Source organism: Tatumella ptyseos ATCC 33301 (genome assembly GCF_000735525.1).
Taxonomy (GTDB): Bacteria; Pseudomonadota; Gammaproteobacteria; order Enterobacterales; family Enterobacteriaceae; genus Tatumella; species Tatumella ptyseos.
In genome coordinates, this window is sequence record NZ_JMPR01000020.1 from 115,344 (window position 1) to 173,014 (window position 57,671).

The following is a 57,671-nucleotide window of genomic DNA, read 5'->3' on the forward strand; positions in this document are numbered from 1 at the left end:
TTTTACAGATAAGCTACTCAAAATTCAACGTATTAGACACAGATAAGGAATAGCCCCATGTCAGAACGTTTACCTAATGACGTGGATCCGATTGAAACCCGCGACTGGTTACAGGCGCTCGAATCGGTCATCCGTGAAGAAGGTGTTGAACGCGCTCAGTACTTAATTGATCAGGTACTTGATGCGGCTCGCAAAGGTGGTGTCAGTGTGGCAGCCGGCGCTTCTGCGCAGGACTACATCAATACTATTTCCGTTGACGATGAACCGGAATATCCGGGGAACCAGGCACTGGAGCGACGTATTCGTTCAGCAATTCGCTGGAATGCGATTATGACGGTACTGAGAGCATCTAAAAAAGATCTGGAACTGGGTGGCCATATGGCGTCTTTCCAGTCTTCTGCGACCATTTACGAAGTTTGCTTTAACCACTTCTTCCGCGCCCGTACTGCGCAGGATGGCGGCGACCTGGTTTATTTCCAGGGGCACATTTCGCCTGGCATCTATGCCCGCGCCTTCCTGGAAGGTCGTTTAACGGAAGAACAGTTGAACAACTTCCGTCAGGAGGTTCATGGTAAGGGGCTTTCTTCTTATCCACACCCTAAACTGATGCCTGATTTCTGGCAGTTCCCGACGGTTTCTATGGGGCTGGGACCGTTGTCGGCAATCTACCAGGCAAAATTCCTGAAATATCTGGAACACCGTGGCCTGAAAAAGACCTCGGCGCAGACCGTTTATGCCTTCCTGGGCGACGGTGAAATGGATGAGCCGGAATCCAAAGGGGCGATCACTATCGCAACCCGTGAGAAACTGGATAACCTGGTGTTCATCATTAACTGTAACCTGCAACGTCTGGATGGACCGGTGACAGGTAACGGTAAAATTATTAATGAACTGGACGGTATCTTTACCGGTGCCGGCTGGGAAGTGATTAAAGTCATCTGGGGCGATCGCTGGGACGAACTGCTGCGTAAAGACACCAGTGGTAAGCTTATTCAGCTGATGAATGAAACCGTTGACGGTGATTATCAGACCTTTAAGTCAAAAGACGGGGCCTATGTGCGTGAGCACTTCTTCGGAAAATATCCGGAGACGGCGGCACTGGTCAAAGATATGTCAGACGATGAGATCTGGTCACTGAACCGTGGTGGTCATGATCCGAAGAAAGTCTATGCGGCCCTGAAAAAAGCGCAGGACACCAAAGGAAAACCGGTGCTGATCCTGGCGCATACCGTTAAAGGGTATGGCATGGGTGAAACGGCGGAAGGTAAAAACATCGCGCACCAGGTGAAGAAAATGAACATGGATGGCGTGCGCTATATCCGTGATCGTTTCAATGTGCCGGTCAGTGATGAGCAGCTGGAAACACTGCCGTACGTTACCTTTGACAAAGCGTCGGAAGAGTATCAGTACCTGCACGGTCAGCGTGAGAAACTGGGAGGGTATCTGCCAAGCCGTCAGGAGAAGTTCACTGACAAACTGGATATCCCTGCACTTGACGAATTTAAGTCTTTGCTCGATGAGCAAAGCAAAGAAATTTCTACCACCATTGCCTTCGTACGTGCGCTGAATGTCATGCTGAAAAATGCATCGATTAAAGATCGTCTGGTGCCGATCCTTGCCGATGAAGCGCGTACCTTTGGTATGGAAGGTCTGTTCCGTCAGATTGGTATCTACAGCCCGAACGGTCAGCAGTACACACCGCAGGACCGCGAGCAGGTGGCTTACTACAAAGAAGACGAGAAAGGTCAGATCCTGCAGGAAGGGATCAACGAACTGGGGGCCGGGGCGTCCTGGTTAGCCGCCGCGACATCGTACAGTACCAATAACCTGCCGATGATCCCGTTCTACATCTATTACTCCATGTTTGGGTTCCAGCGTATCGGTGATCTGTGCTGGGCCGCCGGGGATCAGCAAGCCCGTGGCTTCCTGGTGGGCGGAACGTCCGGACGTACTACACTGAACGGTGAAGGCCTGCAGCATGAAGACGGACATAGCCATATTCAGTCACTGACTATTCCTAACTGTATCTCTTATGACCCGGCCTACGCGTATGAAGTGGCGGTGATTATGCATGACGGTCTGGAGCGGATGTACGGTGAAGCTCAGGAAAATGTGTATTACTACATTACCACCCTGAACGAAAACTATCATATGCCAGCGATGCCGGAAGGTGCGGAAGAAGGTATCCGTAAGGGGATCTACAAACTGGATACCCTGCAAGGCAGCAAAGGCAAAGTACAGTTACTGGGCTCCGGCGCTATGCTGCGTCATGTCCGTGAAGCCGCAGAAATCCTGGCCAAAGAGTACGGTGTCGGCTCCGACGTTTACAGTGTGACATCCTTTACCGAACTGGCTCGTGATGGTCAGGACTGTGAGCGCTGGAACATGCTGCATCCTGCCGAAGAGCCTCGCGTGCCTTATATTGCTCAGGTGATGAGTGATGCTCCGGCCGTCGCATCGACCGATTACATGAAACTGTTTGCTGAGCAGGTACGCAACTATATTCCTGCCAGTGATTATCGTGTGCTGGGTACGGATGGCTTTGGTCGCTCTGACAGCCGTGAAAATCTGCGTCATCATTTTGAAGTCGATGCTTCGTATGTGGTGGTTGCTGCTCTGGGTGAACTGGCTAAACGCGGTGAGATTGATAAAAATGTGGTCGCTGAGGCGATCCGTAAATTTGATATCGATGCTGATAAAGTCAATCCGCGTCTGGCGTAAGAGGTAATTATTGATGGCAATTGAAATCAACGTTCCGGATATCGGCACTGATGAAGTTGAAGTGACGGAAATCCTGGTCAAAGTGGGTGATAAGGTTGACGCCGAGCAATCACTGATCACGGTTGAAGGGGACAAGGCATCGATGGAGGTGCCTTCACCTCAGTCCGGTGTTATTAAAGAAATTAAAGTCGCTACCGGCGATAAAGTGGCGACCGGATCACTGATTATGATCTTCGAGGCGGCTGAAGCCGAAGCGCCGGCCGCGAAAGCAGCAGAGACAGCGCAGCCACAAGCCGCGGCTGCTTCAGCCACCGGAACCCGTGAGGTCAATGTCCCGGATATCGGGGGTGATGAAGTGGAAGTCACCGAAATTCTGGTGAAAGCCGGCGATACGGTTGAGGCTGAACAGTCTCTGCTGACTGTCGAAGGCGATAAGGCCTCCATGGAAGTGCCTGCACCTTTTGCCGGTAAAGTGAAAGAGATTAAAGTGACCCTCGGCGATAAAGTCAGTACCGGATCGCTTATCATGGTCTTTGAAACGTCGGACGCCGACGCCGCACCGGTCGCAGAAAATACTGCACCAGCGGCCGCACCTGCAGCCACGGCCAGCGAAGAGAAAATCATTCAGGTGCCTGACATCGGTGGTGATGAAGTTGAAGTGACCGAAATCATGGTGAAGGTCGGTGATAAGGTTGAAAACGAACAATCACTGATCACCGTTGAAGGTGATAAAGCCTCAATGGAAGTTCCGGCACCGTATGCCGGTACGGTTAAATCCATCAGTATTTCCGTCGGCGATAAAGTCAGCACCGGCTCACCGATGATGGTGTTTGAAATTGCCGACAGTGCGCCGGTAGCTGCCCCGGCATCAGCGCCTCAGGCCGCCCCGGTCCCTGCAGCAGAAAAAGCGCCTGCTCCGGCGCAGAATACGGCTAAGCCTGCAGCCGCCCAAAGTGACTTTGCAGAAAATGATGCTTACGTCCACGCCACCCCGGTGATCCGTCGTCTGGCACGTGAATTCGGGGTTAACCTGGCGAAAGTGAAAGGGACCGGCCGTAAAAACCGTATCCTGCGTGAAGATGTGCAGGCGTACGTGAAAGATGCCGTGAAACGTGCAGAGAACCCTGCCTCCGGTGCGACAGCACTGCCGGGGATGCTGCCATGGCCGAAGGTAGACTTCAGCAAGTTTGGTGAGATTGAAGAAGTCGAGCTGGGACGTATTCAGAAACTGTCCGGGGCTAACCTGAGCCGTAACTGGATGATGATCCCGCATGTCACGCATTTCGATGAAGCGGATATTACTGAACTGGAAGCGTTCCGTAAGCAGCAGAATGTTGACGCTGAGAAACAGAAACTGGACGTAAAAATTACGCCGGTGGTGTTTATTATGAAAGCGGTGGCAAAAGCACTGGAAGCCTTCCCGCGTTTCAATAGTTCGATTTCTGAAGATGCACAACGTTTAACCCTGAAAAAATATATTAATATCGGGGTAGCGGTCGACACTCCTAACGGGTTGGTGGTTCCGGTATTCCGTGACGTGAACAAAAAAGGCATTATTGAGTTATCCCGTGAGCTGATGGATATCTCGAAAAAAGCCCGTAACGGAAAACTTACCTCCGGCGATATGCAGGGCGGATGCTTTACCATTTCCAGCCTTGGCGGACTGGGAACTACATCGTTTACACCGATTGTGAATGCACCGGAAGTGGCTATCCTCGGGGTTTCAAAATCGGCGATGAAACCGGTCTGGAACGGTAAGGACTTTACACCGCGCCTGATGTTGCCGTTGTCGTTATCGTTTGACCATCGGGTGATCGATGGTGCCGATGGTGCGCGGTTTATCACGTATATCAATCAGGTACTGTCAGACATTCGTCGTCTGATTATGTAACACGGATGAGGCCGGTGATAATCGCCGGCCTTATTACTGTGCCGAACGTATCAAGGTGTTTGCATCCGGTATATGCATCCTGCCGGAAGAGAGTTTACGGCGTTAATGACCGTCACCACAGGTGACTTTCGCTAACATAACGCTGTTTGCAGTTTATTAACAATTCTGTAAACTCTTGCGCTAAATACGTCCGGGTGGTTTGCGGACGTTATCAATGATAACAACTGACGTCGGACTGCCGGACAGTCAAATAAGAGGTCATGATGAGTACAGAGATTAAAACCCAGGTCGTGGTACTTGGTGCAGGTCCTGCAGGCTACTCCGCCGCTTTTCGTTGTGCTGACTTAGGACTGGAAACGGTTCTGGTTGAACGCTACAGCACCCTTGGCGGTGTTTGTCTGAACGTAGGTTGTATCCCTTCCAAGGCGTTACTGCACGTCGCAAAAGTTATCGAAGAAGCCAAAGCGCTTGAAGCTCACGGTATCGTATTTGGTCAGCCAAAAACGGATATCGATAAAGTCCGTACCTGGAAAGAGAAAGTCATCACCCAGCTGACCGGTGGACTTGCGGGAATGGCAAAAGGCCGCAAAGTTAACGTCGTGAACGGTTTCGGTAAATTTACCGGCGCGAATACGCTGCAGGTTGAAGGCGAAAACGGCACGACTACCATCAGTTTCGATAATGCGATTATTGCTGCCGGTTCCCGTCCGGTACAGCTACCGTTTATCCCGCATGAAGATCCCCGTGTTTGGGACTCTACCGATGCACTGGCATTGAAAGAAGTGCCTGAGCGCCTGCTGATTATGGGCGGTGGTATTATCGGCCTGGAAATGGGGACCGTGTATCATGCCCTGGGTTCACAGATTGATGTGGTGGAGATGTTTGACCAGGTGATCCCGGCCGCTGACAAAGATGTGGTTAAAGCCTTTACCCGTCGTATCAGCAAGCAGTTTACGCTGATGCTGGAAACCAAAGTGACCGCGGTTGAAGCCAAAGAAGACGGTATTTATGTCTCGATGGAAGGCAAAAATGCCCCTGCGGAACCACAGCGTTATGATGCGGTACTGGTCGCTATCGGTCGTCTGCCTAACGGTAAGAGCCTGGATGCCGGTAAGGCCGGGGTTGACGTTGATGACCGTGGTTTCATTCAGGTTGATAAACAGATGCGTACCAACGTACCGCATATCTTTGCTATCGGGGACATCGTGGGTCAGCCAATGCTGGCACACAAAGGGGTACATGAAGGGCACGTGGCTGCCGAAGTTATCTCCGGTAAGAAACACTATTTCGATCCTAAGGTGATCCCGTCTATCGCGTATACCGAGCCGGAAGTTGCCTGGGTTGGTCTGACCGAAAAAGAAGCCAAAGAGAAAGGCATCAGTTACGAAGTCTCCACCTTCCCGTGGGCGGCTTCAGGCAGGGCAATTGCTTCTGATTGCGCAGACGGTATGACCAAGCTGATTTTCGATAAAGAATCACACCGTATTATCGGTGGGGCGATTGTCGGTACGAATGGCGGTGAATTACTGGGCGAAATCGGGCTGGCGATTGAAATGGGATGTGATGCGGAAGATATTGCGCTGACCATTCATGCCCACCCGACCTTACATGAGTCCGTCGGCCTGGCCGCTGAGATTTATGAAGGCAGTATTACCGACTTACCTAACCCTAAAGCGAAGAAAAAGTAACAGGGAAAGGCAGTAAAACAACGGCTCCTCAGGGAGCCGTTGTTTATGGGGGCATTCCGTTCCGTGCTTAAAACCACTGACCAAAACGCCGGCAGTAAAACTGTTTTACGGACTGACTCAGCAGGCAGTACCCGGTCAGGATCAGTAATAACCAGGGGAAATAGCTCAGTGGTAAAGGCTGTAACCTGAAGGTGGTTGCCAGCGGTGAGTACGGCAGGGCGATCCCGATAACGACTACAGCTAATGTGCTTAACAGTACCGGCCAGCGGGCACAGCTCTGCAGGAACGGGATTTTGCGGGTCCGCAGCATATGAACCACCAGCGTCTGTGACAGCAGACCTTCCACAAACCAGCCGGACTGGAACAACGATTGTGTGGCCTCACTGTGAGCAGAAAAGACGTGCCACATGATGGCAAAGGTAGCCACATCGAATACCGATGAAATCGGGCCCATCACCAGCATAAAGCGCCCGATATTTCCGGCATCCCATTTCCGGGGCTGTGCCACAAACTCTTCATCCATGCTATCCCAGGGTAACAGCATCTGAGACACATCATAGATCAGGTTTTGCAGCAGCAACTGAATGGCCAGCATTGGCATAAACGGAATAAAGGCGCTGGCAATTAAGACCGAGAAGACATTGCCGAAGTTAGAACTGGCGGTGATATTCAGATACTTGATGATATTCCCGAAGGTCTGACGGCCGATACGGACGCCGTGTTCCAGAACCTGCAGGTCTTTTTCCAGCAAAATAATATCCGCTGCATTCTGTGCAATCTGAGTCGCATTATCCACTGAGATCCCGACATCGGCAGCATGCAGTGCCGCGGCATCGTTAATACCATCACCGAGAAAGCCGACGGTATGACCGGACTGTTGCAGCAGTGTCACTATCCGCGTTTTATCCGACGGGGTCAGCCGTGCAAAAATAGTATGGCTGGCCAGTTGCTGTTTCAGGGTCTCATCGTCCATGGCGGCGATATCCGGTCCCTGTAACGGGATACCGGCAGACAGACGCAGGTCACGGCAAATTTTAGCGGTCACCTCGGCATTATCGCCGGTCAGAACTTTGACCTGAACCCCGCGGGCTTTCAGTGAAGCCAGGGCGCTTTCCGCCCCCTGTTTTACCGGGTCAAGGAAACACAGGATCCCGCACAGTGTCAGATCACATTCATCGTCATGGCGCAAACGGCGCAGGGCATTCTCCGGGGACAAGGTTTTGCTGCCCATCAGAAGCACGCGATAACCCTGGCGGTTTTTCTCTGCCACATAATCCCGGTAATGTTGCAGATGTTCCGGGGTGAGAAGGACCTCTTCTTTACCGGATAGGACGCGTGTGCAGCGGGCTAGCATCTCTTCACTGGCCCCTTTGCAGATGAGCTGTTGTCTGCCATGGTCGTCGTAAACCGACACAGAAAGACAACGCCGGGTAAAGTCGAACGGTAATTCATCGGCTTTACGAATATGCAGCAACCGGCGTGCTATCCCCTGCTGAGTGGCATAGTCATTGATGGCACGATCCATCGGATTATTGATGCCCTGCTGCAGATAACTGTTCAGCCATGCCATTTCAGCAACGTGGATATCGTCGAAGCCATCCGCAGTGAGTGCACCGGCAAGGATAATATTGTCATCGGTCAGGGTGCCGGTTTTATCGGTGCAAAGAATATCCATGGCCCCCAGGTTCTGAATGGCATTGATACGTTTCACCACGACTTTTCTGGACGCCAGCGCCATGGCACCCTTGGCCAGATTCGTACTGACGATCATCGGCAGCATTTCGGGGGTCAGGCCAACGGCCACCGCCAGGGAAAAGAACAACGCCTCAGTCCATTCACCTTTGGTCAGCCCGTTAATCAGAAAGACAACCGGCACCATCAATAGCATAAAGCGGATCAGCAACCAACTGACACTGTTGACCCCTTTATCAAAGGCAGTTTTAGGAGCCGCACCGGAAATCTTCCCGGCCAGTGATCCGTACCAGGTGTCTTCACCTGTGGCGACGACGACGGCGGTGGCAGAACCACTGAGGACGCTGGTGCTCATCAGAGCTATGGCTGGCTGGTGGAGCAGTGCCTGTTCGCTGATCTCAGCCTGTGACTCTTCCGCATGAACCCGGGCGTGTTTTTCAACCGGGAGCGTTTCACCGGTCAGGACGGACTGATTCAGTTGCAGTGAACTGCTTTCCAGCAAACGCAGATCGGCCGGAACAATGTCTCCGGCGCTGAGCATGATGATGTCGCCGGGCACGATTTCGTGGCGGGGCACAGACAGGACGACAGACTGATGCTGTTCATCCTGCCGACGGACATTCACCGTCACTTCCACCAGAGAGTTCAGTGCATCTGCGGCTTTGTTGGTACGGAATTCCTGCACAAAACGGAGCAGGGTGCTGAACAGGATCATACAGCTCATAATAATCACGCTGGTCAGATCCGGTTTATCACCGGCACGAAGAGGGATCCAGTAATCGGTCACAAAGCTGACAATCGCCAGTGCCAGCAGCACATAAATAAAAGGATTATTGAAAGCCTGCAGCCACTGGATAAGGGCCGGAGGGGCTTTTTTTACGGCAATTTCGTTCGGACCAAAACGGTGCTGACGGTCAGCAACCTGTTCAGCGGTTAATCCCTGGCTGCCGGCATCGAGTGACGCCAGTGTTGCTTCTGTGCTGGTAGTAATATGATGGCTGATCAGCCATTCCGGTGTCTGCGGCTGCTGTTTTTCCTGCAGCAGCGGGCGGGTATTTATAATCTGTGTCATCTCAATAGTATCCGCTTTGTGACTGCCGGCGCGGGGATCCCGGGCGCAGGACAGTAAAAAAAGTAAGATACGCTGCAGAGTTGAGGGTCAGGCAGGCGTCCCCCTGCAACGCATATAACGTTGCCTGGTCGGGTCATCGTCCATCTGTGGCTCCTTCATTAAGGATTCGTGGAAAGTTTTCTGTGCAAACCGGCACAGTGACGGCAGGTACGATTAAAGGGATAAACCCGGAGGAAAGAGTGCGTGGGTGAACATTTTTGATACCTCGTCTGCGATAAAATAAAGACAGGCGTGGCTATTCGCTCGCTGCTGTCTGCCAGGGGGCAGACAAGCAATTTATCTGCCCTTGTACGTTCGGTAACTGTTCAAGGGATAATCCTGTATAAAAAAGGCAGATAAAATATAAGGTTTTTAGCAGGTAAGGTAAACCCGCAACTTAAACCACAGTTCAACCAGCGTTTTTTATATTGCCTGAAAAGTCCCCGCAGGCCGGTGGCTGTCGCCGGAAATGGAGTGATATTTTTTCTTTATGTTTCAGCATGAAGAGTGCTAGTTTAATTAATGTATTATATTTCAGCTGATTAGCGTTATGTACCGGCATGTTCCCTGAACGGCAAGGATGTTGATTTTTTGTAAACAGATTAACAACAGATCAGGATGCTGATAAGCTGCCAAAGCGGACCCGCGCTTTTAATCTCTGCGATAATACCTTTTACATGCAGAGCCATAGCGCAGGAAGCCAATACAATGTGAGTGAGGAGAACGTCGTGCTAGATGAATACCGTAAGCACGTTGCCGAACGTGCTGCTATGGGCATTGTCCCCAAGCCTTTAGATGCGTCCCAGACCGCAGCACTGGTTGAACTGCTGAAAACTCCACCGAAAGGTGAAGAAGAATTTCTGTTAGATCTGCTGATAAATCGTGTCCCCCCTGGTGTTGATGAAGCTGCCTATGTAAAAGCCGGGTTCCTTGCGGCTATCGTTAAAGGTGAAGCCACTTCCCCGCTAATCACGCCTGAAAAAGCGGTAGATCTGCTGGGTACTATGCAGGGAGGATATAACATCCATCCGTTAATCGATGCGCTGGATGATGAAAAGCTGGCGGCCGGTGCGGCAAAAGCCCTGTCCCATACCCTGCTGATGTTTGATAATTTTTATGATGTTGAAGAAAAAGCCAAAGCAGGTAATCCCTTTGCACAGCAGGTACTGAAGTCCTGGGCGGATGCCGAATGGTTCCTGTCCCGTCCTGAGCTGGCGGAGAAGATCACGCTGACCGTCTTTAAAGTGACCGGTGAAACCAATACCGATGATCTTTCTCCGGCTCCGGATGCCTGGTCTCGTCCTGATATTCCGTTGCATGCGCTGGCGATGCTGAAAATTGCCCGTGACGGCATTACCCCGGACGATGCCGGAAATATTGGCCCGATTAAACAAATCGAAGCCTTACAGAGTAAAGGCTTTCCGCTGGTCTATACCGGGGATGTGGTCGGTACCGGTTCTTCCCGTAAATCAGCCACCAACTCTGTCCTGTGGTTTATGGGGGATGATATCCCTTATGTACCGAATAAGAAGGGCGGCGGTGTGGTTCTGGGCGGAAAAATCGCGCCGATCTTCTTCAATACCATGGAAGATGCCGGTGCCTTACCGATAGAAGTGGATGTCAGCGGCCTCAATATGGGGGATGTCATTGATATTTATCCTTATAAAGGTGAAGTTCGCCGTCATGAGGATAACGAACTGCTGGAAACCTTTGCGCTGAAAACCGATGTTCTGCTGGATGAGGTTCGCGCGGGTGGACGTATCCCGCTGATCATTGGTCGTGGTCTGACGGCCCGCGCCCGTGAGGCACTTTCCCTGCCGCACAGTGACGTCTTCCGTAAAGCGAAGGACGTGGTGAAAAGTGAGCGTGGTTTCTCGCTGGCCCAGAAAATGGTCGGCCGGGCCTGTGGTGTCGCCGGTATTCGTCCAGGCGAATACTGTGAGCCAAAAATGACGTCTGTCGGTTCTCAGGATACGACCGGGCCAATGACCCGTGATGAACTGAAGGATCTTGCCTGCCTCGGCTTCTCTGCTGATTTAGTCATGCAGTCGTTTTGCCATACGGCAGCGTATCCCAAACCGGTCGACGTACAGATGCAGCACACGTTACCGGACTTCATAATGAACCGTGGCGGGGTCTCTCTGCGTCCGGGCGATGGTATTATCCATAGCTGGCTGAACCGCATGCTGTTACCGGACACGGTCGGCACCGGCGGAGACTCTCATACCCGTTTCCCTATCGGTATTTCGTTCCCGGCCGGCTCCGGACTCGTCGCGTTTGCTGCTGCCACCGGTGTGATGCCCCTGGATATGCCGGAGTCTGTACTGGTGCGTTTCAGTGGTAAGATGCAGCCCGGGATCACCCTGCGTGACCTGGTTCATGCTATCCCGTTGTATGCTATCAAACAGGGACTGCTGACGGTCGAGAAGAAAGGGAAAAAGAATATCTTCTCCGGTCGTATTCTGGAGATCGAAGGTTTACCGGATCTGAAAGCGGAACAGGCTTTTGAACTTTCTGATGCTTCAGCGGAACGTTCCGCGGCAGGTTGTACGATCAAGCTGGATAAAGCGCCGATCATTGAATATCTCAATTCCAATATTGTGCTACTGAAATGGATGATTGCGGAAGGTTATGGCGATCGCCGTACTCTCGAACGCCGTATCCAGGGCATGGAACAATGGCTGGCGGATCCGCAACTACTTGAAGCGGATGCGGATGCAGAATATGCGGCGGTGATCGATATCGATCTGAATGAGATCACGCAGCCTATCCTGTGTGCGCCGAATGATCCGGATGACGCCCGCTGGTTATCCGATGTGCAGGGTGAGAAAATTGATGAGGTCTTTATCGGGTCCTGTATGACCAATATCGGTCACTTCCGTGCTGCCGGTAAATTGCTGGATAGCCATAAAGGACCGCTGCCGACCCGGTTATGGGTTGCGCCGCCGACCAAAATGGATGCCGCCCAGTTGACGGAAGAAGGTTACTACAGTGTCTTTGGTAAGAGTGGTGCCAGGGTTGAAATTCCGGGATGTTCACTCTGCATGGGGAACCAGGCCCGTGTCGCTGACGGGGCGACGGTGGTATCGACCTCAACCCGTAACTTCCCTAACCGTTTAGGGAATGGTGCGAACGTCTACCTGGCATCTGCTGAGCTCGCCGCTGTGGCCTCTCTGTCAGGCAAACTGCCTACGCCGGACGAATATCAGCATTTCATGGCAGAGGTGGATAAAACAGCCAGCGATACCTACCGCTACCTGAATTTTGACCACCTGCCCGAATATACTGACAAAGCTAAAGACGTTATTTTTCAGACCAGCGTCTGATTACTGTTAATATAGTCTCAGGCGAAAAAGCACAGCGCAGGCTGTGCTTTTTTTATCCCTGTTCTGCGGTCGTGCTGGCGCGGGATACGGGCCGTGTCTGTGTCATAGCCTGCTAACGGCAGCGACAGATGTTAACAGTTGTGAGCTGATGATCATGTCATCAGTATCGTCAGGAGTCAGTTATGGAATACCAGTTTGTTCATGATGTTACCGGCAATGTGATCGTACGCATGTCGATGGACCATGAGGCGGTCGGTCACTGGTTTAATGATGAAGTCAGGGGAGACCTGGCGTTGCTCGACGAGGTACGTGAAGGTGCCCGTTCGGTCAAAGGGACGACCCGGCAATGGAGCCGCACGGGTAAAGAGTACACGTTGTGGATTGATGATGAAGAAGTGATGATCAGTGCCAATATGCTGTCTTTTGATACGGATGAACCTGAAGAAGGAATGAGCTATTACGATCAGGAGTCACTGGCATTTTGTGGCGTTGAAGACTTCTTTCTGCTGGTGGATGCCTATCAGAAGTTTATTGAGCGCCGTTAACGGGGAGCAGGAAAAGACCGGCAACAGCGTGCCGGTCCGATAGCGTTTATTTCTGATTTACCGCAGGAATATTGCGGCCATAATAAATTTCACGCATCTCTTTCCATAACAGATCAGTGATCCGCTGGTGTTCACCGGCCGTCAAATCTTCCGGACGGGTATTGAACAGATAGTGCTTCAGGTCAAATTCTTTCAGCAGCATTTTGGTGTGAAAGATATTTTCCTGGTAGACATTGACATCCATCATGTCGTACATCGATTTCATATTCTCTGACATAAAATTCTGAATCGAATTAATTTCATGATCGATGAAATGTTTTACCCCGTTAATATCGCGGGTGAACCCACGGACACGGTAGTCGATGGTCACGATATCGGATTCCAGCTGATGAATAAGGTAGTTCAGGGCGTTCAGCGGGGAGATCACACCACAGGTCGAAACTTCGATATCTGCCCGGAAAGTACAGAGACCGCCTTCCGGGTGGCTTTCCGGATAGGTATGTACGCAGATATGGCTTTTATCGAGATGAGCAACAATCGCATCCGGTAGCGGGCCGGGGTGCTCTGAGGTATCGATATCTTCAGGATTAACCGGTTCTTCACTCACCAGAATAGTGACGCTGGCCCCCTGGGGCTCGTAGTCCTGGCGGGCAATGTTCAGGACATTAGCCCCTATGATAGAACAGGTTTCAGTCAGAATTTCAGTCAGTCGGTTAGCATTATATTGCTCGTCGATATATGCGATGTAGCCGTCACGTTCTTCTTTTGTGTTCGCGTAGCAAATATCATAGATACAAAAACTCAGGCTTTTCGTCAGATTATTGAAGCCATGTAGTTTTAGCTTTTGCAATTTAGTCCACCTCCTTTAGGGAAAGTTGCGGATCACTCTGCTGCCAGAGCATCCAGTAAATACTGCGGTAAGGCAAAACTGCCCTGATGAATAGCCGGTGTATAATAGCGGCAGGTAATGCCGGATTCATTAATACGCTGAGTGAGCGTCTCGTGAGTGAGTGTACGCAGAGACTCGTCATTACTCGCCCAGGCAAAAGTCATAATTCCGCCGTAATAGGTCGGAACCGCGGCCTGGTAAAAACTGACATCTGAGAAATAAGGGCGCAGGCGACGATGGCTGTTAATCGCTTCTTCCTGCTGCAGAAAACAGACCCCGTTCTGTGCGACGAAGATCCCGCCTTCATTCAGACAACGCTGGCAGCCTTCGTAGAAGTCAGAGGTGAAGAGGCTTTCACCGGGACCGATCGGGTCCGTACAGTCAGAAATGATCACATCAAATTTCTGATCTGTCTGATTCACGAAGTTAACACCGTCGTCGATCACCAGCGTAAAGCGGGGGTCATCATAAGCACCCGCGCTATGGTTCGGCAGGTACTCACGGCAGAACGTTACGACCCCGGCGTCAATTTCGACCATAGTGATCCGTTCCACGCCAGGATGACGTGCGACTTCGCGCAGCATTCCGCCATCACCGCCGCCGATAATCAGCACACTGCGGGCTTCACCGTGGGCGAAAAGCGGTACGTGGGTCAGCATTTCATGGTAGATAAATTCATCACGTTCGGTGGTTTGTACCACACCATCCAAAGCCATGACTCTGCCGAAGGCACTGTTTTCGAAAATCACTAAATCCTGATGTTCGGTTTTATCCCGATAAAGTTCTTTATCGACAGTAAAATACTGCCCGAAACCGTCATGCAATGTTTCATGCCATTTATCGTGCTGTGACACGTGATTACTCTCCTGTATTACCGGATGATAAAAATAAGCTGATGATGATAACGAAGTCACGGAAGTGATGCACGGCATCTGCCTTTCTGATCACTGCTTAACATAAGAGAGCAGGCTCAGCGATTTATCAGCCAGAGACTGGCATTTCTGAGCCTGCGGCACGGCGATACCGCTCAGATCTTCATAGCTTGCTTCGCCGAGTTGTTGCATATTCATCTGGTCATAGTTACTTAAATCCCAGTGATTCTGTCGGGCGAAGAAGATCAGGGCATTTCGGATCTGATTATCGGGAATTTTCTGGTAACCACAGTCATTTTTCAGGTAGATGAAGACTGCCGTTAAGTCGGCCATATCTTCGGCCTGAGATTCATCGAGAGCAAAGCTGGTGCCGGTGACGCCCATTAATGCGGTCAACAACAGCAGCCTGAAGATTTTAGTCATTGGGGTTCTCTGGTCGATATCATGTTATCCACGTTAGCATAGTTGCTGTCAGGATGACGATTATTTTGACCGCTTTGCAAGCAGGGTGAGTATTGACCTTCCCGCAGGGAGAGGGTTTATGCTTAACAAATGCTTTTTCGTCTAAGGATATTCCGTTATGCAGCGTCGAGATTTTCTGAAGCTGACTACTGCGTGTGCAGCGGCAGGCTTACTCCCGATCTGGAGCCGTTCACTGATGGCTGCGACAAGACCGTTATTACCCGTACCGTCACAACTGATGCCGGATATCCGTCAGCGTATCCGGCTGACGGTAATGACCGGAGTGACCCGGTGGCAAGGCCAGGAGGTGCCCACCTGGGGCTACAATGGCAGTTTACTGGGCCCGGCCATCCGTCTTCGCCGTCAGCAGCAGGTCACTATCGACATTAATAACACGTTACCGATGGCAACGACGCTCCACTGGCATGGACTGAAAGTCGGGGGGGATGTGGATGGCGGGCCGCAGGAAGTGATCCCGGCGGGAGGTCGCCGGGAAGTGACTTTTACGCCGGATCAGCAAGCGGCGACTTGCTGGTATCACCCGCATTATCACGGCCATACCGGCTATCAGGTCGCCAAAGGGCTGGCAGGAATGTTGATCATTGATGATGATGAAATTGACCTGCTGCGCTTGCCGATTGAATGGGGAGTGGATGATATTCCGCTGGTATTTCAGGACAAGCAATTGACCGCTGATGGTTCGCAGATTGACTACCAGCTGGACATTATGCGGGCTGCGGTCGGCTGGTTTGGCAATATGATGCTGACTAACGGTGTCAGCTACCCGCAGCATGCGGTCCCCCGTGGCTGGGTGCGTTTCAGGATGCTGAACGGCTGTAATGCCCGCAGCCTTATCCTTAGCGCCAGTGATCAACGTCCGCTCTATGTTATTGCCAGTGATGGTGGTTTACTGGCTCAGCCCGTCAAGGTGGATAGCCTGGAAATGATCCCGGGCGAGCGCTTTGAAGTGATGGTCGATACCAGTGACGGTAAAGCGTTTGACTTAGTGACGCTGCCTACAGAGCAGGCCGGCATGGTACTGGCGCCGTTTGACCAGCCATTACCGGTACTGAATGTGCTGCCGATACGTATTGCCGGCAGCAGCACGCTGCCGGATACTTTATCGGTCATGCCATCACTGCCAGCACGGGAGAGTCTGGCGGGGATGACAAAACGAACATTGCAGTTATCCATGGATAAACAACTGGACCAGCAGGGAATGGCGGCACTGATTAAACGCTACGGACATAAAGCGATGGGCGGCATGTCGATGGGTGAAACCGCGTCGTCCGGTAAGGGAATGGCCGGGATGGCAATGCCACATCAGGAAATGTCCTCACCGACGACGGGCAGCGGTATGGATCATATGCCGGGTATGGCGATGGATAAGCCCCCTGCGAATAGCACCGGAAAAGCGTATGATTTTCATCAGGGTAATAAAATCAACGGTAAAGCCTTTGATATGAATCACCCCGCCTTTGATGTACCGATTCAGACGACAGAGATTTGGCGCATCAGTGGCCAGGGAGACATGATGCTGCATCCTTTCCATGTCCATGGGACTCAGTTCAGGATCCTCTCTGAAAACGGATTACCGGTCGCTGCACATCGGCAGGGATGGAAGGATATCGTCCGGGTGGAAGGGGGAGTCAGTGAAATTCTGGTGAATTTCACCCATACCGCCAGTCAGAGCCAGGCCTATATGGCCCATTGCCATCTGCTGGAGCATGAAGACACCGGGATGATGCTTGGCTTTACGGTCAGCCGGACCTGATATTCGTGGCGCAGTTTATCCCGCCTTCCCGTTACAGGTGGGGCCGGGGAGGGGAAGGGGCTCCGGGCGCAGGGACTTAATCGGTTCTCAGGCTATCGTGCAGGGCCTGGTCTGTGCGATAATCCCCGCCATGATCTGTGGATCATGACTGTATTAATCCCCGCCATTAATGAGGTTAAGCTGAGTAAAATCAGTGAGATATATATTATGAAACACACCGTAGAAGTGATGATTTCTGAAGAAGAAATCAGACAGCGTATTACAGCTCTGGGCCAGCAAATTTCTGCAGATTACCGTGATCGCGGCAATGATATCGTGCTGGTCGGCCTGTTACGTGGATCATTTATGTTTATGGCCGATTTGTGCCGGGCAATAGACGTTTCTCACGAAGTCGATTTTATTACGGCCTCAAGTTATGGCAATGGTATGTCGAGCACCCGGGATGTCAAAATCATTAAAGATCTTGATGAAGATATCCGCGGTAAAGACGTGCTGATTGTTGAAGATATTATTGATTCCGGTAACACCCTGAGCAAAGTGCGTGAGATCTTACGCCTGCGTGAGCCAAAGTCTCTGGCCATTTGTACGCTGCTGGATAAGCCTGAGCGCCGTGAAGTGAACGTGGATGTTGAGTATGTTGGCTTCACCATCCCGGATGAGTTCGTTGTGGGCTACGGTATTGATTACGCACAGCGTTATCGCCATCTGCCGTATGTCGGCAAAGTGGTTATTCTGGAACCCTGAGTCCGGCATATCAATAGCACAATCTTTCAGGCCGGTTAATCCGGCCTGATTTATACTGAGCACTCTTTTTCACCGATGCTGTCATTACTGACAAGGCACCACCGGTCTGTCTGCGTTGGTCCGGGTTTTGCCGGTCTGTCACCCTCTTTCGGACAGCCATTGCCGTCATCCGTCAGGTATCCTGTGGTGTACGTTCTGCTACCGGACGGTTCAGATAGCGGACTTCACCCGCTGTTTGCGGGGATCCCGACGAAATTGCGGTAAAAATTAATTTTAACTCCTTCATTATCTCAGGATGGAACAGGTATGACGTATGCACTGGAAATCTCCGGGCTGACTAAAACCTATGGTGAGAATATCCATGCCCTTAAAGGGCTGGATCTGACCGTCAGGGCCGGAGATTTTTACGCGTTACTGGGCCCGAACGGTGCCGGTAAATCCACCACGATAGGTATCATCAGTTCACTGGTGAACAAAACTTCCGGACAGGTGAAAGTGTTTGGCTATGATCTTGAAAATGACAAGGTCAATGCTAAACGCCAGTTAGGCCTGGTACCGCAGGAATTCAATTTTAACCCCTTCGAAACCGTACTGCGGATTGTTGTCAGTCAGGCAGGGTATTACGGCGTTGAGCGGAAAGAGGCATTGATCAGAGCAGAGAAGTACCTGCGACAACTGGATCTCTGGGAAAAGCGTGATCAGCGGGCAAGAATGTTGTCCGGCGGGATGAAACGTCGCCTGATGATAGCCCGTGCGCTGATGCATGAACCGAAGTTGTTAATTCTTGATGAACCGACGGCCGGGGTCGATATTGAGCTTCGTCGTTCCATGTGGACGTTCCTGAAAGCGCTGAACGAGCAGGGGACGACGATTATTCTGACGACCCACTATCTGGAAGAAGCCGAAATGCTGTGCCGTAATATCGGCATTATTCAGCGGGGAGAGCTGGTAGAAAATACGTCGATGAAAGCCCTGCTCGGCAAGCTAAAGTCTGAAACCTTTATTCTGGACCTGTCGCCGGACAGTCCGCGTCCGCAGCTTGACGGGTTCACTGCTCAGCTGGTGGACTCCTCAACCCTGGAAGTCGAAGTTCTGCGTGAGCAGGGACTGAATGATGTCTTCAGTCAGCTGACATCACAGGGAATTTCGGTATTGAGTATGCGTAATAAAGCCAACCGTCTGGAAGAGCTGTTTGTCAGTCTGGTCAATGGTTCTGCGGAGGGAAATTCATGACGCATTTATACTGGGTCGCGTTAAAGAGTATCTGGGGCAAAGAGATCCATCGTTTTATGCGGATCTGGATACAGACACTGGTGCCGCCGGTGATCACCATGACACTCTATTTTATTATTTTCGGTAATCTGATTGGTTCCCGAATCGGTGATATGCATGGCTTCAGCTATATGCAGTTTATCGTGCCGGGTCTGATTATGATGTCGGTGATCACCAACTCCTATTCCAACGTGGCTTCCTCTTTCTTCAGTGCAAAATTTCAGCGCAATATTGAAGAGTTACTGGTCGCTCCGGTGCCGACCCATATCATAATTGCCGGCTATGTCGGCGGCGGCGTAGCGCGGGGGATCTGTGTCGGGATCCTGGTCACGGCAATTTCTCTGTGCTTTGTACCGTTTCATGTCTATTTCTGGCCAATGGTTGCGTTAACCATCGTCCTGACATCGGTGCTGTTTTCGCTGGCCGGGCTGCTGAATGCGGTATTTGCCCGTTCGTTTGATGATATCAGCCTGATCCCGACGTTCGTTCTGACACCGCTGACCTATCTGGGAGGCGTGTTTTATTCGCTGTCTCTGCTGCCGCCGGTCTGGCAGGTGATTTCCAAACTGAACCCTATCGTCTACATGATCAGCGGGTTCCGTTATGGCTTCCTGGGGATCAGTGATGTTCCGGTCGCGTTAACCATTACTATTCTGCTGGTCTTTATCGCAGCTTTCTATACCCTGGTCTGGACACTGATCCAGCGCGGCAGAGGCTTACGTAGCTGATCTCCGCTCCCCGCCACCTCCCGGCGGCGGGGAGACCTTCCCGTCTTTTCTTCTGCAGTCAGTTCACCGGAAACCTGCTAAAGAGCCACCGTCTGATTATCAATCAGTCTGGCATCACCGAGCCAGGCCGCCATCAGGATCACCGCATTACGGCTGTCAGATGTCAGCGGTTGCAGCGTCTCGCTGTCGCAAATCGCAATATTATCAGGGGTAAATCCGTATTCACGGAGCTGTGATCCCGCCTCCGCGATAAGTGTGCTGATATCGGTTTGTCCGGCCGTCAGTTGATCGGCGAGAGTGTTCATGACCTGGCTCAGGTAAGGGGCTTTGTTACGCTCTTCCGGCGTCAGATAGCCATTACGCGAGCTTAACGCCAGGTTATCCGGGGCTCGCACGGTAGGTACTCCGATTATCTCTATCGGGTAACCCAAATCGGCGACCATTTTACGGATGACGAGTAACTGCTGAAAATCTTTCTCGCCAAAACAGGCGACATCCGGGCGTACCATATTAAAGAGCTTACTGACAATGGTGGTGACCCCCCGGAAATGGCCTGGCCGGCTTGCCCCTTCGAGTAAACCTGAAAGTCCGGGCACCTCAACAAAGGTCTGATCGTCAGTCCCCTGAGGATAAATAGCACTGACCCCGGGCACAAACAGAATATCCGTCCGGTGTTGTTCCAGCTTTTCGCTGTCTTCGCGGAATGTCCGGGGATAACGGGACAGATCCTCAGGCTTATCAAATTGCATCGGGTTCACAAAAATGGAAGCGACGACGATATCTGCATGGGCTCTGGCGGTAGCGATCAGTCGCAAATGTCCGTCATGCAGGTTTCCCATCGTTGGTACCAGGGCGATGCGCAGGTTTTTACGCCGCAGGCGACTGATTTCTTCCTGTAAGGCTGCGGGTGTTTCAATAATAAGCATGGAAGGTTTCCTTTCTTATTGAAATTTCAATGAAAACTGTGTTCTTCCGCCGGGTAACTGCCTTCAGCCACCTGACGTTTATACAGCGCAATCGCGGTGCGGATATCCCCGGTATCGGCAAGGAAGTTTTTACTGAATTTCGGAGGCTTACCGGGGGTGATCCCTAAGGCATCATGCATGACCAGAATTTGTCCGTCGGTACCGGCACCGGCACCGATACCGATCACCGGAATGGATAACTCCGCGGTAATATGGCGAGCCAGCGATACCGGTACGCACTCAAGTACCAGTAATTGCGCGCCAGCCCGTTCGAGTGCCAGTGCATCACTGATCAGAGTGTCAGCCGCCGCCTGTTCGCGGCCCTGGACCTTGTAACCGCCAAAAATATTGACTGACTGAGGCGTCAGTCCCAGATGTCCGCAGACCGGTACTGCCCGTTCAGTCAGACAGCGTACGGTCTCACTCAGCCAGGCGCCTCCTTCCAGTTTGACCATATTGGCCCCGGCGCGCATAAGCTGTGCGGCATTTTCACAGGACTGTTCCGGGGTGGCATAGCTCATAAAGGGGAGGTCTGACATCAGCAACGCGGCGGGGGCCCCTTTACGCACCATGGCGGTGTGATAAGCAATATCCGCTACGGTGACCGGTAAGGTTGAGTCATGGCCCTGAAGGGTCATCCCCAGCGAATCCCCGACCAGCAGAACAGGGATCGCCTGCTCTGCAAAAAGGTGAGCAAAGCTATAATCGTAGGCCGTCAGCGCAGCAAATTTCTCTCCTGACTGCTTCCATTTTCTGAGATCCCGAAGGGTCACCGGTTTCATAATAACCTCTTGTCATCTTTTTTTTGATGCTGAAGTTTACCGGAATGTGATGAGCGGGGAAATGATCCCCCGCAGAGAAGACGTTACCAGAGGCTGATTTCGCGGCTATCCAGTGCAGCCAGTAACTCACTGACGGTTCGGCCATCCGGGAGACGGCAGTCCGGGGCGATTTCATTCAGGGGCAGCAACATAAATGCGCGGCGGTGCATATCGTAATGCGGGACGGTTAACCGCGGAGTGTCGATAATCTGCTGACCAAATAACAAAATATCGAGATCCAGCGTGCGTGGCCCCCAGCGTTCATCTTTGCGGATACGACCCTGTTCCAGCTCAATACGCTGGGTGTGATCAAGCAAGTCGGCGGCTTCCAGTGACGTTTCAAGGGCAATCACCGCATTCAGGTAATCCGGCTGATCGGGAGGGCCGTAAGGCGGAGTACGGTACAGGGAAGAGGTCGCGACACGCTGGCTGCCGGGAATGGCATCCAGCGCGTTGAGTGCGGCCTGCACCTGGTGCAGAGGGTCAGCAAGGTTGCTGCCCAGCGCAATGTAGACCCGGGTCATTAATCAGCTCTTCCGGGCTGCAGGCTGACGGCGACGGGAGCGATTATGCCGGCGGCGCTGCGTAGGATCCGTGCCCAGGCTCTGGATCATCGAGGCCTGACGCGGAGGCGGGGCTGACTGGAACTCACCCCACCACTGGGCCAGACGTTCCAGCTCAGCATTATTTTCGACTTCAGCGCGCAGCAGCAGTAAATCGTAAGCGGCCCGGAACTTCGGATGTTCCATCAGCTTCCAGGCGCGTTTGCCGTGCCTGCGAGGTAAACGAAGCTGCAGTGACCAGATATCACGGATCAGGCTGGTAATGCGTTTAGGAATGGCGATGGCACGGCAGGCTTCATCCAGCGTATCGTTCATCGCCAGGGCAAAGGCTTCGTACCAGGGCAGACCGCTTTCCTGGGCAATTTGCTGCGCTCGTTCAGATTGCGGATACCAGAGCATGGCCGCAAACAGGAACGCCGGGTTCACCCGCATATCATTGTGAATTCGGGTATCGGTATTTTTCAGCACCTGAACAATCATACGTTCCATTGCACTATCTTCCTGAGCGGTCAGATACTGTGTAATGGTCGGGAACAGGGGCTGGAAGAGCTGGTATTGTTTAAGCAGAGCATAGGTCTGCTCGCCATAACCGGCCTGCAGCAGCTTCAGTGATTCTTCAAACAGACGTGCGGAAGGAACATCTTTCAACAGGGTTGCCAGCCGTGTAATCGGCTCTGCGGTGTGTGGATCGATGGACATATTCAGTTTAGCCGCGAAACGGACAACACGGATCATCCGCACCGGATCTTCACGGTAACGGGTTTCCGGATCACCAATCAGGCGAATAATGCCCTGCTGTAAATCCTGCAGACCGCCGACATAATCACGGACCGTGAAGTCGGCTACGCTGTAGTAGAGGCTATTGATGGTCAGGTCGCGCCGCTGGGCATCATCTTCAATTGAGCCAAAAATATTGTCCCGCAACAGCATTCCGTTCTGACCGCGCTGAGACTGATTGCGATCCTCTGCGGTATCGGTCGCTGTTTCCAGCGCGTGATGCCCACGGAAGGTGGCGACCTCGATAACCTCAGGGCCGAACATGACGTGAGCCAGACGGAAGCGTCTGCCGACCAGGCGGCAGTTACGGAACAGCTTGCGCATTTGTTCAGGGGTGGCGTTGGTGGTAATGTCGAAATCTTTCGGTTTTTTACCCAGCAGAAGATCCCGGACACCGCCGCCCACCAGATAGGCTTCAAAGCCCGCTTTATTTAAGCGATACAACACCTTCAGCGCATTTTCGCTGATGTCCCGGCGGGAGATATTATGCTGATCGCGTGGAATGACAGTCATCAGATTTTGGTCTTTTTTCTCTGCGGGGGCTTCTTCTTCACGAAGGAGGACTTTCCGGCAGAAATTCGCTACTCGGGTAAAAATGGTACACCTCGACAGTGGCATAAATTAAGTGATGCTCAAAACAGCGGCTAATCATAGCCTGTTGTGAGCTGTTTGAGAATGCTGTTAGGTTATCCGGTCGGGATTAATGCATCTTTCATCGGAATTTTCCCCGGATCCCATTGTTTTATTGCCTGTTTTAACAACGCATCCCGCGAAAGGTCCCGCCAGAGCTCAGGCAATGGCTGGCCTAAAAACTGTAAAGCACAGGCTAAGACCGGCCGGGGATCATCAGCCGGTAACGACGGAGCATGGTTCTGTTTTGATAATTTCCCCCCGTCTGGCGTGATGACCAGCGGCAGGTGCATATAGTCGGGCACCGGCCAGCCCAGTTGCTGATACAAACTGATTTGCCTGACCGTGGGTTCAATCAGGTCTGCGCCCCGCACGATTTCCGTCACTCCCTGATAATGGTCATCCACCACCACGGCGAGGTTATAGGCAAATAATCCGTCACGGCGATGAATGATAAAGTCTTCGGCGGCCAGTTGCGGATGCGTAACTATGTTACCGCGCAGGCGGTCGGTGAATGAGAAAACCGGATGTTGCTGAAAAAAACGCAGGGCAGCCTCATTGGCAGGCAGATTCAGATGACGGCAATGTCCGTCATAATAGCCTCCGGTTTGTTGAATACGGCGGCGACTACAGTGGCAGAAATAACTCTGGTGGTGTGAAATGAGCTGCTGAAGAATGTCATGATATGCCCCGGCCCGTCGGGATTGCCACAGTATATCGCCGTCCCAATGCAGTCCGTAATGGTCAAGTTGCGTCAGGATGGTGTCAGCGGCGCCGGGGGCCTCGCGGGGAGGGTCAATATCTTCGATGCGAACCCGCCAGGTGCCTTGCTGTGCCCGGGCGCTGAGATAACTGCCGAGGGCGGCAATCAGCGAGCCGAAATGCAAGGGGCCGGAAGGTGAGGGGGCAAAGCGCCCGATACAGGAATTTTTTAACATCATAAGCAGAAATGGCCGGACAACACTGCCGCAATGGCAGTGCTGTCCGGCAGAGTAAGCTCAGGACCGGAGTTAACCAGCCATTTGCTTTTCACGGATTTCGGCCAGCGTCTTACAATCGATACATAAATCGGCTGTCGGACGAGCCTCAAGACGACGGATGCCAATCTCTACACCGCAGGATTCACAGTAACCGAAATCGTCATCTTCGACTTTTTTCAGGGTTTTCTCGATCTTTTTGATCAGTTTACGTTCACGGTCACGGTTACGCAGTTCCAGACTGAACTCTTCTTCCTGAGCGGCCCGGTCAACCGGATCCGGGAAGTTCGCCGCTTCGTCCTGCATATGTGTGACAGTACGGTCGACTTCATCCCTGAGTTGATTACGCCAGGCTTCAAGAATTTTTCTGAAGTGAGTCAGCTGGGCTTCGTTCATATACTCTTCGCCCGGTTTCCCTTGATATGGCTCCACCCCAGCGATGGCGAGGATACTCAGGGACGATGTTTTACGGTTTTGCCCTTCTTGCATGCTGTTTCTCCTGGATAACACGCACTATCGATTCCCATAGAGGGAAAAAAACAGGCCGCTATAAATAGCAGAAGCTATCCCTATTGGCAATTACTGATATTGTGTCTTGTTGCTCGCTTGTCAATAAGTTTGACATCAAAGCATAGAATAATCTTTGCAATACACATGATTGCGGCCTTTTACTGCCCGAAAGCCATAGAAAATTCTATTTTAGCATCGGCAGATGTCAGAGAGGCTTTATAGACCAGAATTTCGACCCCGGCGAGTCTGGCTTGATCAAGAAGTGCGGCATAGCGGGGATCAATGTGTCGGGCGACGTTTATTTGTTCAATTCCGCTATGTAAGACAGCAAAAAAAAGGACGGCCCGTTGACCGGACTCAGCAATCGCCATCAGTTCCCGCAGATGTTTTTGCCCGCGAACGGTAACGGCATCCGGGAAATAGCCTTTTCCCTCCTCCAGCAGCGTGACCGATTTTACTTCAACATAGCAATCAGCGACTTCCGGTGCCCGGAGCAGAAAATCTATCCGGCTGCCCTCTGCGCCGTATTTCACTTCACGTTTACAGTCGCGGTAACCCGCCAGTTCAGAGATCACTCCGGCGGTGAAGGCTTCGTAAAACAGTGAATTAGCCCGCAACGTGTTCACGCAAATCATATCGCCGGCAGCGGTTTCGGTCAGTTCCCAGCTATGAGGGTACTTACGGGTTTTACTGTCAGAGGTGGAATACCATACGGTATCGCCTGGCGTGGCACATCCTGTCATTGCGCCGGTATTGGCACAGTGAAGGGTAAAAATATCCCCTTGCGGGGTCTCAACATCGGCCAGAAAACGTTTATAACGCTTAATTAAACGGGCAGATTTCAGTGCGGGAATGAACTGCATAATGAAAATCTCTTTATGGGATAGTATCGGTCAGTAAAGGAAAGCGAGCCACACAATGGGAAGCCCGTCTCCGGCCACTGCCGGGGATGGCCATCAGGGAGAAGTCAGTCATCCGGGTTTGCCACGAAAACCCTGGCGCAGGCAGTTTCACCGGCTGGAAAGCCTGATGGATAAGCCGCACATGAGGGTGAAAAGGCAACGAAGGCTGCGGACACCCCTGGCGCGCAGCCCGCGAACGCAACAGGGCTGCCAGTTGTAATAGCCCTGACGGAGCAGCACGGCTCCCCAGCCAGATATGGCCTGACCGGGGCCAGTGGCCGGCATCGTTCAGCGTCAGGGTAAAGGCCGGTTGGCGGATGCGGGCTGCCTGCTGTTGCAAACCTGCGACGGAAAGCTCACTGATCTCCCCGAGCCAGGCCAGTGTCATCATCAGTCCGGCCGCAGGCAGCGGACGCCCGTAATCCGCCGGAAAATGTTCTGCCCGCCAGGCCACCAGTGAACGTTGCAGCGCCGGGGGTAACGTGAGGGCAAAAAAATACTGTTGTCCGGTCATTTCAGCTCCCTCAGACAGAAAAAGACGGTTGCTGTTGTCCGTCAGTCGCGCTGACGTTGAGCGGGTCAGCAAAGGTGAGGATGATTTCGTAGAGTGTTATCATGCCGGCAATATTAACATAGCTTGTGCGGAGTTTTCGTTGCAGTCATTACCGGTCAGTGAAGTGCTGGATGAATTGTCTGAAGCGCTGGAGCGCGCGCCTCAGGTCTTACTGATAGCGCCGCCAGGCGCGGGGAAATCCACCTGGTTACCCCTGCAACTGCTTCAGCGAATGCAGGGTGAGGGACGGATTATTCTGCTGGAACCCCGTCGTCTGGCGGCCAGGAGTGTCGCTCGCCGTCTGGCTGATACGCTGGGTGAAGTCCCCGGGCAGACCATTGGTTACCGTATGCGCGGTGAAAGCCGGACAGGGCCACAGACCCGGCTGGAGGTGGTGACCGAAGGTATTCTGACGCGAATGTTACAGCAGGATCCCGAACTGAATGGCGTGTCGCTGGTGATCCTGGACGAGTTCCATGAACGCAGCTTACAGGCTGACCTGTCATTAGCGTTATTACTGGATGTACAGCAGAGCCTGCGGGATGACCTGAAAATCTTACTCATGTCTGCCACGCTCGACCACCAGCGACTGACCGGGTTGCTTCCCGATGCCCCGGTGATTATTTCAGAGGGAAGGAGTTTTCCAGTCGAGCGGCGGTTTGTTTCACTGTCTGCCAGGCTACCTTTTGCACAGGCCGTTGCCCGCGAAACCGCACAGATAATGAACGATCATCCGGGATCGCTGTTGCTGTTTCTGCCCGGGGAAAAAGAAATTCTGGCAGTTAAAGAGGCACTGAGTAGCCGTCTGAGTGAGGACACCGGCCTCTTTCCTTTATATGGTGCAATGGGGCTGACGGCTCAGCAGCAAGCGATCGCGCCGGCAGCCCCGGGCCGACGAAAAGTGGTGCTGGCGACCAATATTGCAGAAACCAGTCTGACCATTGAAGGAATTACGCTGGTCATTGATTCGTGCCTGGAACGATCCGTCCGCTTTGACAGTAAAAGCGGGCTCAGCATATTACAAACACAGCGTATCAGTCAGGCATCCATGGTACAGCGGGCCGGACGAGCAGGACGACTGGCTCCGGGCATTTGCTGGCATTTAATCAGTCAGGAGCAGGCTGAACGTGCGGCCGCGACAGCAGATGCTGAAATTCTGCACAGTGATCTGACCGGACTGATGCTGGATTTACTGACCTGGGGATGTTCGCAGGTGACTCAGCTTCAATGGCTGGATTGCCCGCCGGAAAAACATTGCCAGGCGGCTCTGCAGGTACTGAAGCAATTGGGAGCGGTCAATGACCGGCATCAGTTAACTGCCCGCGGGCGGCAGATGGCGGCGGCAGGGACCGATCCGCGGCTGGCCGCTCTGCTGAGTGCGGGTATGCATTCCCCGCAGGCGATGGCAACAGCCAGTTTGCTGGTGGCTATTCTGGAAGATCCTCCCCGCCGGCATGACGGGGATCTCGTGTCACTCTTTCTGCACCCGCAGGAGAGCTGGCGTCTTCGCGCAAAAGCGTTACATAAAAAAAGCGGGCTGGCTGCAGCCCGGCCAGAAGATGGCAGGATCGCGGAGTTACTGATGGCAGGGTTTGCCGACCAGTTAGCACGACAGCGTAGTCAGAGCGGGCGCTACCTGCTGGCCAAAGGTATCGGGGCCAGCACCCTGAACGACTCTCCGCTACTCAGGCATGAATGGCTTATCGTTTTGCAGTTATCACTGAACGCACAAGCGTCTGAGGCCCGTATCCGTCTGGCTCTGCCGGTAGATATTACCGCGTTACAGGCCAGCTATCCTGGCCTTGTGACAGAGCGGGATGAAGTGGAATGGGATGAAGAAAAAGGGATACTACGGGTGCGTCGACAGAGGGCGATTGGCGCGTTGATCCTGACTTCCCGTCCAGGAGAACGTCCGGAAGCAGGTCTGCTTCATCAGGCGATGCTGCGCTGGGTCCGGGCGAAAGGTCTGAAGGTCTTACCCTGGTCACCGGCATCTGAACAATTGCGGGCGCGTCTGGCCTGTGCTGCGGAATGGTTGCCGCAGGATAACTGGCCTGCCATGGACGACGAGGCATTGCTGGCCAGCCTGGAAAGCTGGCTATTACCGGAAATGGGGACGGTGACGGATGCCCGTTCGTTTAATACTATTAATATTTCATCAGCTTTATTACATTTAATCACATGGCCACAACGTCAGCGACTGGATAGTGAGCTACCAACTCATTACACTGTGCCGACGGGGAGTCGGTTATTGATCCGCTATACTGTCGGACAATCACCGGTACTGGCTGTCCGCATACAGGAAATGTATGGAGAAGCAACCACCCCGGTGATCGCCGGAGGCCGCGTACCTCTGGTGCTGGAATTGTTATCACCCGCAATGCGTCCGTTGCAAATTACCCGGGATTTAGCGGGGTTCTGGCAGGGAGCCTGGCGAGAAGTGCAGAAGGAAATGAAAGGGCGTTATCCTAAACACCCGTGGCCGGACGACCCGGCGACGGCAATGCCGACGCGACGGAGTAAAAAATTTTCCCCCGGTCATTCATGAACCGGGCTCTCTTTCAGAGGGTTCCGGCATGTAATCACCCGGGATCGGGATTAAAGTAACGCGCATGCTAAGGCTATGCCTGGAGAGTAAAATTCATGTCTGGGAACGATCGCGAACCGATCGGGCGAAAAGGAAAAACGCCTCGTCAACCGGAAAAAAAGCGCCCCCGTGCGAAAAGTAAAAATTCGAAAGCTTATGATGATCATGAGATGAGTGGTTACGAGGAGGAAGTGGCTTTGTCACGTAAAGGAAAGAAGAAACCACCGATGAAGAAAAGGCGCTGGCTGGGATGGCTGATTAAGCTGTTCCTGTTAGGCGCCATTGTGATTGCCGCCTGGGGCGTCTATCTCGACTCTGAAATCCGTCATCGTGTCGATGGTAAAGTCTGGCAGCTGCCGGCTGCTGTGTACGGACGGGTGGTCAGCCTTGAGCCGGGAATGAGTTTTGACCGTAAAGGCATGCTCGAACTGCTGGAAGGGACGCAGTACCGTCAGGTCACGCGTATTACCCGGCCGGGAGAGTTTACGGTCAAAGGAAATACCATCGATTTACTGCGTCGTCCTTTTGATTTCCCGGACGGACAAGAAGGGCAAATTCACGCACAAATGACGTTCAGTAACGGTGAACTGACGGAAATCAAAAACCTGGATACCGGGCGTGATTTCGGGTATTTCCGTCTGGATCCGCGTCTGATCACCATGCTGCAATCCCCGAACGGTGAACAGCGGTTGTTTGTTCCGCGGTCCGGATTCCCGAATCAATTGGTCGATACGCTGATTGCGACCGAAGACCGTCATTTTTATGAACATGACGGTATCAGCCTGTATTCGATTGGCCGTGCATTTGTCGCTAACGTCGTTGCCGGACATGCGGTTCAGGGCGGAAGTACACTGACTCAGCAGCTGGTAAAAAACCTGTTCCTGACCAATAAGCGTACCCTGTGGCGTAAAATCCGTGAAGCCTATATGGCGATTATCATGGATTCACGTTACAGCAAAGACCGTATCCTGGAACTGTACCTGAATGAAGTTTATCTGGGGCAGGCCGGTAATGATCAAATCCGTGGTTTCCCGCTGGCGAGCCTTTATTACTTTGGTCGCCCGGTCGATGAACTGAGTCTGGATCAGCAGGCACTGCTGGTCGGTATGGTAAAAGGTGCATCACTGTATAACCCGTGGCGTAACCCGAAACTGGCGCTGGAACGCCGTAATGTCGTCCTGCGTTTACTGCAGCAGCAAAAGTACATTGATGAAGACCTGTACAACAGCCTGTCTGCCCGTCCGCTCGGGGTACAACCGAAAGGCGGGGTCATTACTCCTCAGCCTGCATTTATGCAGATGGTCCGTAATGAACTGCAGCAAAAACTGGGCGATAAGGTTAAAGATCTTTCCGGCGTGAAGATTTTCACTACGCTGGACCCGATCTCGCAGGATGCGGCGGAAAAAGCGGTCATTGACGGTATTCCGCAGCTGAAAAAACTGCACGGATTGAAAGATCTGGAAACCGCGATGGTGGTGGTTGACCGGAACACGGGGGAAGTCAGAGCCATGGTTGGCGGCGCTGATCCACAGTTTGCCGGCTATAACCGTGCGATGCAGGCGCGACGCTCTATCGGGTCACTGGCTAAACCGGCAACGTATCTGACCGCGCTGGCTCAGCCTCAGACCTATCGTCTGAACAGCTGGATCGCTGACCAGCCGCTGGCACTAAAACAGCCGAATGGCCAGATCTGGAGTCCGGAAAACGATGACCACCGCTTCAGCGGTAAAGTGTTACTGGTCGATGCACTGACGCACTCAATGAACGTACCGACCGTTAACCTCGGTATGTCTTTAGGCCTTGGCAACGTCGTGGATACCTGGGAGAAACTCGGGGTAGGCAAAGATCAGCTCACCGCGGTCCCTGCCATGTTGCTGGGTGCACTTAACCTGACTCCGGTTGAAGTGGCGCAGGCATTCCAGTCCATCGCCAGTGGCGGTAACCGGGCCACACTGTCCGCGGTTCGCTCCGTTATCTCCGAAGACGGTAAAGTGTTGTACCAGAGTTATCCTCAGGCCCAGCGGGTTGAGCCACCGGAAGCGGCTTACCTGACGATGTATGCGATGCAGCAGGTAGTTAACCGCGGCACAGCGCATGCGTTGGGGGCACAATATCCGACCATGCACCTGGCGGGTAAAACCGGGACAACGAACAATATGGTGGACAGCTGGTTTACCGGTATTGATGGTAAGGAAGTGACAGTGACCTGGGTCGGTCGCGATAATAACCAGCCAACGAAACTGTGGGGCTCCAGTGGGGCATTGCAGATCTATCGTCGTTACCTGGCTAACCAGCCACCGACGCCGCTGGATCTGACACCGCCGGATGATGTCACCATGATGAATATTGATTCAGCAGGTAACTTTATCTGTGGCAGCGGCAGTACTACCTGGCGTTCACTGCCGGTCTGGGCATCTGATCCGAATGCGTTGTGTCAGCAACAGCAGCAGCAGCAACAACAGCAGCAGCAGTTGCAGCAACAGCAGCAACAGGAACAGCAGGACAGCAACAGTAACGGTGTTGCTGGCTGGATCAAAGATATGTTCGGGCAGTAACGGACTGAAGTGATCAACAAAAAGGCGCTGCGGCGCCTTTTTTTATGGGCAGATATTTGTGAACTGTAACCGCGCGTCAGACGGTCAATGCAGGGAATAGCGAGGTTCAGGCGAATACTTGCCGTGAACACCGGTCTTTATGAGCCCCCGAACAAAAAAGGCGCACAGGCGCCTTTTTAACGGAGAGACTAAGGTGATTACAAACGGGCAAAGCAGCGGCGGGCTGCATCGATAGTCTTCTGAATATCTTCCGGGCTGTGTGCCAGAGACATAAATCCGGCTTCAAACGCTGACGGAGCAAAATAGATCCCTTCGTCCAGCATCAGATGGAAGAACTTTTTAAAACGTTCCGTATCGCACTGGCAGACATCCTGGTAGCAGGTGACAGACGGCAAATCGGTAAAGAAAATACCGAACATTCCGCCAACATGGTTGATCACCAGCGGGATATTTTCTTCCTGCGCGGCATGCAGCAGGCCTTCGGCCAGACGATCCGTCAGTTCGGTGAGGGTAGAATGTGTCCCCGGTTGTGCCACCTGACTCAGGCAGGCAAACCCGGCGGCCATCGCTAACGGGTTACCTGAAAGCGTTCCGGCCTGATATACCGGGCCGGTGGGCGCCAGCGCTTCCATCACCTCACGGCGTCCGCCAAAGGCACCGACAGGCATGCCCCCCCCGATAATCTTGCCAAGGCAGGTCAGATCCGGTGTCACGTCATAGTAAGCCTGAGCGCCACCCAGCGCGACCCTGAAGCCGGTCATCACTTCATCGATGATCAGTAAAGCGCCGTTCTCATCACAGATTTCCCGCAGACCCTGCAGGAACCCTTCCGCAGGGGGAATACAGTTCATGTTTCCGGCCACCGGCTCGACGATAATACAGGCGATTTCCTGTGGGTACTGACGGAATGCTTCGCGTACAGAATCCAGGTCGTTATAGGTACAGGTCAGCGTATGACGGGCGAAATCAGCAGGAACACCCGGAGAGTTCGGCTGTCCGAGCGTCAGTGCGCCCGACCCGGCTTTGACCAGCAGGTGGTCGGCATGGCCATGGTAGCAGCCTTCAAATTTGACTAACTTATCGCGACCGGTGTAGCCACGGGCCAGACGGATAGCACTCATGGTGGCTTCGGTCCCTGAGTTGACCATCCGGACCATATCCATCGATGGCACCAGTTCACAGACCAGTTCCGCCATCCGGACTTCCATTTCGGTCGGCGCACCAAAGCTCAGACCCCGCCCTGCAGCTTCAATCACGGCATTGCGGATACCGGGATTATTATGGCCCAGCACCATCGGGCCCCATGAACCGACATAGTCGATGTAGGCTTTGCCGTCTGCGTCATATAAATAGGCCCCTTCGGCATGTTCGATAAATAAAGGGGTGCCACCAACGCCGGTAAATGCCCGTACGGGAGAGTTTACGCCGCCCGGGATAAGACGTTGTGCCTCATGGTATAGGTGTTCAGACTTGCTCATCACATCGGTTCCTGTTGTCGCTGAATAATTACAACAGGTAGTTTACGGGAACTCCCTTGCGGCGCGAAAGTCCCGGGTATTGTATTGCTACATTTAAGCACCAAAAAAGCGTATTAAACGGTATACTGCTGCGATGGTCGCTTATTCATCAGACGGATATGGACAATATACCTTCTTCAACTGAGCAATTACCGGTTATCCCTTTACGCAGAACCGATTATTTACGACTGCTGTTACGTAAAGACAAAACCCCCGTAGCCATACTCATTCTTGCCGCTCTGGTCGGGATCCTGGCCGGTCTGGCCGGTGTCGCTTTTGATAAGGCCATCAGTGCGGTACAGCACTATCGTCTGCATGCTATCGAAGCACTGCCTTCTGTATTCTCTGTCCTTGCTTCAATAGGGATTTCCGCGTTGCTGGCGATGTGGGGGTTTTGGCTGGTAAAACGTTTTGCCCCGGAAGCTGGCGGCTCCGGTATTCCTGAAATCGAAGGCGCGATGGAAGAATTACGGCCAGTACGCTGGTGGCGTGTCGTCCCGGTGAAATTTCTCGGCGGCATGGGGACATTAGGGGCTGGCATGGTGCTGGGCCGGGAAGGACCGACAGTGCAAATGGGCGGTAATCTCGGACGGATGGTACTGGATATTTTCCGTATGAAAGGGAATGAAGCCCGGCACACACTGCTGGCGACCGGGGCCGCCGCGGGGCTGACCGCGGCGTTTAATGCTCCACTGGCGGGCATTTTGTTTATTCTCGAAGAGATGAGGCTGCAATTCCGCTACAGCCTGATCTCGATAAAAGCCGTCTTTATTGGCGTCATCATGGCCTGCATTATCTTTCGTATTTTTAATGGCGAGGGGGCGGTATTGAACGTCGGCAGACTGACGAATGCTCCTCTGAATACCCTCTGGCTCTATCTGGTCGCCGGTATCATCTTTGGTATTCTGGGCGTTATTTTTAATCAGCTTATCTTCACCCTGCAGGACATCTTTGCCCGTCTGCACGGGGGGGAAATGAAAAATATTCTGCTGATGGGGGCGATTATCGGAGGGAGCTGCGGCTTACTGACACTCTGTTTCCCGGCCATGACCGGCGGAGGGCTGGCGTTGATCCCCCAGGCCTTCAGCGGACACTATGGCTATGCCATGCTGTTAACTATCTTTCTGTTACGGATGGCGACCACGCTGATCAGTTTCTGCTCCGGTGCGCCCGGGGGGATTTTTGCCCCGATGCTTTCTCTGGGAACCTTGCTGGGAACCGTTCTGGGCATGACTGCGGCCGCATTCTTTCCGCAATATCATTTGCAGACAGGGACCTTTGCTATTGCAGGGATGGGGGCATTATTTGCCGCTTCCGTCAGGGCTCCGCTGACGGGGATCGTACTGGTGCTGGAAATGACCGATAATTATCAGCTGATCTTACCGATGATTATCACTTATCTGGGGGCAACACTGGTAGCTCAGTTTCTGGGAGGTAAACCCATTTACTCGACGCTTCTGGCGAGAACGCTGGCTCGCCAGTCAGCAGATAATGCGCAGGCTTCGGCACAGACGGCCAAGCAGAGTGCTTGATTGCAGAAATTTGCTGACAGATAATGGGGGAATTGTGGCCCTTTCCGGCCCTGAAGTTTATTGGAGTAAGTTATGAGCGATGATATTGCAGCAGTACCGTTAGAGTTTACTGAAGCTGCGGCGAATAAAGTGAAATTTTTGATCGCTGACGAAGACAATCCGGAACTCAAATTACGTGTGTATATTACCGGCGGCGGTTGCAGCGGGTTTCAGTATGGCTTCACGTTCGATGATAAAATCAACGACGGTGATATGACCATCGAGAAACAGGGCGTTGCGTTGGTGGTCGACCCGATGAGCCTGCAATATCTGGTCGGGGGATGTGTGGATTATACCGAGGGCCTGGAAGGTTCCCGATTCATCGTCACTAACCCGAATGCCAAAACCACCTGTGGTTGTGGCTCGTCTTTTAGTATCTGACCAAAAATTCCGCGGGAGCTATGATCTCCTGCGGTTTAGCCTGCCTGAACTCCTGAACTCCTGAACTCCTGAACTCCTGAACTCCTGAACTCCTGAACTGCCTTCATTCTCTTTACCCTATGTCCCTCTGTGCTCCTCAGTGTTTAATGAAAAGGGCGAAAATCTGTCCCGATATTGGCTGTTTGATTTTTAAAGAAGGAGGCTGCGTTGTCAGTTTTTTTTTGTGGAATATTAGTTTTTGTAAACTTTTTAGCCTGACGGACGAAGGGGCCGCGGGGGGAATATTTCACCATGGGAAGTCATCGGTTTCAGGAAAAAGAGAGGGCGGTTGAGAAAAAACCGGCAGGAGCTGCCGGTTTATGGCGCTGTCAGCCGTTAGCCGCCAGACGTGCCACTAAATCTTCCACCATCAGGGAAGATTGTTGTGCGGCGACACTCAGGAACTCATCAAAGCTGAGGTGAGATTCCTGGTCAGCAACATCAGAGATGGCACGAACCACAACGAACGGGACATTAAACTGATGGCAGACATGCCCGATGGCCGTGGCTTCCATTTCAACCCCGATAGCGTCCGGGAAGGTATTACGGATGTAAGCGAGTGGCTCAGCGCCATTAATAAACGCATCGCCACTGACAATCAGTCCACGGACAGCATGCAGTTTAAGCGCCGCAATACTCTGTTCGGCGGCAGTGATAAGGCTGGCATCAGCGATGAAACCTTCAGGACAACCCGCCATCTGACCAGGTGCATAACCAAAAGCAGTCACATTGACGTCGTGGTAGCGAACCTCATCGGAAACAACGATATCACCGACCTTCAGAGACGGAGCCAGTCCGCCCGCGGAACCGGTATTGATGACAACGTCCGGCTGGCATAACTGCAGAAGCAGAGTCGTGCCCAGGGCTGCTGATGTTTTGCCGATACCGGATTTCAGCAAAGCCACTTCGTTACCGTTCAGCGTTCCCGTATAGATTTCGCAACCTGCGATGGAGAGAGTTTTTCTGTCTTCAATTTTGTCACGCAGCAGAGTTACTTCCTGCTCCATGGCGCCAATAATTCCTACTTTCATAGCCTGTCTCACCAATGTTATAGAATTCATCTTAATGAATGACATAGTCTATCATGGCGTTACAGGGAAATATTATTGAATCGTACCGGAGCTGAAATGGAGATTAACTTTAAGCGCAGGATCAGTGTCAGCAGGCCCTATATGACAGGCAATTCCCCGGAGGGGGAGATGCAGATCACCCGATTTTTTGAAAGTGATCGGGGGCGGATTATCCATTCGGCCGCTTTGCGACGTTTACAACAGAAGACCCAGGTGTTTCCTCTGGAGCGTAATGCCGCGGTACGTTCGAGGCTGACGCACTCTCTGGAAGTCCAGCAGACCGGGCGCTATATCGTGCGGGAAATTTTGCAGCGTTTGAAGCAGCAACCCGGCGGGCTGAGTGCCTTCGGATTAGAGGAGTTTGAGCGGGGAGCGGAAAGTCTGGTTGAGATGGCTTGTCTGCTGCACGATGTCGGTAATCCGCCTTTCGGGCATTTCGGGGAAGCGGCGATCAATGACTGGTTCAATGCCCATCTGACGGAAATCCTGAGTGGTGCGCTGAGTGCGGGAAACGGAGTATCGCCGGACTGCGAGAGGTTACGGCAGGATATTTACCAGGATCTCGCTCATTTTGAAGGTAATGCCCAGGCCATCCGATTGGTGCATACTTTGCTGCAACTGAACCTGAGTTATTCCCAGGTGGCCTGTATTCTGAAATATACCGCGCCGGCATGGTGGCAGGGGAGTAAACCTGAAGCATTTTCCGTGCTGATGAAAAAACCGGGCTTTTATCTGTCAGAGCAGGAATATGTCTCGCAATTGCGTACCGCCACCGGCATGGACGAATACCACCGCTTTCCCCTGACTTATATCATGGAAGCCGCAGATGATATTTCCTACTGTATTGCAGACCTCGACGATGCCGTTGAGAAAGCTATCTTCAGTGTCGATAGCTTGTACCGCTATTTGCAGGAGGCCTGGGGCGAAACACGGCCGGAGGATATTTTCAGCCGCACCATCGGTGATGCCTGGAAGGCCGCCAGCTCAGGTAAACGCCGCAGTCAGAGTGATCAGTTCTTTATGTCTTTGCGGGTCAATGTGCACCGGGTTCTGGTCTCTTTGGCGGTAAAGCGATTTATTGCCAATCTGCCCGCGATTTTTAAGGGAGATTTTAATCATGCTTTACTGGAGGATGGCGGCGAGGCCGGGCGTCTTCTCGCCGTGTTCAAACAGGTCGCCCGTAAGCACGTGTTTAATCATTCTGAAGTCGAACAACTGGAATTACAGGGGTACCGTGTCATTCAGGGGCTGCTTGATGCTTATAAGCCTATGATGTTACTCAGTGCAGACGATTTTACTCAGCTGGCGGAACATGATGAATTGCAGGGGCATCCGATAGAAACCCGGTTATTCCATCGGCTTTCTGATAAGCATATTAAAGCGTATCAGAACCACATGTGTTCACTTTCCGGGGTGCCGTCTGAAGAGTGGCAGTTATGGGAGCGCTATTACCGGCTACGGCTGATGCAGGATTATATCAGCGGAATGACTGACCTTTTTGCCTGGGAAGAATATCGCCGTTTAATGGCGGTTGATTTTGTCTGAGTTTTGTAAATCGCGGGAATATTTATTTACTTTTAACAAGTGCTTTCCGATGAACTTACGGGTAAATAATAACTCTCAACTGATGACTACAGCAATGGTCTGAATAGCAAATAATACAGAGAGCCAGAACATGAAAAAAACCACTTTAGCATTAAGTGCACTCGCATTAAGCCTTGGAATGGCATTTGCGCCCATGACTGCTTCTGCGGCGGAATCTGCATCTTCATCCAGTCAGCAACTCCCGAGTCTGGCTCCGATGCTTAAAAGAATTATGCCTTCGGTAGTCAGCATCAGTGTTTCAGGAACTGCACCGGTAAAAGCATCTCAGGATAGCCAGCAGTTCCAGCAGTTTTTTGGTGATATGTCACCGTTCTGTCAGGATGGCTCGCCCTTCCAGAATTCACCGATTTGCCAGGCACCTGGTGCCGGCGGCGGTACCCCGCAGCAGCAGCAGTTCCGTGCTCTGGGCTCCGGTGTCATTATTAATGCCGATAAAGGTTATGTGGTAACGAACAATCACGTCGTGGAAAATGCCACTTCTATCCAGGTCCAGCTCAGTGACGGACGTCGTTATGATGCTAAAGTCATTGGTAAAGATCCCCGTACGGATATCGCGCTTATTCAGTTGAAAGATGCGAAAGATCTGACCGCAATTAAAATTGCCGACTCGGATAATCTGCAGGTCGGTGATTACACTGTTGCCATCGGTAACCCTTACGGACTGGGCGAAACCGTGACTTCCGGGATTGTATCTGCACTGGGTCGTAGTGGTCTGAATGTCGAAAACTATGAAAACTTTATTCAGACGGATGCTGCTATTAACCGGGGGAACTCCGGGGGAGCACTGGTTAATCTGAACGGTGAACTGATTGGTATTAATACCGCGATCCTGGCGCCGGACGGAGGCAATATCGGTATCGGCTTTGCTATCCCATCTAACATGGTGAAAAACCTGACGGCACAGATGATTGAATACGGTCAGGTCAAACGGGGTGAGCTGGGGATTATGGGAACCGAGCTGAACTCTGAAATCGCGCAGGCGATGAAAGTCAACGCTCAGCGTGGCGCTTTTGTCAGCCAGGTTCTGCCTAATACCTCCGCGGCGAAAGCAGGTCTTAAAGCCGGGGATGTCATTATCTCACTGAACAACAAACCATTGACAAGCTTTGCGGCATTGCGTGCTGATGTCGGTACCATGCCGATAGGGACCAAAGTGGAACTGGGCTTATTACGTGATGGTAAACCTATGACGGTTAGCGTAACTATTCAGCAGAGCACTCAGGATAAAGTCCAGTCCTCCAATATCTACACCGGTATTGAAGGGGCTGAACTGAGTAATTATGAGGCTGGCGGACAAAAAGGTGTTCGCATCGACAGTGTGACTCCGGGGAGCCGTGCGGCAGCCATCGGCCTGAAAAAAGGCGATATTATTCTGGGCGTGAATCAGCAGAATATCAGCAACCTGGGTGAGCTGCGTAAAGTTCTGGACAGTAAACCTTCTGTCCTGGCGCTGGACGTTAAGCGTGGTGACAGCAATCTGTACTTATTAGCGCAGTAAGCGGTCATTCGCAGGGACAAAAAAGCCGGTCAGCGTCCTGACCGGCTTTTTTTTATGTGCCTGACCCGGCGAGTTATTTACGGGTGAGCTTTTCCAGATCGGCTTCAATCTCAGAAATTTTGTTGGATACGACCAGTTCCAGATGACGTAAGTCATCAAGAATTTTCACTTTCAGATCGACATCTTCCTGCTCCTGCTGGCAGATTTGATCCAGCTCATCGATAACATATCTCAGGTTAGGACTGATTTCCTGAACTTCCCTGAATCCCTGTGCAGACTGATCAGAAACGATCGTTTTTCGCTGACGCGGGTATTTAAACTTCACGCTTTTGGCAAAAAACTCGCCTTTATCCTTACGGAAATAGATCTTCAGGATATCGTTATTCGCCTCCTGGCGAAGGCTGTAACGGTCAACTTCTTCAGGGTGGGTAATCCCCAGACTTTTCAGATTATCGTACATAGCAGTTTTCCTCTTCAGGGGATCATGCCCGTTCAGCGCCGGGCATCTTTAGCACGATATTACTATCGCGGCCTCATATGGAAACCGTCATGATGGCTGTCTGACGCCGTCTGCCGGTAGCCTGTATACGGGGTATCCCACATTCAGGACAGGGAAGATGACCGGAGACTCACGGTCTCCCGTGATGTTTCCGGTCAGGTCATTAGTCAATGGTACGCAGTAATTCGTTAATACCGACTTTGCCCAGAGTTTTCGCATCCACTTTCTTAACGATAACGGCACAGTAAAGGCTGTATTTACCATCTTTAGACGGCAGGTTACCGGAAACGACGACAGAACCGGCAGGGACACGGCCGTAGTGGACTTCACCCGTTTCACGGTCATAAATTTTGGTGCTCTGACCAATATAGACACCCATAGAGATGACCGCACCTTCTTCGACGATAACACCTTCCACGATTTCTGAACGTGCGCCGATAAAGCAGTTATCTTCGATAATTGTCGGGTTTGCCTGCAGGGGTTCGAGTACACCACCGATACCTACGCCACCGGACAGGTGTACGTTTTTACCGATCTGCGCACAGGAGCCTACGGTGGCCCAGGTATCAACCATGGTACCTTCATCGACGTAAGCACCAATATTGACGTAGGAAGGCATCAGTACGGTGTTACGGGCGATAAACGCACCCTGACGAACGGCCGCAGGAGGAACAACACGGAAACCTTCCTGGCGGAAGCGAGCTTCGTCATAGCCTGCAAATTTCATCGGAACTTTATCGTAGAAGCGGGTTTCTGCGCCTTCGATAACTTCGTTATCGTGAATACGGAACGATAACAGGACTGCTTTTTTCAGCCATTGATGAGTGACCCATTCACCGTTAATCTTCTCGGCAACACGTACCTTACCGCTGTCAATCAGCGAGATGACCTCGGTGATCGCATCGCGGGTTTCAGCATCTACGCTGGCCGGGGTAATTTCGGTACGCCGTTCAAATGCGGCTTCAATGATTTTCTGTAAGTGTTGCATTCTTTTTTCCTGCATCAATGGTTTGGTAAAAACTGACTACCCGATGATTTCCGGTGGCGTGAGGTTTCTGCAACCGGTTAAGACCATGGGGAAAAGGGCAGTCCGAAGGTTCGCTGCCCTCAGGGTGAATTACCCTTTATCGTTTGGATTCAGGGCTTCTGTCAACCGTTGTTGTAAACTATCGCGCATTTTATCATCCAGCGCCCGGCGTTCATTGTTGGCCAGGATGAATAAATCCTCAACCCGTTCACCGATGGTGCTGATCCGCGCGCCATGCAGCGAGATCCCTAAATCGGCAAAAACTGCACCGATTTGTGCCAGCAATCCCGGAGCGTCGAGAGCGACCAGTTCCAGATACGTTCTCTGGTTAGTATGGCCCGGCAGAAAGCGTATTTCGGTATCGACCGTAAAATGTCGTAAACGGGGTGACAGGCGACGCGGGCGAGGCGGGGTCCATTCCGGCTGAGAAAGCGCCTGTACCAGTCCGTGAATGATTGCCTCATGGCGATCGTGGGCCAGCGGGCTGCCATCCGGCTCCAGAACGATAAAGGTATCCATCGCCATGCCGTCACGGTTAGTAAAAATCTGCGCGTCATGCACACTGAGATTACGCCTGTCCAGTTCCCCGGCCACGGTCGCAAAAAGATACGCACGGTCAGGGCTCCAGATGAAAATCTCCGTCCCCCCACGGGAAGCCTGCGGATGGATCAGTACCAATGGCTGATCCAGCGTATGCTTCAGCAGATGGCGGGCATGCCAGGCAAGCTGCTGGGCGGTATGACGTAAAAAGTAGTCAGCCCGGCACCGGTTCCAGATCTTGTGTAAGCGGGTTTCATCAATATTGTCCATACGCAGCAGGGCCAGCGCCTGCAGACGGTTATGGCGGACGCGTTCCCGTAAATCCGGACTGCTGTCCATTCCACGGTGGAGCTGTTTCTCGGCGGCAAAGTAAAGCTCCCGCAACAGACTCTGTTTCCAGCTATTCCAGAGGCTTTCATTGGTCGCACAGATATCTGCGACCGTCAGACAGATAAGCAACCGTAACTGCTTTTCGTTCTGCATCACTAAGGCAAATTCCCGAATCACCGCGGGGTCCTGAATATCCCGGCGCTGTGCGGTGACTGACATCAGCAGATGGTGCCTGACCAGCCAGGAGATCAGTTGTGCATCACGGGAATTCAGACCGTGTAACCTGGCAAATTCAATGACATCTTCGGCACCCAGTATCGAGTGGTCGCCCCCGCGTCCCTTAGCGATATCATGGAACAGTGCCGCGATTAACAATATTTCCGGGTGGATCAGTCGCTGCCAGATATCCACACAGAGGGGATGTTTTTCACGGGTTTGTTCATTGGAAAAACTCTCCAGTTTTTGTAATACACGCAGTGTGTGCTCATCGACCGTATAAGCGTGGAACAGGTCAAACTGCATCTGACCGACAATCAGATTCCATTGAGGTAAATAGGCTGTCAGTACACCGTGATGGTGCATCGGGACTAAAGCACGACTGACCGCGCCGGGATGGCGTAAAATATCCATAAACAGCTGCCGTGCTTCCGGAAGGTCACACAAGGAATATTCCAGAGACTGCAAGGCGTGCCGAAGTAAGCGCAGTGTGGCGGAGTAAATACCGTGAATATTTTTATTGCGAACGATCTCGCTGAATAAGCGGATAATGGCTGCCGGCTGTTTTATAAACAGTTCTTCATCACGAACATCGATCAGATGGCCCCGCAGCTGAAAGTCATTATCAAGAGGTTGCGGTTTCCCGGTCGCGGGCAGGGCAAGAATAGCCTCATCAAATAGCTGCAGCAGCATTTCATTCAGCTCACCGATGTGGCGGGTGACGCGGTAGAAATCTTTCATCATTTTCTCTACCGGCTCATTCCCTTCGCCCTGATAATTCAGCCGCTGTGCCACTGCCAGCTGTCGGTCAAAGAGCAGACGGTTATCGTAGCGCGTCAGCGTCAGATGTAAGGCGAAGCGGATACGCCATAAAAAATCCTGACACTGATTCAGTTCATCGCGCTCTTCAGGGGTGAGAAACCCGAAATCTACCATTTCATCCAGAGAGGTGGCGCCGAAATGACGACGGGCGACCCACAACAGGGTATGAATATCGCGCAGACCGCCCGGACTGCTTTTAATGTCCGGTTCCAGATTATAACTGGTGCCGTGATAGCGAAGGTGCCGTGCCTTTTGCTCGTCGGTCTTGGCCGCGAAAAAGTCAGTGGATGGCCAGAACCCTTCGCTGAAAATATTCTTTTGTAATTCCAGGAACAGAGAAACATCCCCGGTGAGCATGCGTGACTCTATCAGATTGGTTGCCACCGTCAGGTCAGAGAGTCCTTCCAGCAGACACTCTTCCAGTGTTCTGACGCTATGCCCGACTTCCAGTTTTAAATCCCAGAGCAGGGTCAGTAACTCACTGACCCGGTGTGCACCCTGTTCATCCAAAGGATGGCGGCTGAGGATCAGTACATCAATGTCAGAAAGCGGATGCAGCTCCTGGCGGCCATAACCTCCGACCGCGACCAGCGCAGTATCTTTGACGCCATGGAAACCGAAAAAACGCCAGAGGCGGGTCAGCAGGTGATCGATAAACCGTGTGCGTGCATCTATAAGCTGACTGACAGGCTGACCGGCATCAAAGGCATCCCCAAGGGCTGACTGGAATACATCCAGGCGGGATTTCAGTGTCTCACGGGTTAATTGATCATCGGGCCAATGCAGCGGGGCATCCGTACTACTTTTGTCGATTACGTCTGGCAGGTGGCTTCGCATTATCACTACTCATTGGATAAAAAAGCCGGCAATTGCCGGCTTTCAGGGAGTCAAATGTCAGTCTTAACCTTCATTCACCAGTACCGCAGGGATAGTCTCTTCCTGGCGAAGGGTCAGGATCTCACAGCCATTATCTGTCACCACAATAGTATGTTCATATTGAGCCGACAAGCTGCGATCTTTGGTTTTCACCGTCCAGCCATCTTTCATGCTGCGAATGCGGAAATCACCGGCGTTTACCATCGGCTCGATGGTAAAGGTCATGCCTTTCTGTAAGACCACGCCACTGTCATCGGCATCGTAGTGCAGAACCTGAGGTTCTTCATGGAATCCTTTACCGATACCATGACCGCAATACTCGCGGACCACCGAGAAGTCATTGGCTTCAACGAACTTCTGAATTTCACGCCCCAGTGTACGTAACCGGATGCCAGGCTTAACCATTTTTAATGCCAGGTAAAGGCTTTCCTGGGTGATGCGGCACAGACGTTCGCCGAGGATGGTCGGTTTACCGACGATAAACATTTTTGAAGTATCACCGTGATACTCATCTTTGATGACCGTGACGTCGATGTTGACGATATCACCGTCTTTCAGGATGCGGTCATCGCTCGGGATACCATGACACACCACTTCGTTGATAGAAATGCATACCGATTTAGGAAAACCATGATAACCGAGGCAAGCCGAAACGGCCTGTTGCTCACCGGTAATGTAGTCCGCGCAAATCCGGTCCAGCTCTCCGGTTGAAATACCCGGCTTTACATGGGCTGCGATCATTTCCAGCACTTCAGCGGCCAGACGGCCAGCGACCCGCATTTTTTCGATTTCTTCAGGAGTTTTAATTGAGATAGCCATTGAATCAGTCCAGTTGCAGCCAGTCAGTACCGGCAAACGAAAGAATTTATACGTGCGCTATGTTAACAGTCAGCAAAACCGCTGCCAACGTTAATCACCCGTCATGGGTTTTGTACAGGGCGCAGAAATTTTAACCGTTGCCGGTAACAATGATTGCCGCTGAGGGGGGATTTGTGGTATAAAACGCGCCGACGAATCCAGGCTCACCCTTGCGGGGGCCGGAAAGTTTCATTCTCATTATGTGAAAAGGCAGTGTACAGCGTTACGCATTGCGTGACAGGTACAGACTGACCAAAACACACATGTATCGACACATACTCCGGGGTGCCTTATACAGGTCGGTAGTATGGGATACATGGAGGCTCAACCCCAACATATATTTTTAGAGGTAATCATGGCTACTGTTTCCATGCGCGATATGCTTAAGGCCGGTGTTCACTTTGGTCACCAGACCCGTTACTGGAACCCAAAAATGAAACCATTCATCTTTGGTGCTCGTAACAAAGTTCACATCATCAACCTTGAGCAGACTGTGCCAATGTTTAACGACGCTCTGGCTGAGTTAAGCAAGATCTCTTCCCGTAAAGGTAAGATCCTGTTCGTTGGTACCAAACGCGCTGCAAGCGAAGCTATCAAAGAATCTGCGCTGAACTGCGATCAGTTCTTTGTTAACCACCGTTGGTTAGGTGGTATGCTGACTAACTGGAAAACTGTTCGTCAGTCAATCAAACGTCTGAAAGATCTGGAATCTCAGTCTCAGGACGGTACTTTTGATAAACTGACCAAGAAAGAAGCTCTGATGCGTACCCGTGAACTGGCTAAGCTGGAAAACAGCCTGGGTGGTATCAAAGACATGGGCGGCCTGCCTGATGCTCTGTTTGTCATCGATGCTGACCACGAGCACATCGCAATCAAAGAAGCAAACAACCTGGGTATCCCGGTATTTGCTATCGTTGATACTAACTCTGATCCGGATGGCGTTGATTTCGTTATCCCTGGTAACGACGATGCGATCCGTGCAGTAAGCCTGTACCTGAATGCAGCTGCAGCAGCTGTCCGCGAAGGTCGTTCTCAGGACCTGGCTGAACAGGCTGAAGAAGTGTCTTTAGAAAACGTCTGATAAGGACTGCTCTGTCAAAGAGCCCTTAGCGTCAGATGTGATCTGCAAGGGGCCGCTTCAGGCCCCTTTTATTATTTTAAAATTCGTTGAGCCTGAATCCGTTCGGCTGGACGAAGTAAAATATCCTGCGAAATGATGCTGTTTATAATTACCTGCGGGTAAGAATGAACAGATCACAGTTAACCGAGGACTTAAGAATGGCTGACATTACCGCTGCTCTGGTAAAAGAACTGCGCGAGCGTACTGGCGCTGGCATGATGGAATGTAAAAAAGCGCTGGTTGAAGCTAACGGTGACATCGAACTGGCTATCGACAACATGCGTAAAAATGGTCAGGCAAAAGCGGCGAAGAAATCTGGTCGCGTTGCTGCTGAAGGTGTGATCCTGACCCACGTTGAAGGTAACGCCGGGATCATCGTTGAGCTGAACTGCGAAACTGACTTCGTTGCTAAAGATGCTGGCTTCCTGGCGTTCGGTCAGGACGTTCTGGCTGCAGCTGTTGCTGACAAAATCACTGACGTTGATGTCCTGAAAGCGAAATTTGAAGAGCAGCGTACTGCGCTGGTTGCCAAAATCGGTGAAAACATCAACATCCGTCGTGTTGCCCGCCTGGAAGGTGACGTTGTAGGTTCATACCTGCACGGTGCACGTATCGGTGTTCTGGTTTCTGCCACCGGTGCTGATGAAGAGCTGGTTAAACACATTGCAATGCACATCGCTGCAAGCAAGCCGGAATATGTTAAGCCTGAAGATGTTCCTGCGGACGTGGTTGCTCGTGAGCACCAGATCCAGCTGGACATCGCAATGCAGTCTGGTAAGCCACGTGAAATCGCAGAAAAAATGGTTTCTGGTCGCATGAACAAGTTCACCGGTGAAGTTTCACTGACTGGTCAGAACTTTGTTATGGATCCATCCAAAACTGTGGGTCAGCTGCTGAAAGAAAAAGGCGCTGACGTCATTAACTTTATCCGCTTCGAAGTGGGTGAAGGTATCGAGAAAGTTGAGTCTGATTTTGCTGCTGAAGTTGCAGCAATGTCCAAACAGTCTTAATGCTCTGCAGGAACCGCCAGAACGGCGGTTCTTTTTTGCCTGCTGATGTGACCCCGGCAGGCAATTTTTCAGCTTCATCCCTATAGTATTTCGAGAAAACAGAGCGGATTATAGACGCGATTTCTCTCTTCTTTATTCACTCATGCTCCAGGAATTAATGATCATGGCGACCAACGCAAAACCGGTATATCAACGTATCCTTCTGAAACTGAGCGGAGAAGCCCTGCAGGGTGCTGAAGGTTTTGGCATTGATGCCAGCATTCTTGACCGCATGGCGCAGGAAGTGAAAGAGCTGGTTGAGTTAGGCATACAGGTCGGCGTCGTGATTGGCGGCGGTAACCTGTTTCGGGGTGCCGGACTGGCAAAAGCCGGAATGAACCGTGTTGTTGGTGACCATATGGGGATGTTAGCCACAGTGATGAACGGTCTGGCGATGCGTGATGCATTGCACCGTGCCTATGTGAATGCCCGTCTGATGTCGGCCATTCCTTTGAATGGCGTCTGTGATAACTACAGCTGGGCTGAAGCTATCAGTCTGCTTCGTAATAACCGGGTGGTAATCTTCTCTGCCGGAACCGGTAACCCGTTCTTTACCACTGATTCTGCTGCCTGTCTGCGCGGCATTGAAATCGAAGCGGATGTGGTATTGAAAGCCACGAAAGTTGACGGTGTCTATTCTGCCGACCCGGTCACCAATCCTGATGCCACGCTACACGAAAAATTAAGCTATCAGGATGTGCTTGAGCGGGAGTTAAAGGTGATGGACCTTGCTGCCTTTACTCTGGCTCGCGACCATAACTTACCTATCCGCGTGTTTAATATGAATAAGCCAGGCGCATTACGCCGCGTAGTGATGGGTGAGAAAGAAGGCACTCTGATAGGGCAGTAATCCCTGTCGGCATAATTTAAAATAAGGTATATTCTGACCAACGCTGGTGAGTTATCGGCGAAGTCTGGCTGATGATGACAGGCCCCGTTCTGCTCAAATCAGAAGCAGAAACATCAGGTCAAAACGAATCCAAGGGTTTTTATTGTGATTAACGATATTAAAAAAGATGCTGAAGTACGCATGGAAAAATGCGTAGAAGCCTTTAAAAATACAATAGGCAAAGTGCGTACCGGACGTGCCTCTCCTACACTGCTGGATGGCATTGTCGTCGAATATTATGGTACTCCGACACCTTTACGCCAGCTGGCTAACGTGACTGTTGAAGATTCACGCACACTGAAAATCAATGTGTTTGATCGTTCTTTAGGTCCTGCCGTAGAAAAAGCCATCATGGCGTCAGACTTAGGTTTAAACCCGAGTTCAGCCGGTACGGATATTCGTGTTCCTCTGCCTCCTCTGACGGAAGAGCGCCGTAAAGATCTGATTAAAATCGTTCGCGGTGAAGCAGAGCAGGGACGTGTGTCTGTACGTAATGTCCGTCGTGATGCGAACGATAAAGTCAAAGCATTACTGAAAGACAAAGAAATCAGTGAAGATGATGAGCGTCGTGCACAGGATGAAATCCAGAAGATGACCGATGCTTCAATCAAAAAAGTAGATGCCGCATTAACTGAGAAAGAAACGGAGTTAATGGAGTTTTAATCTCAGTGCAGCTACCGGTAAAACGCCGCGGAGAAAGACATAGTCTATGGCTTTCTTTCGCGGCGTTTTACATTGCTAAGCGCTCTGCCCAAAGTCATATTTTTACCCCCTTAATTTTTGATGGACATATTGATGAAACGTCTGACGTTACTCGGGTCAACTGGCTCTATCGGAACCAGTACGTTGTCTGTGGTGCGGGAAAACCCTGAACAATACCAGGTGACTGCTCTTGTCGCGGGAAATAACGCCGCGTTAATGGCGACCCAGTGCAGTGAATTCAGGCCCGCTTACGCCGCAATGGCGACGGAAGCCGCTGCCAGTGAATTGCGTGAACGACTGAAAGCATTGAAGGTTGATACTGAAGTGCTCTCCGGCGTTCAGGCCGCCTGTGAACTGGCCGCATTACCGGAAGTGGATCACGTGATGGCAGCCATTGTCGGTGCCTCCGGCTTGTTACCCACACTTTCGGCCATACGTGCAGGTAAAAGGGTACTGCTGGCGAATAAAGAATCGTTGGTGACCTGTGGCGGACTGTTTATGGAGGAGGTCCGGCGTTCCGGGGCTTGTCTGATGCCTGTCGACAGTGAACATAATGCCATTTTTCAGAGTTTGCCTGCTGTTATACAACAGCAATTAGGGTACGCTGATCTGCGTAATAGTGGCGTTGATTCCGTTATTCTGACCGGCTCCGGCGGCCCTTTTCGGGATGTGCCGCTGACCGGACTCTCCTCAATGACACCGGCGCAAGCGTGTGCCCACCCGAACTGGTCAATGGGAAGAAAAATATCGGTTGATTCGGCCACTATGATGAATAAAGGTCTTGAATACATTGAAGCTCGCTGGCTATTTAACGCGACTGATTCGCAAATGGAAGTGGTGATCCACCCGCAGTCCGTTATCCACTCAATGGTGCGCTATTGTGATGGCAGCGTACTGGCCCAGTTAGGCTCTCCTGATATGCGTACACCCATCGCTCATTCCATGGCATGGCCCGACAGAATACCAGCCTCGGTGAAGCCCCTGGATTTTACCAGGCTCGGAGCCCTGACATTCCTGGCGCCGGACTACCAACGTTATCCTTGCCTGAAGCTGGCAATAGACGCCTGTGCTGCAGGGCAGGCGGCGACCACCGCACTGAATGCAGCTAATGAGATAGCGGTTGAGGCATTTCTTAACGGGCGTATCCGCTTTACGGATATTGCTGCACTCAACCATCAGGTACTGGAAACTGTACAGTTTGCGGAACCGGATAGCGTGGAGTCGGTCATGGAGATTGACGAGCAGACTCGCCGGATCACGGGCGATCTGCTGGCGACGTTGCAATAGCGGGTTTGTTAAGCTGCTATTTGTCCGAATCAGGCGAAAATGGTATAGTCGCATGCTGATATTTCAGAGGTGTGCAGGGGCTTTTACCGGCCTCACTGGTGAAAGATTTTTGCGAGCAGAAAGTATTCAGAGATATCTGGCTCTCTGATGAAAGGAATTTAATACGCATTATGTCGTCCCAATATCAACAAAACACTCCTGACACATACAGGGCGCTGCCGCGGCACGTTGCTATCATCATGGATGGTAACGGGCGCTGGGCGAAAAACCAGGGAAAGTTACGTATATCGGGACACAGGGCCGGAGCTAAGGCTGTCAGGCGTGCGGTAAAATTCGCTGTCACCTGTGAGATGGAAGCTCTGACCCTGTATGCATTCAGTAGTGAAAACTGGAATCGTCCTGAACAGGAGGTTTCTGCACTGATGGAACTCTTCGTCTGGGCGCTCGACAGCGAAGTGAAAAGCCTGCATAAAAACAACGTTCGTCTGAAAATCATCGGTGATGTACAACGTTTTAGTCCGCGTATTCAGGAGCGTATCCGTAGTGCGGAGTCTCTGACAGCTCAGAATACCGGTTTGACGTTAAATATTGCTGCAAACTATGGCGGCCGCTGGGATATCATTGATGGTGTCCGGCAACTGGCGAGTAAAGTACAGCAGGGGCAATTATGCCCTGAAGATATCACGGAAGAAATGCTGGGAGAGCAGCTCTGCTTATGTCATCTGTCTCCGGTTGATTTAGTGATAAGGACTGGGGGAGAACATCGGATCAGTAATTTTCTGTTGTGGCAGGTTGCTTATGCAGAGTTTTACTTTAGTGATGTTCTCTGGCCCGATTTCGATGAACAAGTATTTCAGGGTGCGCTGGATGCCTTCTCTCAACGAGAGCGCCGGTTTGGTGGCGCAGCACCCGATGGCGAATAAATGGACCGGGGGTAACCTTTGTTAAAGTCACGTTTGATTACCGCGATGATACTGATACCGCTGGTAATCATTGCATTATTTTGGTTACCGCCGATCGGTTTCAAAATTATCGTTCTGGTTATCTGCATGCTGGCCGCCTGGGAATGGGGGCAGTTTGCAGGGTTTATGCAAACCGGCCAACGGGTATGGGTTGCCGTACTTTTTGGTCTGCTCCTTTCCTTGATGATATTTTCTCTGCCGTCTTACCAGAGTGATATTCATCAACCTCCGGTGGCACTCTCCTTATGGGTTTCCCTGAGCTGGTGGACAGTGGCTCTGTTGCTGGTTCTGTTTTATCCGGCATCTGCCTCTCTTTGGCGTCAATCCCGCTTCCTCCGTCTGGCCTTTGGCGCACTGACGCTGGTGCCTTTCTTTTGGGGAATGATAGCGCTGCGCCAGTATCACTATAACAGTGATCACTTTGCCGGGGCCTGGTGGCTGCTGTTTGTTATGTTGCTGGTGTGGGGGGCGGATTCCGGGGCTTATATGTTCGGTAAACTCTTCGGCCGTCACAAACTGGCCCCGAAAGTTTCTCCGGGCAAAACCTGGGAAGGTTTTGCCGGTGGCCTGATTTCTTCTGCGATTATTGCGTGGGTATTTTCCCTGCTGGCGCCCTTGACGGTGGACAGTCGTACTTTGCTGATTTGCGCGATTATTGCTACGCTGGCTTCTGTGCTGGGTGATCTGACCGAAAGCATGTTCAAGCGTGAAGCCGGTATTAAAGACAGCGGTAACCTTATTCCCGGGCATGGCGGTATCCTTGACAGAATCGACAGCCTGACCGCCGCGATCCCTGTTTTTGCCTGTTTATTGCTTTTGGTTTTCCATGTAGCTTAAGGATGTGTCGTGATGGGCAGCATACTCTGGAGTCTTGGCGCATTCGTAGTGGCACTGGGGATTTTGATTACCGTCCACGAATTCGGCCATTTTTGGGTCGCACGTCGTTGCGGGGTCTGGGTCGAGCGTTTCTCTATCGGCTTCGGGCCTGCCTTGTGGCGTAAAAAAGACAAACAGGGCACGGAGTATGTACTCGCATTAATCCCTCTGGGTGGATATGTCAAAATGCTGGATGAGCGGGCAGGGGAGGTTCCTGCGGCCAGGCTGCATGAAGCATTTACCCGGAAAACCCTCTCTCAGCGAGCGGCTATTGTGGCTGCTGGTCCTGTCGCTAACTTTATTTTCGCGTTGTTTGCCTACTGGCTGGTTTTTATGCATGGTGTCCCTGGCATAAAGCCAGTAACCGGCGAAATAATCAACAATTCGATTGCTCAGCAAGCGCAAATTCAGCCCGGAATGGAACTTAAAGCGATTGATGGTATCGAAACGCCTGACTGGGATGCTGTTCGTATGGCATTGATGGGGAAAATAGGCGACAGTGGCGTCAATATTACCCTTGAAACTTTCGGACAATCAGTGACCGTGGAGAAACACCTGGACTTGCATCACTGGGTCTTTGACCCGGAAAAGCAGGATCCCGTGTTATCTTTAGGGATTGTCCCTAAAGGCCCGGTGATTGAAACCACGCTTGCAGAAGTGCAAAAAAGTTCACCTGCGGCACTGGCAGGTTTGCAAGCCGGAGACAGGATCGTTAAAGTCGACGGTGAACCCGCTGTGAACTGGCAAATGTTTGTGGCCGGGGTCAGAGATAATCCCGGGAAACCTTTAACGTTGGACGTTGAGCGTGAAGGGGATATCCGGACATTAACGCTGACACCGTCGGTGAAAACAGTCGGTCAGAAAGAAGAGGGATTCGCCGGGGTTATCCCCCGCGTTCAACCGCTTCCTGATCAATATAAAACCTTACGGCAATATGGCCCTGTCGTTGCCATCGGCGAAGCAGGTGTAAAAACCTGGCAGCTAGTGAAACTGACAGCGTCAATGCTGGGGAAATTAGTAACCGGTGATATTAAGCTGAAAAATCTCAGTGGGCCGATTTCTATAGCGCAGGGCGCAGGGATATCGGCTGAATACGGAGTGATATACTATTTGATGTTTTTGGCGTTGATTAGTGTCAATCTGGGGATAATCAATCTTGTCCCGTTACCGGTGTTAGATGGTGGGCATTTGCTTTTCCTGTTGATTGAGAAGATCAAAGGTGGACCAGTGTCTGAGCGAGTTCAGGACTTCAGTTATCGCATTGGCTCTATTGCGCTGGTGTTATTAATGGGGCTTGCACTTTTCAATGATTTCTCACGTTTGTAGATAACGGAATTCTGCGAACGGGGATGTGTTAGGAACACGCATAATAACGATGGCGATGAAAAAGTTGCTCATAGCGTCGCTGCTGTTTAGCAGCGCCACCGTGTACGGTGCAGACAATTTCGTGGTGAAAGATATTCATTTCGAAGGGCTGCAGCGAGTTGCCGTCGGGGCGGCCTTGCTTAGCATGCCTGTTCGTGTTGGCGATACGGTGAATGATGAAGATATCAGTAATACTATCCGTTCACTGTTTGCCACCGGTAATTTCGACGACGTTCAGGTACTGCGTGAAGGCGGTGACCTGATTGTTAAGGTGAAAGAACGTCCGACGATTGCCAGTATTACTTTCTCAGGAAATAAATCGGTAAAAGACGATCAGCTGAAACAGAACCTGGAAGCCTCCGGGGTGCGTGTCGGTGATGCGCTTGATCGTACGACCATCTCCTCAATCGAAAAGGGCCTGGAAGATTTCTACTACAGCGTGGGTAAATACTCCGCCAGTGTGAAAGCGATTGTTACGCCTCTGCCCCGAAACCGTGTGGACCTGAAACTGGTCTTTACGGAAGGCGTATCGGCAAAAATTCAGCAAATTAACATTGTTGGTAATAAAGCCTTCAGTTCTGATGAGCTGCTTTCCCACTTCCAGTTACGGGATGAAGTGCCCTGGTGGAACGTGGTTGCTGATCGTAAGTATCAGAAACAGAAACTGGCCGGAGACCTTGAGACGTTACGGAGTTTCTATCTGGATCGCGGTTATGCCCGCTTTAACATTGATTCGACGCAGGTCAGCCTGACGCCGGACAAAAAAGGCATTTATATTACGGTTAACATTACCGAAGGCAGTCAGTACAAGATAGCCGGTGTGGTAGTAAACGGTGATATGGCCGGGCATTCTGCAGAGATCGAAAATCTGGCGAAGATCCCGCCGGGTGAGTTATACAGCGGTGCGAAGGTGACGGCTATCGAAGACAGCATTAAAAAGCTGTTAGGTAACTATGGCTATGCGTATCCGCGGGTAATGACCCAACCGGAAATTAACGATAAAGATAAGACGGTTAAACTGCACGTTAGTGTGGATGCCGGCAATCGTTATTATGTTCGCAAAATTATTTTCCGCGGCAATGATACGTCCAAAGATTCTGTGCTGCGCCGTGAAATGCGTCAGATGGAAGGCGCGTGGCTGGGCAGTAATCTGGTCGAACAGGGCAAAGATCGTCTGAACCGTACCGGTTATTTTGATAGCGTTGATGTCGATACTCAGCGTGTTCCGGGCTCACCGGATCAGGTCGATGTCATTTATAACGTCAAAGAGCGTAATACCGGTACGTTTAATATCGGTGTCGGCTACGGTACGGAAAGTGGTGTCAGCTTCCAGGTTGGCGTTACCCAGGATAACTGGATGGGTACCGGTAATACGGTTGGTATCAGTGGTACCAAAAACGATTACCAGACCTACGCCGAACTGTCGATGACGGACCCGTACTTCACCGTGGATGGCGTTAGCCTCGGCGGACGTGTGTTCTATAACGACTTTAAGGCTGATGATGCCGACCTGTCCGATTATACGAATCGCAGCTACGGTACAGACGGTACACTGGGCTTCCCGGTAAATGAGAATAATACCCTTCGTGTTGGTTTAGGTTATGTGCACAATGACCTGTCTGACATGCAGCCTCAGATAGCGATGTGGCGTTATTTCGACTCCATGGGTAAACATCTGTCATGGGATAATGATGACAGTAATTACTCCTCGGACGATTTCACCTTTAACTATGGCTGGACCTATAACACCCTGGATCGCGGATTCTTCCCGACCGACGGTAACCGGACCAACCTGAACGGTAAAATCACTATTCCGGGTTCAGATAACGAGTACTACAAAATGACGCTGGACTCCCAGCAGTACGTGCCGCTAAACAATGACCGTACCTGGGTGTTATTAGGCAGAGGTCGTCTGGGTTATGGCGATGGTCTGGGCGGTAAAGAAATGCCGTTCTATGAAAACTTCTATGCCGGGGGGTCAAGCACCGTCCGTGGCTTCCGCTCGAATACTATCGGGCCGAAAGCAATCTATAGAAATTATGGTACCGATTCAAACTGCGGAACCAGTACTTCGCAATATTGTAAGTCTGATGATGCCGTCGGTGGTAATGCAATGGCAGTAGCCAGCCTGGAGCTGATTACGCCAACGCCGTTCGTCAGTGAGAAATATGCGAATTCTCTGCGTACGTCCCTGTTTGTTGATGCAGGCTCGGTATGGGATACTGACTGGCAGAATACGTCAGAAACAGAAGCATTAGGTGTCCCTGACTACAGCAAGCCTGGCAATATCCGTGTTTCCAGTGGTGTTTCACTGCAATGGATGTCGCCTCTGGGACCATTGGTGTTCTCATATGCCCAGCCAATCAAGAAATATTCCGGCGACAAGGCAGAGCAGTTCCAGTTCAACATCGGTAATACGTTTTAACGCGTTACCCGTAGCATGTTAAAAAATTGCACAACAGGGGTGTTTAACACCGCTGTTGTTTGCAAAAACAGTGTCTTTAAGACACAAACGGTGATGGTAAGGAGTTTATAGTGAAAAAGTTGTTATGTGCCGCAGGTCTTGGTCTCGCTCTGGCTGCTTCTTCTGTGGCTGCGCAGGCCGCTGACAAAATTGCAGTCGTCAATGTGTCCAGCATTTTTCAGCAAATGCCTCAGCGTGCTGCAGTTGCCCGCCAGCTGCAAAATGAGTTCAAGGGTCGTGCAACTGATTTGCAGACTCAGGAACGCGCGCTTCAGGCACAGATGCAGAACTTTCAACGTAATGCTTCTACGATGAAAGCGAGCGATCGTGCCCGTACCGAAAAAGAACTGATGACTCAGCGCGAAAGTTTTTCTGAAAAAGCCCAGGCTTTTGAACAGGACAATAATCGCCGTCAGTCTGAAGAGCGTAATAAATTACTGAGCCGTATTCAGGATGCAGTGAAAAAAGTCGCCAGCAGTGAAGGTTATGATGTTGTGATCGACTCTAACGCTGTGGCGTATGCTGCGGATGCGAAAGACATTACTGCTGACGTGTTGAAACAGGTTAAATAATTGATGTCATCTATTCGACTGGCTGATTTAGCGCAGCAGTTAGATGCAGAATTGCACGGAGATGGCGATATTGCCATCTCCGGCATTGCTTCTATGCAATCCGCAACAAGCGGAAAAATAACTTTCCTGGCCAACAGTCGTTACCGCGAGCAGCTTGCGCATTGTAAAGCCGATGCTGTGGTGCTGACGGAAGCGGATCTGGAGTGGTGCCAAAGTGCAGCACTGGTTGTGAAAGACCCTTATCTGACCTATGCGCGTATGGCGCAGCTTCTGGATACGACCCCATCGCCTGCCGAGAATATCGGCCCGGGTGCGGTTGTCTCTCCACAGGCCCGGCTGGGTGCTAATGTGGCTATCGGGGCGAATGCTGTTATCGAATCCGGTGCAGAACTGGGTGATAACGTCGTGATAGGGGCGGGTTGTTTTGTCGGTAAAAAAACGCGGATTGGAGCGGGTACCCGGCTGTGGGCTAACGTTTCTGTTTATCATGAAGTGGTTATCGGCGAAAATTGTCTGGTGCAGTCAGGGACGGTGATCGGGGCTGATGGCTTCGGTTATGCCAATGATCGCGGCAATTGGGTGAAGATACCGCAACTTGGTTCGGTGGTTATCGGTGACCGGGTAGAGATTGGTGCCTGTACGACTATCGACCGCGGGGCGCTGGATAATACCCAAATCGGTAACGGAGTTATCATCGATAACCAATGTCAGATTGCGCACAATGTCATAATTGGCGACAATACGGCAGTTGCCGGTGGTGTGATTATGGCGGGAAGCCTGAAAATTGGCCGTTACTGCATGATTGGTGGCGCCAGTGTAATCAATGGTCATATGGAAATTTGTGATAAAGTAACGGTCACCGGAATGGGGATGGTCATGCGGCCTATCACTGAACCGGGGGTCTATTCTTCAGGGATACCGTTGCAGGCAAACAAAGCCTGGCGTAAGACCGCGGCCCTGGTCATGAATATCGATGATATGAACAAACGCCTGAAAGCTATCGAGCGTAAAACCGGTAAAGATAACTAACCATAACTTAACCGGTAAGAGTCACGGAATATCCCGGAGCAGTACATCCGGTTCCATGGCTCTTCGTGCTGATCCGACACTTTTATATTTGCGACCTGCGATGTATCAATTGATCATGCAGGTCGTGTTATTATTGATAACAGATTTTTAGGACAGGAAGAGTATTTTGACTACTGAAATACATACTCTGCAAATTGAAGAGATTCTGGAACTGCTGCCACACCGCTATCCGTTTTTACTGGTTGATCGTGTTCTGGATTTTGAACCACACAAATATTTGCGGGCCGTTAAAAACGTGACTGTGAATGAGCCTTTCTTTCAGGGGCATTTCCCGGGTAAACCGATTTTTCCTGGTGTGTTAATCCTGGAAGCGATGGCTCAGGCTACCGGCATCCTGGCGTTTAAAAGCGTAGGTAAACTGGAACCCGGCGAGCTGTACTACTTCGCAGGGATTGATAGTGCACGTTTCAAACGTCCTGTCGTTCCGGGAGACCAGATGGTGATGGAAGTGACTTTTGAAAAAACCCGTCGTGGTTTGACGCGTTTCAGCGGTGTTGCTACAGTCGATGGCAAAGTTGTTTGTGAAGCAACAATGATGTGTGCCCGTAGCCGGGAGTCATAACGTGATTGATAAAACCGCCAGCATCCACCCCTCTTCTGTCATTGAAGAGGGCGCAATTATCGGACCCGGAGTCCGTATCGGACCGTTCTGCGTCATCGGCCCCAATGTTGAGATTGGTGAAGGCACTGTCCTGAACTCTCATATTGTCATTAACGGACATACGCGCATTGGTAAAGAGAACGAGATCTACCAGTTTGCTTCTATCGGTGAAGTGAACCAGGATCTGAAATACGCGAAAGAAGAGACCCGTGTTGTCATCGGCGATCGCAACCGTATTCGTGAGAGTGTGACCATTCATCGCGGAACGGCTCAGGGTGGCGGTGTGACGGT

Annotated in this window: 46 protein-coding genes (1 of these 46 only partly in view); 28 read left to right on the forward strand and 18 right to left on the reverse strand. The window is 51.7% G+C overall.

The annotated features are described in order from the left end of the window. Window positions 1–57: 57 nt before the first annotated feature. From aceE to lpdA, 3 genes are all read left to right on the forward strand, one after another. Window positions 58–2,721, forward strand: a complete 2,664-nt coding sequence (gene aceE, locus GTPT_RS05880; protein ID WP_029990229.1) for a pyruvate dehydrogenase (acetyl-transferring), homodimeric type — start codon at window positions 58–60, stop codon at window positions 2,719–2,721. 13 nt (window positions 2,722–2,734) lie between these two features. Further along, window positions 2,735–4,612 carry a pyruvate dehydrogenase complex dihydrolipoyllysine-residue acetyltransferase gene (gene aceF / locus GTPT_RS05885; protein ID WP_029990228.1) on the forward strand — a complete coding sequence of 626 codons (1,878 nt, stop codon included), beginning with the start codon at window positions 2,735–2,737 and terminating at the stop codon, window positions 4,610–4,612. Between the two features lie 263 nt (window positions 4,613–4,875). Continuing rightward, the gene (gene lpdA, locus GTPT_RS05890; protein WP_025901257.1) at window positions 4,876–6,300 is read left to right on the forward strand and encodes a dihydrolipoyl dehydrogenase; all 1,425 of its coding nucleotides are present in this window, start codon (window positions 4,876–4,878) and stop codon (window positions 6,298–6,300) included. 67 nt (window positions 6,301–6,367) lie between these two features. Here the strand turns inward: lpdA and mgtA are convergent, their stop codons facing one another. Further along, on the reverse strand, window positions 6,368–9,064 hold the full coding sequence (mgtA, locus tag GTPT_RS05895) for a magnesium-translocating P-type ATPase (protein ID WP_029990227.1): 2,697 nt from the start codon (window positions 9,062–9,064) through the stop codon (window positions 6,368–6,370). 767 nt (window positions 9,065–9,831) lie between these two features. Here mgtA and acnB point away from each other — a divergent pair. Together acnB and GTPT_RS05905 are read left to right on the forward strand one after the other, a co-directional pair. Next, entirely contained in the window at window positions 9,832–12,429 is a 2,598-nt protein-coding gene (gene acnB, locus GTPT_RS05900) for a bifunctional aconitate hydratase 2/2-methylisocitrate dehydratase (protein WP_111678767.1), read from the forward strand. A 182-nt stretch (window positions 12,430–12,611) separates the two neighbouring features. Continuing rightward, on the forward strand, window positions 12,612–12,974 hold the full coding sequence (locus GTPT_RS05905) for a YacL family protein (protein WP_025901260.1): 363 nt from the start codon (window positions 12,612–12,614) through the stop codon (window positions 12,972–12,974). A gap of 46 nt (window positions 12,975–13,020) precedes the next feature. On the opposite strand, the gene speD is transcribed toward GTPT_RS05905, so the two are convergent. From speD to GTPT_RS05920, 3 genes are all read right to left on the reverse strand, one after another. Beyond that, window positions 13,021–13,824: an adenosylmethionine decarboxylase gene (gene speD / locus GTPT_RS05910; protein ID WP_025901261.1), complete on the reverse strand. Its 804-nt coding sequence runs from the start codon at window positions 13,822–13,824 to the stop codon at window positions 13,021–13,023. Between the two features lie 32 nt (window positions 13,825–13,856). Then, complete coding sequence (gene speE, locus GTPT_RS05915) at window positions 13,857–14,717, reverse strand: polyamine aminopropyltransferase (protein WP_029990225.1); 861 nt, start codon at window positions 14,715–14,717, stop codon at window positions 13,857–13,859. A gap of 90 nt (window positions 14,718–14,807) precedes the next feature. Next, the gene (locus tag GTPT_RS05920; RefSeq protein WP_025901263.1) at window positions 14,808–15,158 is read right to left on the reverse strand and encodes a YacC family pilotin-like protein; all 351 of its coding nucleotides are present in this window, start codon (window positions 15,156–15,158) and stop codon (window positions 14,808–14,810) included. Between the two features lie 157 nt (window positions 15,159–15,315). On the opposite strand from GTPT_RS05920, the gene cueO reads away from it, so the two are divergent. From cueO to GTPT_RS05940, 4 genes are all read left to right on the forward strand, one after another. After that, window positions 15,316–16,971, forward strand: coding sequence for a multicopper oxidase CueO (gene cueO, locus GTPT_RS05925; RefSeq protein WP_025901264.1), 1,656 nt, complete (start codon window positions 15,316–15,318; stop codon window positions 16,969–16,971). A gap of 207 nt (window positions 16,972–17,178) precedes the next feature. Continuing rightward, the gene (gene hpt / locus GTPT_RS05930; RefSeq protein ID WP_029990224.1) at window positions 17,179–17,715 is read left to right on the forward strand and encodes a hypoxanthine phosphoribosyltransferase; all 537 of its coding nucleotides are present in this window, start codon (window positions 17,179–17,181) and stop codon (window positions 17,713–17,715) included. Between the two features lie 306 nt (window positions 17,716–18,021). Beyond that, complete coding sequence (locus tag GTPT_RS05935) at window positions 18,022–18,948, forward strand: ABC transporter ATP-binding protein (RefSeq protein WP_025901266.1); 927 nt, start codon at window positions 18,022–18,024, stop codon at window positions 18,946–18,948. Continuing rightward, a complete protein-coding gene (locus GTPT_RS05940) occupies window positions 18,945–19,715 on the forward strand; it encodes an ABC transporter permease (RefSeq protein ID WP_025901267.1) in 771 nt (256 codons plus the stop codon). Before GTPT_RS05935 ends, GTPT_RS05940 begins: the two co-directional genes overlap by 4 nt. A 77-nt stretch (window positions 19,716–19,792) precedes the next feature. On the opposite strand, the gene panC is transcribed toward GTPT_RS05940, so the two are convergent. The 8 genes from panC to thpR all read right to left on the reverse strand — a co-directional run bounded on the left by panC (window position 19,793) and on the right by thpR (window position 26,374). Then, window positions 19,793–20,641 (reverse strand): pantoate--beta-alanine ligase, encoded by an 849-nt coding sequence (gene panC, locus GTPT_RS05945; protein ID WP_025901268.1) that lies wholly within the window; start codon window positions 20,639–20,641, stop codon window positions 19,793–19,795. Between the two features lie 26 nt (window positions 20,642–20,667). After that, the gene (gene panB, locus GTPT_RS05950) at window positions 20,668–21,462 is read right to left on the reverse strand and encodes a 3-methyl-2-oxobutanoate hydroxymethyltransferase (RefSeq protein ID WP_025901269.1); all 795 of its coding nucleotides are present in this window, start codon (window positions 21,460–21,462) and stop codon (window positions 20,668–20,670) included. 83 nt (window positions 21,463–21,545) lie between these two features. Further along, entirely contained in the window at window positions 21,546–22,025 is a 480-nt protein-coding gene (folK, locus tag GTPT_RS05955) for a 2-amino-4-hydroxy-6-hydroxymethyldihydropteridine diphosphokinase (protein ID WP_025901270.1), read from the reverse strand. Between the two features lie 3 nt (window positions 22,026–22,028). Beyond that, complete coding sequence (gene pcnB, locus GTPT_RS05960; protein WP_206749751.1) at window positions 22,029–23,438, reverse strand: polynucleotide adenylyltransferase PcnB; 1,410 nt, start codon at window positions 23,436–23,438, stop codon at window positions 22,029–22,031. 89 nt (window positions 23,439–23,527) lie between these two features. After that, window positions 23,528–24,409, reverse strand: coding sequence for a tRNA glutamyl-Q(34) synthetase GluQRS (gene gluQRS / locus GTPT_RS05965; RefSeq protein WP_029990223.1), 882 nt, complete (start codon window positions 24,407–24,409; stop codon window positions 23,528–23,530). Between the two features lie 72 nt (window positions 24,410–24,481). Further along, window positions 24,482–24,937 carry an RNA polymerase-binding protein DksA gene (gene dksA / locus GTPT_RS05970; protein WP_025901272.1) on the reverse strand — a complete coding sequence of 152 codons (456 nt, stop codon included), beginning with the start codon at window positions 24,935–24,937 and terminating at the stop codon, window positions 24,482–24,484. A 179-nt stretch (window positions 24,938–25,116) separates the two neighbouring features. Then, window positions 25,117–25,821 (reverse strand): DNA/RNA nuclease SfsA, encoded by a 705-nt coding sequence (sfsA, locus tag GTPT_RS05975; protein WP_029990222.1) that lies wholly within the window; start codon window positions 25,819–25,821, stop codon window positions 25,117–25,119. 13 nt (window positions 25,822–25,834) lie between these two features. After that, window positions 25,835–26,374, reverse strand: a complete 540-nt coding sequence (thpR, locus tag GTPT_RS05980) for an RNA 2',3'-cyclic phosphodiesterase (RefSeq protein ID WP_025901274.1) — start codon at window positions 26,372–26,374, stop codon at window positions 25,835–25,837. 139 nt (window positions 26,375–26,513) lie between these two features. Between thpR and hrpB the strand changes: the two genes are divergently transcribed. Further along, the gene (gene hrpB, locus GTPT_RS05985; RefSeq protein ID WP_156022684.1) at window positions 26,514–28,961 is read left to right on the forward strand and encodes an ATP-dependent helicase HrpB; all 2,448 of its coding nucleotides are present in this window, start codon (window positions 26,514–26,516) and stop codon (window positions 28,959–28,961) included. Window positions 28,962–29,056: 95 nt separating this feature from the next. Continuing rightward, on the forward strand, window positions 29,057–31,555 hold the full coding sequence (gene mrcB, locus GTPT_RS05990) for a bifunctional glycosyl transferase/transpeptidase (RefSeq protein ID WP_029990219.1): 2,499 nt from the start codon (window positions 29,057–29,059) through the stop codon (window positions 31,553–31,555). A 197-nt stretch (window positions 31,556–31,752) separates the two neighbouring features. On the opposite strand, the gene hemL is transcribed toward mrcB, so the two are convergent. Then, on the reverse strand, window positions 31,753–33,033 hold the full coding sequence (gene hemL / locus GTPT_RS05995; RefSeq protein ID WP_025901277.1) for a glutamate-1-semialdehyde 2,1-aminomutase: 1,281 nt from the start codon (window positions 33,031–33,033) through the stop codon (window positions 31,753–31,755). Window positions 33,034–33,191: 158 nt separating this feature from the next. On the opposite strand from hemL, the gene clcA reads away from it, so the two are divergent. Next, window positions 33,192–34,604 carry a H(+)/Cl(-) exchange transporter ClcA gene (gene clcA, locus GTPT_RS06000; RefSeq protein ID WP_029990218.1) on the forward strand — a complete coding sequence of 471 codons (1,413 nt, stop codon included), beginning with the start codon at window positions 33,192–33,194 and terminating at the stop codon, window positions 34,602–34,604. Between the two features lie 72 nt (window positions 34,605–34,676). Then, window positions 34,677–35,024 carry an iron-sulfur cluster insertion protein ErpA gene (gene erpA, locus GTPT_RS06005; protein ID WP_025901279.1) on the forward strand — a complete coding sequence of 116 codons (348 nt, stop codon included), beginning with the start codon at window positions 34,677–34,679 and terminating at the stop codon, window positions 35,022–35,024. Window positions 35,025–35,392: 368 nt separating this feature from the next. Here the strand turns inward: erpA and mtnN are convergent, their stop codons facing one another. Further along, complete coding sequence (mtnN, locus tag GTPT_RS06010) at window positions 35,393–36,094, reverse strand: 5'-methylthioadenosine/S-adenosylhomocysteine nucleosidase (RefSeq protein ID WP_025901280.1); 702 nt, start codon at window positions 36,092–36,094, stop codon at window positions 35,393–35,395. Between the two features lie 96 nt (window positions 36,095–36,190). Here mtnN and dgt point away from each other — a divergent pair, with 96 nt between their 5' ends. Together dgt and degP are read left to right on the forward strand one after the other, a co-directional pair. Further along, window positions 36,191–37,678 (forward strand): dGTPase, encoded by a 1,488-nt coding sequence (gene dgt, locus GTPT_RS06015; RefSeq protein WP_029990217.1) that lies wholly within the window; start codon window positions 36,191–36,193, stop codon window positions 37,676–37,678. Window positions 37,679–37,808: 130 nt separating this feature from the next. Further along, window positions 37,809–39,236, forward strand: a complete 1,428-nt coding sequence (gene degP / locus GTPT_RS06020; RefSeq protein WP_029990216.1) for a serine endoprotease DegP — start codon at window positions 37,809–37,811, stop codon at window positions 39,234–39,236. A 73-nt stretch (window positions 39,237–39,309) separates the two neighbouring features. Here the strand turns inward: degP and GTPT_RS06025 are convergent, their stop codons facing one another. The 4 genes from GTPT_RS06025 to map all read right to left on the reverse strand — a co-directional run bounded on the left by GTPT_RS06025 (window position 39,310) and on the right by map (window position 44,365). Beyond that, a complete protein-coding gene (locus tag GTPT_RS06025) occupies window positions 39,310–39,696 on the reverse strand; it encodes a DUF3461 family protein (protein WP_025901283.1) in 387 nt (128 codons plus the stop codon). Window positions 39,697–39,898: 202 nt separating this feature from the next. Beyond that, window positions 39,899–40,723 (reverse strand): 2,3,4,5-tetrahydropyridine-2,6-dicarboxylate N-succinyltransferase, encoded by an 825-nt coding sequence (gene dapD, locus GTPT_RS06030; protein ID WP_025901284.1) that lies wholly within the window; start codon window positions 40,721–40,723, stop codon window positions 39,899–39,901. A 129-nt stretch (window positions 40,724–40,852) separates the two neighbouring features. Next, window positions 40,853–43,507: a bifunctional uridylyltransferase/uridylyl-removing protein GlnD gene (glnD, locus tag GTPT_RS06035; protein WP_029990215.1), complete on the reverse strand. Its 2,655-nt coding sequence runs from the start codon at window positions 43,505–43,507 to the stop codon at window positions 40,853–40,855. Between the two features lie 63 nt (window positions 43,508–43,570). Further along, window positions 43,571–44,365: a type I methionyl aminopeptidase gene (gene map / locus GTPT_RS06040; RefSeq protein ID WP_025901286.1), complete on the reverse strand. Its 795-nt coding sequence runs from the start codon at window positions 44,363–44,365 to the stop codon at window positions 43,571–43,573. 394 nt (window positions 44,366–44,759) lie between these two features. On the opposite strand from map, the gene rpsB reads away from it, so the two are divergent. From rpsB to lpxA, 13 genes are all read left to right on the forward strand, one after another. After that, window positions 44,760–45,485, forward strand: coding sequence for a 30S ribosomal protein S2 (gene rpsB / locus GTPT_RS06045; RefSeq protein ID WP_029990214.1), 726 nt, complete (start codon window positions 44,760–44,762; stop codon window positions 45,483–45,485). Window positions 45,486–45,682: 197 nt separating this feature from the next. After that, window positions 45,683–46,534, forward strand: a complete 852-nt coding sequence (tsf, locus tag GTPT_RS06050) for a translation elongation factor Ts (protein ID WP_025901288.1) — start codon at window positions 45,683–45,685, stop codon at window positions 46,532–46,534. A 163-nt stretch (window positions 46,535–46,697) separates the two neighbouring features. Further along, window positions 46,698–47,423 (forward strand): UMP kinase, encoded by a 726-nt coding sequence (gene pyrH / locus GTPT_RS06055; protein WP_025901289.1) that lies wholly within the window; start codon window positions 46,698–46,700, stop codon window positions 47,421–47,423. Window positions 47,424–47,567: 144 nt separating this feature from the next. Further along, window positions 47,568–48,125 (forward strand): ribosome recycling factor, encoded by a 558-nt coding sequence (frr, locus tag GTPT_RS06060; RefSeq protein ID WP_025901290.1) that lies wholly within the window; start codon window positions 47,568–47,570, stop codon window positions 48,123–48,125. A 132-nt stretch (window positions 48,126–48,257) separates the two neighbouring features. Continuing rightward, window positions 48,258–49,451 (forward strand): 1-deoxy-D-xylulose-5-phosphate reductoisomerase, encoded by a 1,194-nt coding sequence (gene ispC / locus GTPT_RS06065; RefSeq protein WP_025901291.1) that lies wholly within the window; start codon window positions 48,258–48,260, stop codon window positions 49,449–49,451. Window positions 49,452–49,621: 170 nt separating this feature from the next. After that, window positions 49,622–50,374 (forward strand): (2E,6E)-farnesyl-diphosphate-specific ditrans,polycis-undecaprenyl-diphosphate synthase, encoded by a 753-nt coding sequence (gene ispU, locus GTPT_RS06070; protein ID WP_038011053.1) that lies wholly within the window; start codon window positions 49,622–49,624, stop codon window positions 50,372–50,374. 18 nt (window positions 50,375–50,392) lie between these two features. After that, window positions 50,393–51,250 (forward strand): phosphatidate cytidylyltransferase, encoded by an 858-nt coding sequence (gene cdsA, locus GTPT_RS06075; RefSeq protein ID WP_029990212.1) that lies wholly within the window; start codon window positions 50,393–50,395, stop codon window positions 51,248–51,250. 12 nt (window positions 51,251–51,262) lie between these two features. Next, a complete protein-coding gene (gene rseP, locus GTPT_RS06080) occupies window positions 51,263–52,615 on the forward strand; it encodes a sigma E protease regulator RseP (protein ID WP_025901294.1) in 1,353 nt (450 codons plus the stop codon). A gap of 49 nt (window positions 52,616–52,664) precedes the next feature. Next, entirely contained in the window at window positions 52,665–55,079 is a 2,415-nt protein-coding gene (gene bamA, locus GTPT_RS06085) for an outer membrane protein assembly factor BamA (protein WP_029990210.1), read from the forward strand. Window positions 55,080–55,189: 110 nt separating this feature from the next. Beyond that, on the forward strand, window positions 55,190–55,690 hold the full coding sequence (gene skp, locus GTPT_RS06090) for a molecular chaperone Skp (protein WP_025901296.1): 501 nt from the start codon (window positions 55,190–55,192) through the stop codon (window positions 55,688–55,690). A 3-nt stretch (window positions 55,691–55,693) separates the two neighbouring features. Then, on the forward strand, window positions 55,694–56,719 hold the full coding sequence (lpxD, locus tag GTPT_RS06095) for a UDP-3-O-(3-hydroxymyristoyl)glucosamine N-acyltransferase (RefSeq protein ID WP_029990209.1): 1,026 nt from the start codon (window positions 55,694–55,696) through the stop codon (window positions 56,717–56,719). A gap of 166 nt (window positions 56,720–56,885) precedes the next feature. Then, a complete protein-coding gene (gene fabZ / locus GTPT_RS06100) occupies window positions 56,886–57,341 on the forward strand; it encodes a 3-hydroxyacyl-ACP dehydratase FabZ (RefSeq protein WP_025901298.1) in 456 nt (151 codons plus the stop codon). A gap of 1 nt (window position 57,342) precedes the next feature. Beyond that, window positions 57,343–57,671: the start of an acyl-ACP--UDP-N-acetylglucosamine O-acyltransferase gene (gene lpxA / locus GTPT_RS06105; protein WP_025901299.1), read on the forward strand. 460 nt of this gene lie beyond the right edge of the window; 329 of the gene's 789 nt are visible here — the first part of the coding sequence; its start codon is at window positions 57,343–57,345; the stop codon falls past the right edge of the window.

Excerpts from the sequence above, each read along its gene's own strand:
- dgt (WP_029990217.1), top strand. The coding sequence starts at position 36,191 with ATGGAGATTAACTTTAAGCGCAGGATCAGTGTCAGCAGGCCCTATATG.
- lpdA (WP_025901257.1), top strand. The coding sequence starts at position 4,876 with ATGAGTACAGAGATTAAAACCCAGGTCGTGGTACTTGGTGCAGGTCCT.
- rpsB (WP_029990214.1), top strand. The coding sequence starts at position 44,760 with ATGGCTACTGTTTCCATGCGCGATATGCTTAAGGCCGGTGTTCACTTT.
- hpt (WP_029990224.1), top strand. The coding sequence starts at position 17,179 with ATGAAACACACCGTAGAAGTGATGATTTCTGAAGAAGAAATCAGACAG.
- panB (WP_025901269.1), bottom strand. The coding sequence starts at position 21,462 with ATGAAACCGGTGACCCTTCGGGATCTCAGAAAATGGAAGCAGTCAGGA.
- tsf (WP_025901288.1), top strand. The coding sequence starts at position 45,683 with ATGGCTGACATTACCGCTGCTCTGGTAAAAGAACTGCGCGAGCGTACT.
- pyrH (WP_025901289.1), top strand. The coding sequence starts at position 46,698 with ATGGCGACCAACGCAAAACCGGTATATCAACGTATCCTTCTGAAACTG.
- ispU (WP_038011053.1), top strand. The coding sequence starts at position 49,622 with ATGTCGTCCCAATATCAACAAAACACTCCTGACACATACAGGGCGCTG.
- thpR (WP_025901274.1), bottom strand. The coding sequence starts at position 26,374 with ATGACCGGACAACAGTATTTTTTTGCCCTCACGTTACCCCCGGCGCTG.
- bamA (WP_029990210.1), top strand. The coding sequence starts at position 52,665 with ATGGCGATGAAAAAGTTGCTCATAGCGTCGCTGCTGTTTAGCAGCGCC.
- panC (WP_025901268.1), bottom strand. The coding sequence starts at position 20,641 with ATGCTTATTATTGAAACACCCGCAGCCTTACAGGAAGAAATCAGTCGC.
- GTPT_RS05940 (WP_025901267.1), top strand. The coding sequence starts at position 18,945 with ATGACGCATTTATACTGGGTCGCGTTAAAGAGTATCTGGGGCAAAGAG.
- lpxD (WP_029990209.1), top strand. The coding sequence starts at position 55,694 with ATGTCATCTATTCGACTGGCTGATTTAGCGCAGCAGTTAGATGCAGAA.
- gluQRS (WP_029990223.1), bottom strand. The coding sequence starts at position 24,409 with ATGTTAAAAAATTCCTGTATCGGGCGCTTTGCCCCCTCACCTTCCGGC.
- dksA (WP_025901272.1), bottom strand. The coding sequence starts at position 24,937 with ATGCAAGAAGGGCAAAACCGTAAAACATCGTCCCTGAGTATCCTCGCC.
- clcA (WP_029990218.1), top strand. The coding sequence starts at position 33,192 with ATGGACAATATACCTTCTTCAACTGAGCAATTACCGGTTATCCCTTTA.
- degP (WP_029990216.1), top strand. The coding sequence starts at position 37,809 with ATGAAAAAAACCACTTTAGCATTAAGTGCACTCGCATTAAGCCTTGGA.
- GTPT_RS06025 (WP_025901283.1), bottom strand. The coding sequence starts at position 39,696 with ATGTACGATAATCTGAAAAGTCTGGGGATTACCCACCCTGAAGAAGTT.
- mgtA (WP_029990227.1), bottom strand. The coding sequence starts at position 9,064 with ATGACACAGATTATAAATACCCGCCCGCTGCTGCAGGAAAAACAGCAG.
- ispC (WP_025901291.1), top strand. The coding sequence starts at position 48,258 with ATGAAACGTCTGACGTTACTCGGGTCAACTGGCTCTATCGGAACCAGT.
- GTPT_RS05935 (WP_025901266.1), top strand. The coding sequence starts at position 18,022 with ATGACGTATGCACTGGAAATCTCCGGGCTGACTAAAACCTATGGTGAG.
- glnD (WP_029990215.1), bottom strand. The coding sequence starts at position 43,507 with ATGCGAAGCCACCTGCCAGACGTAATCGACAAAAGTAGTACGGATGCC.
- sfsA (WP_029990222.1), bottom strand. The coding sequence starts at position 25,821 with ATGCAGTTCATTCCCGCACTGAAATCTGCCCGTTTAATTAAGCGTTAT.
- folK (WP_025901270.1), bottom strand. The coding sequence starts at position 22,025 with ATGACCCGGGTCTACATTGCGCTGGGCAGCAACCTTGCTGACCCTCTG.
- hemL (WP_025901277.1), bottom strand. The coding sequence starts at position 33,033 with ATGAGCAAGTCTGAACACCTATACCATGAGGCACAACGTCTTATCCCG.
- aceF (WP_029990228.1), top strand. The coding sequence starts at position 2,735 with ATGGCAATTGAAATCAACGTTCCGGATATCGGCACTGATGAAGTTGAA.
- GTPT_RS05920 (WP_025901263.1), bottom strand. The coding sequence starts at position 15,158 with ATGACTAAAATCTTCAGGCTGCTGTTGTTGACCGCATTAATGGGCGTC.
- aceE (WP_029990229.1), top strand. The coding sequence starts at position 58 with ATGTCAGAACGTTTACCTAATGACGTGGATCCGATTGAAACCCGCGAC.
- mrcB (WP_029990219.1), top strand. The coding sequence starts at position 29,057 with ATGTCTGGGAACGATCGCGAACCGATCGGGCGAAAAGGAAAAACGCCT.
- mtnN (WP_025901280.1), bottom strand. The coding sequence starts at position 36,094 with ATGAAAGTAGGAATTATTGGCGCCATGGAGCAGGAAGTAACTCTGCTG.
- map (WP_025901286.1), bottom strand. The coding sequence starts at position 44,365 with ATGGCTATCTCAATTAAAACTCCTGAAGAAATCGAAAAAATGCGGGTC.
- erpA (WP_025901279.1), top strand. The coding sequence starts at position 34,677 with ATGAGCGATGATATTGCAGCAGTACCGTTAGAGTTTACTGAAGCTGCG.
- cueO (WP_025901264.1), top strand. The coding sequence starts at position 15,316 with ATGCAGCGTCGAGATTTTCTGAAGCTGACTACTGCGTGTGCAGCGGCA.
- GTPT_RS05905 (WP_025901260.1), top strand. The coding sequence starts at position 12,612 with ATGGAATACCAGTTTGTTCATGATGTTACCGGCAATGTGATCGTACGC.
- dapD (WP_025901284.1), bottom strand. The coding sequence starts at position 40,723 with ATGCAACACTTACAGAAAATCATTGAAGCCGCATTTGAACGGCGTACC.
- rseP (WP_025901294.1), top strand. The coding sequence starts at position 51,263 with ATGGGCAGCATACTCTGGAGTCTTGGCGCATTCGTAGTGGCACTGGGG.